Below are 57671 nucleotides of genomic sequence, written 5' to 3' on the forward strand. Positions count from 1 at the left end.
GTTAGGGTGGGGTGTTTAAGTAGCGACAAATATCCTCAATAACATCATCAAGTTGTATTCGTACTTCCTCGTTTGTATACCGTAAAACACGAATGCCAAATTACTCTAGATAATCAGTTCTTGCTTGGTCGTAGATATAAGAAGACTCGCTGAAATGAGAGTCACCATCGATTTCAATCACCAGCCGATGACTTGGCGCATAAAAATCCACGATATAAGGACCAATACCAAACTGACGGCGAAATTTAGTGCCTAGTTGTTGGCATCGTAACTTTGCCCACACACTTTGTTCTGATGCTGTAGCGTTAGTACGCAATGTTCTACGCCGCATTTTTGTCGATTTAGGATTAGATTCCATTCTATTTCCTTTATTTTTTATTCCTCATCCCTGTTTTCAATGACGCCGTGTGTTTTCTTCCAACGTTCCCAGCGCTGGTAAGCGAGCTGCTGCATGTCGGTGGTTTTATCTGCTTCATCAATGATCTCTTCACCCAGTAGGTATTCAAAAATATCCTCTAAGGTCAGAATGCCTTGTACTGTGCCGTATTCATCAACGATTAACGCCAATTGCAGCCGTTTTTGCATCATTTGATCAAAGGCCTTTAATAAGCTCATTTTGTTGAGCAGCGCATGAAGCGGCCTCATGACTTCTTCTAAACGTTTACTGCCTTGGCCCTTTTGTTGCAGTTTAAATAGCTCTAAGCGATGCACAAAACCGATGATGTCCTCTTTGCTTTCGCCATAAATAAGCGGACGCGAAAAGGGTGTATCTCTATGTTGCACGAGAAACTCGTCGATAGTGAGTTGCGCGCTGGCGCGAAACAAAACCGGGCGCGGTGTCATCACTTGAGTCACTGGGACGTGTTGGATAGCCAACAAGTTATTGAGTATTTTTGATTCGCCATCGGCAAACTCACCGCTTTCATTGGCCAGCATGGCCATCGCGGAGAGTTCATCACGCATTTTGGGCGCTTCATGGTGACGCGCTAAGCGTTTGGTGATCTGCTCTGAAAACCAGACAAAAGGTGTCAGCGCCCACACCATCCAGCGTAAAACCACCGCAGAAGCTGGCGCAAGTTGACGCCAATAGGTCGCACCAATGGTTTTCGGTACGATTTCCGACAACACCAAAATGCCTAGAGTTAGCACCGCAGAAAATACGCCGAGCCATTCGCTACCAAATACGACCGCCGCTTGTGCACCTGCGCTGGCGGCACCGATGGTGTGAGCAATAGTGTTGAGCGTGAGAATCGATGCTAAGGGACGGTCAATGTCCGCTTTGAGCTTGCTTAATTTATCAGCTGAAGGGTGAGCGTTTTGGCGCAACTGAGCAAGGTAGCTTGGTGTGATGCTCAGTAGCACAGCTTCAAGAACCGAACAGATAAAAGAGACACCGATGGCAACGGCAATATAAACCGTAAGCAAAAACATGATTGTTCCTTAGTTTTAATCTATACCAAATCAATACTGCGTTGAGCTTGCTCCATGCCAATGTCGGTCATTGGAGGCTCTACCTGCGTAGGATTGCACTGATATATTAGGTCGCTTAAGTGACCTGAAATATCAGGTATCCAAGCATAAGTACGCTATAAATAAGGGCTTACAGCGTCAAAAACAAGCGGATATTCTTTGTCAATCAGTAACAAATTGTGAGTTATTGCTCATATTGTGGTTAAAAGTGCGGCATAGAGACAAAAGATCAGCGACAAACCTTTGCCAGACGGGGGCTTTATGTTTTAGAGTGAGGTCAATTCGATAACACATGAGAAGGGAAACCTAATGAACAAGACCCAATTAATCGACTTTATCGCTGAAAAAGCAGACTTATCTAAAGCACAAGCAAAAGCTGCTCTTGAAGCGACTTTAGGCGCAGTTGAAGGCGCTCTCAAAGAGGGTGACCAAGTTCAACTAATTGGTTTTGGTACATTCAAAGTAAACCACCGTGCAGCGCGTACTGGCCGTAACCCTAAAACAGGTGCTGAGATTCAAATCGCAGCAGCTAACGTTCCAGCATTTGTAGCCGGTAAAGCACTGAAAGATTCAGTGAAATAATTTATACTACGCCGAGATACTCTCTCGGCGTAGATTTCTCCCATGAAAAAAATTCTTTTATCCATTCTATTTCCCCTAGTCTTAGTGGGGTGCTCCTCTTCTAGCCATACGCCTAGTCTCGAACAATATTCCAATTATACCAGTGGGCAAACCATGGGTGATGCCACCAGTTTTTATTGGTATATCGAGCGTTCAGCCTCTCCAAACAGCGCCGCCGATTATGTCGCATCAGGTGATTATGGTTGGTATAAAACCAATTATCGCTGGGATGAAGGGACATTAAGAGAGCTCAAGCGCGAAGGTGAGCAGCTACAAAAAAAATCGCTCGTACCTTATTCGGTTCACTTACGTTTTAATGACGCTGGTGAGGCCATTTATCAACAATACCGTGTCGATGGAAAAATACTGCCACTCGATGAAGAGCAGCTTTCCCATTATCTGCAACAAGCACAATACCTGATCTCAGAAACCAAAAATAAAGACAACCAAGGGTTAGAACTGATTCAAGGGGTGTGGGATGGCGAAGTGTTTGAAACCTGCACGGGTCATGAATACACGCAGATGGAATTTAACCAAACGCTGCCCAGTTTTGTGGTCAGTCGTTTAGCATCATTGGATAACTACATCGCATTTTTAGGTAAAATCCGCAATAACCGTGTCTATATCGAAGAGCTATTAATGCTTGCTGATGAGAATCATGGCTGTGTCGACAAACCGCAATTGTTGAAGTGATGATTAAGTTCATCTCGAAGTGGGTTTAACACCAAGCCAATACAGAAGTATGAATATGAAGTATAAAAATAAGGCGCTCAATGAGCGCCTTATTGGATCATAACCTAGCTTTGTCGTTGTTATTTTGTTGTCTGTTGTTCACGAGCTATCGCGCGGTAGCCAATATCGCTGCGATAGAACATGCCATCCCAGTTGACCTGTTTGGCTAATTGGTAAGCGCGCTGCTGCGCTTGTGAAACCGTGTTACCAAGTGCGGTTGCGCATAACACGCGACCACCGTTGGTGACGACTTCTCCAGCTTGGTTGCTTGTGCCTGCGTGGAAGATTTTCTCACCCGCGACTTCTTGCGTTGGTAAGCCAGAAATGACGTCCCCTTTCGCGTAGTCGGCAGGGTAACCGCCAGCGGCCAAAACAATACCGATAGAAGCGCGTGGGTCCCATTTTGACTCCACTTGATCAAGTTTGCCTTCTAGAGCGGCAAAGCAGAGTTCGACCAAATCCGATTGCATCCGCATCATGATCGGTTGAGTTTCAGGGTCACCAAAGCGGCAGTTGTACTCAATCACTTTCGGTGTGCCTTGTGCGTCAATCATTAGCCCAGCGTACAGAAAACCTGTGTAAGGGTTGCCTTCTGCCGCCATACCGCGCACCGTTGGATAAATGACCTCTTGCATCACGCGCTCATGGATCTCTGGCGTGACCACCGGAGCTGGCGAGTAAGCACCCATGCCGCCAGTATTGGGGCCGGTGTCTTTATCGCCGACGCGTTTATGATCTTGGCTGGTGGCCATAGGGAGAACATTTACACCATCGACCATGACAATGAAGCTCGCTTCTTCTCCATCTAAGAACTCTTCAATTACCACACGGCTGCCTGCATGACCAAAGGCATTGCCTGCGAGCATATCTTGAATCGCGTCTTCGGCCTCTTGCAGCGTCATCGCCACAATGACCCCTTTGCCAGCGGCAAGGCCATCAGCTTTGACCACAATCGGCGCACCCTGCTGGCGGACGTATGCCAAAGCAGGTTCAATTTCTGTGAAATTAGCGTAAGCCGCCGTTGGAATATGATGACGAGCTAAGAAATCTTTGGTGAAGGCTTTTGAGCCTTCGAGCTGTGCTGCCGCTTGCGTCGGGCCAAAGATGGGTAAATCCGCCTTACGGAAAGCATCCACCACGCCAAGCACTAAGGGTGTTTCTGGGCCAACAATGGTCAGTTCAATACGTTTTTCTTGAGCAAAAGCGACCAAACCAGCAATGTCTTCCACTGCAATATTGACGTTCTCAAGTTTAGGCTCAAGCGCTGTACCCGCATTACCCGGAGCAACAAAGACAGTTTTAACATTTGGGTTTTGAGCGACTTTCCAACCCAGAGCGTGCTCACGGCCGCCAGCACCTATAATCAGAATGTTCATCTATGAGTATCCTTTAACGTATAGAGTTTGTTTGTTGCCATTTACCCCCTCCTAACCTCCCCTTGAAGGGAAGGAACTTGGAGAACAATACCTCTTCCTAAAAGTTAGGTAAGGTCACCTCGTTCTATTCCCTCCCCCTGAAGAGGAAGGAAGTTGGAGAACAATACCTCTTTCTAAAAGTTAGGTGAGGTCACTTCGTTCTATTCTCCCTCCCCTAAAAGGGAAGTAAGGTCACTTCGTTCTGTTCCCTCCCCTTTTAGGGGAGGGCTAGGGTGGGGTAAGGTTTTTAGTGGCGGAAGTGACGCATACCAGTAAAGATCATCGCCATGCCGTGTTCATCGGCGGCGGCAATCACTTCGTCATCACGCATCGAACCGCCCGGTTGAATCACACACTTGATGCCCGCTTGCGCTGCGGCATCAATGCCGTCACGGAACGGGAAGAAGGCATCAGAAGCCATCACACATCCTTCGACTTGCAAACCTTCATCAGCCGCTTTAATGCCCGCAATTTTGGCTGAATAAACGCGGCTCATTTGGCCTGCGCCCACGCCAACAGTCATGTCACCTTTTGAGTAAACAATCGCGTTTGATTTGACGTATTTAGCTACTTTCCAGCAGAAAAGAGCATCTTTGATCTCTTCTTCACTCGGCTGGCGCTTGGTTACGATTTTGAGATCATCAAGGCTAACCATGCCTTGATCGCGATCTTGCACTAGCAAGCCACCATTGACGCGTTTCACGTCAAAGCCCGTGGTTTTCGCTGACCACTCACCGCACTCAAGCAGGCGCACGTTTTTCTTCGCCGCAACCACTTCAATCGCTTCCGCAGAAACGATTGGTGCGATGATCACTTCAACAAACTGGCGCTCAACAATCGCCGCTGCGGTTTGTGCGTCTAGCTCGCGGTTAAAAGCGATGATGCCACCAAAGGCAGAAGTAGGGTCGGTTTGGTAAGCACGGTTGTAGGCTTGAAGAATATCGCTGCCCAAGGCAACGCCGCATGGGTTGGCGTGTTTGACAATTACACACGCTGGCTCAGCGAACTCTTTCACACACTCAAGAGCGGCGTCGGTATCGGCGATGTTGTTGTAAGAGAGCGCTTTACCTTGGAGTTGGCGTGCCGTAGAGACTGACGCTTCCTCTGGGTTGGCTTCAACATAGAAAGCGGCCGCTTGGTGACTGTTCTCACCGTAACGCATGTCTTGTTTTTTCAGGAATTGTTGGTTGAAGGTGCGCGGGAATTTGCTCTCTTCATCACCCTTCTTTCCTTCTTCATCAAGTAAAGAGGCTCCATAGGATGGAACCATAGTGCCGAAGTAGTTGGCGATCATGCCATCGTAAGCAGCGGTGTGTTCAAAAGCAGCAATCGCAAGGTCAAAACGTGTTTCGAGTGTTAGCGAATTGTTGTTCGCATCCATCTCGGCAATGACACGGTCGTAGTCATGTGCATTCACTACTATGGTCACATCTTTGTGGTTTTTCGCCGCAGAACGCACCATAGTTGGCCCACCAATGTCGATATTTTCTACCGCATCAGCTAGGGTACAACCTGCTTTAGCAACGGTTTCGGCAAACGGGTAAAGGTTGACGACTACCATATCAATCGGCTTAATACCGTGTTGTTGCATGATGTCGTCATCTTGACCGCGGCGGCCCAGCACGCCACCGTGTACTTTCGGGTGCAATGTTTTTACGCGACCGTCCATCATCTCAGGAAAACCGGTGTAGTCAGAAACTTCTGTAACAGCAATACCTTGGTCTGCTAATAAGCGAGCGGTGCCACCAGTAGAAAGAATATCGACACCGCGCTTCGCGAGAGCTTGAGCGAACTCAACAATGCCGGTTTTGTCTGATACGCTGATCAATGCGCGGTGAATAGGACGAGCGTTATTCATGCTTCGGTCTTCCTCAAATCATGGAGTTAATAGGAAATTTGATGGCGCACATTCTAACCAAACAATCATCAAAAAGCTCGCGCAATCGTTTGGCATCGCAAAATTTTTTATAAAAACGGCGATATTGGGTATCAAACGTAATAAAAACGTTAAAGGAGAATGAGATGTTTCAAATTGGAGAGCTCGCCAAACGCTGTAAAGTTTCAACCGATACGCTGCGTTTTTATGAAAAAAATGCGCTAATAAAACCGGCGGGGCGCAGTGAGTCTGGTTATCGTTTATATAATCAAAAAAATCAGCAGCAGGTGAGTTTTATTCTCAAAGCCAAAGAGCTAGGGCTCAGTTTGGATGAGATCAAAGAGTTACTGGAAATAAAGCTGGAAGCGACCGAACACAGCTGTGCAGAAGTGAAATCGATCACCAGCGCTAAGCTGGTGGTGATTGATCAAAAAATCGCCGAGTTAACGGCGATTCGTCAAGCGCTAAAAAAAATCAACGATGCGTGCTGCGGTCATATAGACGACAACGCCAGCCACTGCTCAATTTTAGCGGCATTGGAGTGATCTCATCAGCCGATAAGGTGTGAGTTGCTCACACTTTAAAATGGCTAATGCTCTGTTTCAGTTGTTGGCCACTGTCTGAGAGATATTGACTGGCTGTCGACACTTGATCGGCTTGGGCTGCAGCTTGGGAGCTGTGCTCGGCAATATGAGTCAGATTGCGATTAATCTCTTCTGTAGCGGTGGTTTGCTGGGCGCTTGCCTCAGCAATATGTTCATTGAGTGAGAGAATCTGTTTTACTTGCTCGTCGATCTCATTGAGCACTTGCTGCGCTAAAACGGCTTGTTGCTGTGTGGCGGTTGATTGTTGCTGCGTTTGAGCCATAAATTCTCCCAGCTCTTTTGCGCGAGCCTGTAATCTATTGATTATCTGCTCTATCTCGTTGGTGCTGGTTTGAGTACGCGTTGCCAGCGCCCGTACTTCATCCGCGACGACCGCAAAGCCTCGCCCTTGTTCACCAGCACGTGCAGCTTCAATCGCCGCATTCAGGGCCAATAAGTTGGTTTGTTCGGCTATCCCTTGGATGACCGCCAGTATCGCTCCGACATCTTGTGTCTCTTTCGCGAGGTTTTTAGTGGTGGTGTCAGTGGTGGTCAGTAGTGCAGACAGGGAGTCCATAAAATCAGAAGCTTTGCCAATCACCGAGCTGCCTTCTTTGCCTTTGCTGCTGGCCGTATGCGCGGCTTTCGCGGCACTACTCGCTGCATTAGCCACTTCTTGATTGCTCGCATGCAGTTCGTTCATTGCTGATGCGACTGTATCGACGGATTGCTGCTGCTCTAAGGCTTTGATTGAGGCATGTTGTGAGAGTTGAGTAAGCTCATTTGCCGAGTGGTTAACATTGTCGGTGATCGGTGTGATATTGGTAATGGTATGACGAATCTTCTCTGTGAACTCATTGAAGGCTTGCGCTATGTGTGACAGCTCATCACTACCTTGCACCGAGAGCTGTTTGGTTAAATCACCGTCGCCTTTGGCGATTTCTTCGAGTGCCTGTTTGGTTTCTTCACACGGTTTAGTGATGCTATTTCCTATCACTACTGAAAGAATCAGCATCACAATAATGACGAGGCTAAGAATGAGCAATATCGATTGTAGGCGTTGCCAAATCAACGCATTGACATCGTCGATGTAGACTCCAGAACCGAGGATCCATCCCCAAGGTTTAAATAATTTTACATAAGAGATTTTACCCACATCGACGCTAGAACCCGGTTTGGGCCACATATAGTCGACAAAGCCTTCACCCTGCTGTTTAGCGACTTTAGTAAATTCTACAAACAGTTTTTTTCCGGTCGGGTCGGCGGCATTGGAGAGATCTTTGCCGTCCAATTGGGGCTTCATTGGGTGCATGATCATACTTGGCTGAAGGTCGTTGATCCAAAAATAATCATCAGCATCGTAGCGCAGTTTCGCGATGGCTTGTTTGGCTTGAGTCTGTGCTTGTTGCTCGGACAGGGTGCCATCGATTTGTAATTGGTGGAAGTAACTTAATACGCCGTATCCTGTTTCGACGATGTGGCGAGTTTTTGTCTGTTTTGATTGCATTAAATCGTGTTGGTAACTATTGAGCATGGAGACAAATGGGATCAACAGTAGCAGTGTGGTGACCGTGGTCAGCAGGTATAAACGCGTTCTAATTTTGGTCTGGCGCAAGTTCAGTAAGCTCATTGACGTCACTCCTTGTCAATCTTCCGAGTGGTTTTATCATTATAGGCCCATTTGACTTGGTGTTTAGATTGTTGCGTCGCCGAGCTTATCTTAGTCACTCCATTTTTTGGGGGATAAAGCCTTACTCATTGTATGCACTGTTCACGACAAGTGATTTGGGGATCGGTCGGTAAATTTCCATCACATGCACAATGTAACCAGTTTGTTGCGGTCGCGTAAATGCGACAACAGAAGAAGAGAGAGCCCGCTCAAACAATCAGATCTCTTTATTGCATTAATGCAAAGTAAAGCAGCCCGTTGATATTTTAGTTATCCGTTGGGTGAAAATGAAAAAACCGAGCGCAGAGGCTCGGTTTTAAAAGCGATGGTATCTAGTTGCTAGATTTGTGCAGTAGCTAGATTAGTTCATGCCGTATTTTTTTAGCTTCTTACGAAGAGTGCCGCGGTTGATGCCCATCATGGTTGCTGCGCGAGTTTGGTTACCGCGAGTGTACTGCATGATGGTGTCGAGTAGTGGCTGTTCAACTTCAGCAAGAACTAACTCGTATAGTTCTGTCACTTCTTGGCCGTTTAACTGCGCAAGGTAGTTTTTAAGAGATGCTTTAACTGAATCACGTAGTGGTTTTTGCGTGATTTGATCTTGTGAAGTTACGGTTGTTACTGTGAAAGCTTCTGAAGTCAGGTTTTGTTCGAACATATGCGGTCTAGCTCTTCTCTTAATTATGATGCAACGTTATCAAAATAACCTTCGAGCGCGTCAATTTGCAGCGGTGCTGCGTCAATAGCGTTGAAGGTACGGCGAAACTCACTCGCTTGCTCATGTTCTTTCAGATACCAACCCACATGCTTACGAGCGATGCGAGGGCCTAAATACTCACCATAGAAACTGTGGAGAGCCTGTACATGACCAAGCATAATATCTTTCACTTCCGCAGCCGGAAGCTCAGACATCGTGGTGCCGTTTTCCAAATAGTGTTGGATTTCTTGGAAAATCCACGGGCGACCTTGGGCAGGGCGTCCAATCATTAAAGCGTCAGCGCCGGTGTAATCCAGCACGTATTTCGCCTTCTCTGGGCTATCGATATCACCGTTAGCAATAACCGGAATAGAGATGGCGTTTTTCACCGCTTTAATGCTGTCGTATTCGGCCTCGCCTTTGTACATACACGCTTTGGTTCTGCCATGCAGGGCTAAAGCTTGTATGCCGCAGTCTTCGGCTAATTTAGCGATGTAGACACAGTTTTTGTTGTCTGTGTCCCAGCCAGTACGGGTCTTTAATGTCACGGGGACATCAACGGCGTTCACCACCGCTTTCAAGATCTGTTCAATCGTCTCCGGAAATTGGAGTAAGGCTGAACCCGCCAGCTTTTTATTCACCTTTTTTGCTGGGCAACCCATGTTGATGTCGATGATCTGAGCACCGTTCTCAACACTAAATTGGGCTGCATCGGCCATAAGCTGTGGGTCGGCTCCCGCAATTTGTACCGAGCGAATGCCCGATTCGCCCTCATGTACCATACGTTGCATCGACTTTGACGTATTCCATAGAGCAGGATTAGAGGACATCATTTCACTGACGGCCATGCCTGCTCCATAGCGAAGACACAACTCTCGAAATGGTCTGTCAGTTACTCCTGCCATAGGGGCAACGATAAGATTGTTCTTAAGTTGATAGTTTCCGATTTTCAAAACGTCATCACAGTTCTGTACCAGCAAGGGCGCGCATTTTACGCATTTTTTTACTGCGTGAAAAGACTAATATTTGAGCATTTACAATTTGTTTTAGTAAATCGTATAAAATACAGTCTATTAGCACGCAAAGTCTTATCTAGCCTTGCTTGCGACCCGAGATGCGGCACCACTCATTGAGCTCAATTATCGGGTCAATGTGAAGCTCGTCACGATAATGGTTGGCAACTTCTTCGGCTTGAGTGTCTAAAACACCGGACATCGCAAGTTGGCCATTGGGCTTAAGTAACCCTTTTATCACACCATTCAGGTCACGCAGTGGGCCGGCCAAAATGTTGGCCACAACCACGTCAGCGATTAAGCCTTCAGGTTGGTCTTGTGGCAAATACACTTCAAGTTGGTCAGCTACGCCATTGCGCCCTGCGTTGTCGTTAGAAGCAAGCAGTGCTTGTGGGTCGATATCAATACCGACGACTTTGGCTGCGCCCAATTTGATCGCCGCAATGGCTAAGATGCCTGAACCACAACCAAAATCGATGACGGTTTTGCCTGTCAGATCGAGCCCTTCGAGCCACTCTAAACATAATGCGGTCGTCGGGTGAGTCCCTGTACCGAATGCAAGGCCCGGGTCGAGCATTACGTTGACAGCGTCAGGTTCTGGGATTTCACGCCAGCTTGGGCAAATCCACAAACGTTGACCAAATTTCATTGGGTGGAAGTTGTCCATCCATTCACGTTCCCAGTCTTTATCTTCGAGCTGTTCAACTTTGTAGGCAAAGTCATCACTCAGCAGTTTGCTTGAGCGAATTTGGTCAATGATCCATGCGCTATCGGCTTCGGCATCATACAGCGCCAGCACGTCAGTATCGCCCCAAAGGCGAGTTTCGCCCGGAAGCGGTTCAAAAACAGGGGTGTCGTGCGCATCAAGAAAAGTGACGGATACTGCGCCCGTCTCTTCCATCAGCATGTCGCCAATTGACTCGGCATTGGCGTTAGTTGCGTTCAGTTTAATTTGAATCCAAGGCATGTCAGTTGCTCTGTTATGTCGTCAGTTGGCGCAGAGTTTAGCAGAAACTGACTCAGCTGCCGAAAACAAAAATGCTCACCGAAGTGAGCATTTGGTTTCTCGCGACGCGAAGATTAGTGCTGTAAACCCAATTTCTTCTCAAGGTAGTGGATGTTCGCCCCACCGTGTTGGAAGTTCTCATCTTGCATGATCGATTGCTGCAAGGTGATGTTGGTTTTAATGCCATCGACGATCATTTCGTTTAACGCATTTTTCATGCGCGCAATTGCCACGTCACGGTTTTCACCGTAAGTGATGAGCTTGCCGATCATTGAATCGTAATGCGGTGGCACTGTGTAGCCTGCATAAATGTGTGATTCCCAACGAACGCCCATACCGCCCGGCGCGTGGAAGTGTTCGATTTTGCCCGGAGAAGGGAGGAAACGAACCGGATCTTCCGCGTTGATACGGCATTCAATCGCATGGCCACGGATCTTAATGTCATCTTGGGTAAACGACAGTGGTTGACCTGCGGCGACGCGAAGTTGTTCTTTGATGAGATCAACACCAGTGACCATTTCGGTGACTGGGTGCTCAACTTGAATACGCGTGTTCATCTCAATGAAGTAGAACTCGCCGTTTTCGTATAGGAATTCAAACGTACCGGCACCACGATAGCCAATTTCGAGACAAGCGCGTGTACAACGTTCACCGATGTATTTACGCATCTCTTCGGTAATGCCTGGTGCAGGCGCTTCTTCAACCACTTTTTGGTGGCGACGCTGCATTGAGCAGTCACGTTCACCAAGGTGAATTGCGCCACCTTGACCATCCGCAATAATTTGTACTTCAACGTGACGTGGGTTTTCTAGGAATTTTTCCATGTAAACCATGTCATTGTTGAACGCCGCTTTGGCTTCGGCACGTGTCATTGCGATCGCTTGGGTCAGTTCACTTTCGCTACGAACCACACGCATACCACGGCCGCCGCCGCCGCCAGAAGCTTTGATGATCACAGGGAAACCAATACGTTTCGCGTGGGCTTTATTTTTGGCTTCATCGCCATCCAGTGGGCCGTCAGAACCTGGCACACAAGGAACGCCCGCTTTTTTCATTGCGCTGATGGCTGACACTTTGTCACCCATCATGCGAATGGTATCGGCTTTCGGGCCAACAAAAATGAAGCCTGAACGCTCGACTTGTTCAGCAAAGTCGGCGTTTTCAGAAAGAAAACCGTAACCGGGGTGAATGGCTACTGCGCCAGTCACTTCCGCTGCAGAAATAATGCGTGGAATGTTTAAGTAGCTGTCAATACCACGTGCTGGGCCAATACAGATGGTTTCGTCGGCCAGCAGTACGTGTTTTAAATCACGATCGGCAGTTGAGTGCACGGCAACAGTTTTGATGCCAAGCTCTTTACATGCGCGCAGAATACGAAGTGCAATTTCACCTCGATTCGCGATGACTAATTTATCTAACATAAAGCAAACCTCGATTATTCGATAACAACAAGCGGTTGGTCGAATTCAACGGTCTGGCCGTCTTCAAGTAGGATTGCCGTAACGGTACCTGCTTTATCGGCTTCGATTTGGTTCATCATTTTCATCGCTTCAACGATGCATAGTGTGTCACCGACTGAAACACTTTGACCGACTTCGATGAAGGATTTTGAATCTGGACTTGGTGAGCGGTAGAAAGTACCGACCATTGGCGAAAGCACTTGGTGACCTTTTGGCGCTACAGGCGCGGCGGCTTCAGCCGTTGGCGCAGGGGCAGCGACTGGCGCGGCTTGTTGTGCTGGCGCTGGTGCAGCGTAATGCATCTGAGCCATCTGTACTGGCGCAGTGTTACGACTGATGCGTACCGATTCTTCACCTTCAGAGATTTCTAGTTCAGAAATGCCAGATTCTTCTACCAGTTCGATAAGCTTTTTGATTTTACGAATATCCATCTTTTCTTTCTCTTTATCTTGTGAATACGTCAGCCCTTAAGGTTGGGCCGTAGAGTGTTTGTTTATCGTTGATCGTCTGTGGGTTATTTTGTCTGTAGCGCTTTTATGGCGGCTGCAAGAGCAAATTCATAACCTTGTGCACCTAACCCGCAAATCACCCCTTGCGCCTTATCCGACAGATAGGAGTGGTGGCGAAAAGGTTCACGTGCGTGAACGTTGGATAGATGCACTTCAATAAATGGGATGGCGACACCCAATAGCGCATCGCGCAGAGCCACACTGGTGTGCGTCAATGCAGCGGGATTAATGATGATGAAGTCGACCTTGCCGTAAGCGGCATGGATGGCTTCGATCAGCTCATATTCGCGGTTCGATTGAAGATGTTCTAACTCAATATCTGCTTTTTGCGCTTGTTCGCGTAATGTCTCGACAATGTGCGCTAAGGTGTCAGAACCATAATGTGCAGGTTCACGTAGCCCTAACAGGTTAAGATTTGGCCCATTTAAGACCAGAATGCGAGATTTAGCAGTCATTGTGTCGACATCTCCCTATATCGTGAAACGAATATTAATATTCCCATATTATTCTTAGGTCAGAGTGAATTTTTCGTCAAAAATTCCCTGAATTTAAGAAATTGCCCAAGATTATAGCTAATTCAGCGCAAATGGCAGCAATTTACTGGTCTTATCAGATAGTTTGCTCATTTAATTCTGCAACCGAGTTAACAGAATGAGAAGAACTGAGAGGGAAAGAAAAAGCCGCCACAAGTGTGACGGCTTAATCATCTCAATGCCTCGCGGCAGGTAGAATCGTTAGCGTTAAGACAATTCTGCTTTTTCGGCGATCAATTTATCCACTACGCTAGGATCGGCCAGTGTTGAGGTATCGCCCAAATTGCTGGTGTCGCCGGTGGCGATTTTACGCAAAATACGACGCATGATTTTGCCTGAACGGGTTTTGGGCAGTGAATCGGTCCAGTGCAGTACATCGGGAGTTGCAATAGGGCCAATCTCTTTTCGTACCCAATCTTTGACCTCTTTGTGCAACTCGGCACTGGGGTAAACGCCATCATTTAAGGTGATGTAAGCATAAATGGCTTGGCCTTTAATATCGTGTGGCACGCCGACAATTGCCGCTTCTGCAATTTTATCAAAAGCAACCAAAGCTGATTCAATTTCCGCGGTGCCCATGCGGTGGCCAGAAACGTTTAACACGTCATCCACGCGGCCCGTTATCCAGTAGTAGCCATCCTCATCGCGGCGTGCGCCATCACTGGTGAAATACATGCCTTTGAAGGTTGAAAAATAGGTTTGTTCAAAACGGTCATGATCGCCATAAACGGTGCGCATTTGGCCCGGCCATGAATCTAAAATAACCAAGTTACCTTCGGCAGCCCCTTCAATGATGTTGCCCATGTTATCGACCAAGGCTGGTTGCACGCCAAAGAATGGCCGTGTGGCCGAACCCGGTTTAAGTGCCGTCGCGCCCGGCAGTGGCGTAATTAAAATGCCACCCGTTTCGGTTTGCCACCATGTATCGACAATCGGTGATTTTTCGTTACCGATGGTTTTGTAGTACCACTCCCACGCTTCTGGGTTAATCGGTTCTCCCACCGAACCCATAATGCGCAAACTGGTGCGTGACGTCTCTTTGACGGCTTCATTGCCTTTCGCCATCAAGGCGCGAATAGCGGTCGGCGCAGTGTAAAGAATGTTGACTTGGTGTTTATCCACCACTTGACTCATGCGGTTGGTGTCTGGGTAGTTGGGAACCCCTTCAAACAGAACGGTTTTTGCACCATTGGCCAAAGGACCGTAAACCAAGTAGGTGTGGCCAGTGATCCAGCCCACATCGGCGGTACACCAAAACACTTCGCCCGGCTGATAGTCAAACACATATTTGAAGGTCATCGCCGCGTAAACAAGGTAGCCACCGGTTGTGTGTAGCACACCTTTGGGTTTACCCGTTGAACCCGAGGTGTAGAGGATGAAGAGGGGATCTTCGGCTTTCATGGCTTCAGCTGGGCAGTGGTCGGAAGCTTTTGCGGTTGCTTCATGCCACCACACATCGCAATGTTCGTGCCAGTCAATTTGGCCACCAGTGCGTTTAAAGACGATCACTTTGCTGATGTTTTTCACTTCAGGGTGGGTCAAGGCTTCATCGACGTTTTTCTTCAAGGGCACAGCGCGACCGCCACGTACACCTTCGTCGGCAGTGATGACTATTTTGGAATCGGAATCAATGATGCGACCGGAAAGGGCTTCCGGTGAAAAGCCACCAAACACCACAGTATGCACTGCGCCTATTCGAGTACAAGCGAGCATCGCAACGGCTGCTTCTGGCACCATTGGCATGTAAAGACAGACCACATCTCCTTTGCGAACTCCTTGATCTTTTAACACATTAGAAAAGCGACACACTTGTTGATGGAGTTCTTTAAAGGTGAGGGTTTTATCGTCAGCCGGATCGTCACCTTCCCAGATAATCGCCACTTCATCACCACGAGTGGCAAGGTGGCGATCGATGCAGTTAGCGGAGACGTTTAATGTGCCATCTTCAAACCAGCGAATATCTACATGGCCAGTATCAAACGAGGTTTGTTTCACTTGAGTGAAAGGCTTAATCCAATCCACAATCTTGCCGTGTTCACTCCAAAAGCCTTCTGGGTCGGTCACTGATTGTTGGTACATCGCTAGGTAAGTGTCATTATCCGCATGTGTTTTGGCTTTGATGTTCTCTTTTACCGGATAAACGTGGGCTTCACTCATTGCTTTTCTCCTTGTGAATTCGAACAATTTCCCTGTTGATTGGCGATCAAATTGCGCTGAAAGGAAAATCTGTATGTGGGTAACTGTCAGTCAGAGTGCGATTTTCTACAATTAGACTTTAGGATGAGTGTGGGGTAAGTGCTAGCGCGAGTAAGGTGCAACAAAGGGAGGCAGATCACCTTTGGTCAAGCGCACAAACACTAATGCCGCGGCGATGGCATCTTGCAGCGCGTCGTGTTTATCCTGCATCGGCAAGTCGAGATGGCGACAAATCGCCTCTAAGCTGAGGTCGATGTACGCGTTCGGCAGCATTCTCTCTAACTGATCATGATAGATCTGACTTACTTCGATGAGGGCATTGGGCAGTGGAAAGCCTAAATGTCGTCGGCAAGCGAGGTCGAGGATTTTTTTGTCATAACGAATGTGATAGCCCACTAAAGGTCGGTTGCCGATAAAGTCTAATAGGTGAGTGATGGCCTCTTGCTCGTCGATGCCATCGACCAGATCTTGATGGCGAATTTTGTGGATTTTGACTGAACCCGAGTCGAGCGATTGTGGCGCGCTCAAACGCACTTCAAATGGCTGGCTGGTTAAAATGCGGTTGTCGATAATTTTGGTGGCGGCAATCGTCACTAACTCAGCGCGATTCGGGTCAAGGCTGGTGGTTTCGCAATCGAGCGACACATATTCCCCTTGCATCGGCGTCGCAAACAACGGCTGATAAGGCGAGTCTTTTAGTTTGTGAAACCAATAATGGCGTGTAAACCAATTCAATTTTCAGACTCCACTATTCGCGAATTTGATAGTGATAGCCAAGCCACTGCTTGAATTTTTTCACCACGTGTAAACTGTGCCTGAGCAGGTCACGCTCGGTTCGGTCGAGCTGTTTTAAATCGAGTTTATTGGTGCTGTGTTGATTGCTCAGTTGCTGAGCTAAGCGCAATTTAAAGAACTGTTTGAGCGCTTCACTGAGATTATCGGCGGTTTCTTTTTCCAAAACCCGTTGCTCTACTAGCGCCTCGATGCGTTCAAAGGTGTTGTTTTGTTGAACTTGATGTTCAAGGCTTAGGGCGCGAATGCCATGCACAATCGGGAAAATGCCACCTTGTTTAATATCTAAGCCAGATTTGGAGTGTTTTACGGTGCCAAACAGCGTGAGTGGCACAGAAAAGCTCAGCGCGGGGCGAGTAAACTCCATTAAAATCAATTCTTGGTCGGCCATTAAATGGCTCAAGTGCTGCTTAATAGGGGCCAATAAGTGTTTGTTGCCTGCGACGGCGTGTGCGTCGGCCATGATCGCAATATCCATCACTTGCTCGGGTTTAGCCGCTTTCACCCATTGGCTAAGCGTGGTTTTCCACTCAGTTTGGCTTTTAACCCATTTCGGATTATTGACCATCACATTGCCCGGACAAAGCGGATAGCCGAGCTGCTGTAAGGTGTGGGTGAGCGTGTTCATGACCACACCCATTTGATGCCACTGCAAGCCATCTTTGATGATCAGCGCGTTATCTTGGTCGGTTTTGAGGATCTGCTCTCCACGGCCTTCGGAGCCGAGTACGATCAAGCAGCAGTGATCATGCAGCGCGGGTGGCACAACCAAATGAAAGGCTTTTTCGATGATCTGTTCATTGACCGCTGAAATCAGCTCCATAATAAAACGAGTGCGAATGCCATTGTTGATTAGGCTTTCAACCAGTTGCCGTTGTTTGTTGGAGGCGAGAGCTAACTCTTCCACGCAGTTGGCGCGAGCAATACTTAACGTCAGCACGTGAGAATGAGTGGAGAAAGCACTGAGGATTTGTGTCATGTCCAGCATGCCAACGGCTTGATGGCCATCACACACCATCACTCGTTTTATGCGGTTGCGCGTCATGGCGATCATCGCATTAAACAGAAAGTCGCCATCGTTGATGTGCAGCACAGGAAAGGTAGCAATTACCCCAACAGGGGTATCGAGCGGGTGGTTATCGAGCATGACGGAATGCAGCATATTGGTGCGTGTGACGATAGCATAGGGGTGAGCACTGGGGTTTTCGATTAAGCGTTGATCATGCTCGGCAAGACGAACTAAGGCCGCATCAACTCCGTTATCGCGTAATTGCTGGGTTACTTGGTTGAGCGGTTGATCTGGGCTTAAAATCATCGGTGGATGGTAAATCGAGTCATCAACCTTAGTTAAAATAAATTCGGCTAAATTCTTCTGCTGATGCGCCACATCAAGCAGAGCCTGGCGTTTGGCGAGGTTATTGTCGAAGTAGGCGGCGAACTGACCGTTGTCATTATACAGTTCGAGAAAGACGGCTTTCGGCAGCAGATAGCTTAAGGTATCTTCCAGCGCCACATACTGATGCTTGGCTTTTTCTTCAAACAGTGCGCGTACATCAAACATGTCATCGTTGGCGTAGTGAGCAAAAATCTCTTTGCCATCTGGCGAGCGTTCTTCGACCGCGCCTTTGATCAGTACGTGTAGATACACGCTGGGTCTGTCACTGGCCTGCAGCAGATCGTTGCTACGAAAATACGCCACATCCAAGGATGAGCGAAGTCGCTGTTGCTGCGGCGGTGTTAAGCGGTCAAAGGGCGGTGACTGCATGTTGAATTTGTCAGGCATAACGATCGTCACTCAGAAGAAATTCCTATCTAAGTGTGACAAAAATCGCCACTACCTCCAGACGACTTTGGTCTAATGAGTGATATGACCCGCAAGGTTGTGAATAAGGAAACAGATTTGTCAGTAAACTTCCCTTTTTAGAAGCCTAAACTGCCTGCATAATACGGCGGTTTTCTCTCCCTCATTTTGTTCAGGATGAATCATGCTTAACCCCTCTCCATATGGTTGGATATCGCAGTACTTTATTGGTTTCTTCTTTGCGTATGGCGTTTACTTGCCATTTTGGGCGCTGTGGTTTGAAACCCAAGGTGTGTCTGCAACCGATATTGGCGTATTAATCGGTATGGGCTTTGCCACGCGTTGCGTCGCTAATTTGGTGATTACGCCGCGTATCCATAAGGCCGAGCTTCTTCTACCAGCACTGCGTTGGTTAAGTTTGGCGGCGTTTTTATTTATTGGTTTTCACTTCTTTACGGGCGGCAGTTTCTGGCTGATGGCATTAGCCACTGTGTTGTTCAACCTCTGCTGTGGCCCCGTGGTGCCGCTATCCGATGCGATGGCTAACTATTATGCGCGCTTAAAAATGCTCGATTATGGTCGCACTCGCTTATGGGGGTCGGTAGCTTTTATCGCCGGCTCTACTGTGGTTGGCGTACTTGTGGCACGTTATGGTTCTGACATGATCCTCTACACCGCCTTGGCTGGGGTGTTTGTTTCGCTATTGATTAGCTTGCGCAATCCCAACCCAATGCCCGTGACGGTTGGTGATGCACATGCCGTCCGACCGAAACTGACGCAGTTATTGCGTGAGTGGCCAGTGATAAAATTCTTGATTTTAGCGGCGCTAATACAGGGCAGTCATGCGGCGTATTACAGTTTCAGTTCGATTCACTGGAAAGCGGCGGGGCATTCGGAAGAGCTGATTGGCTATTTATGGAGTTTAGGGGTTGCCGCTGAAGTCGCGGTATTTGCGCTCAGCAAACGCCTTTTTTCAGGGTGGTCACTACGCACATTATTTGTTGTCGCGTCGATTGGGGTTGTGGTGCGTTGGACGTTAATGGCGTCGACCACCGCGCTGCTTGCGCTGGGGACGATTCAACTGCTGCATGGGGTGACGTTTGCGATGGCGCATATAGCGGCGATTCAATACATTCAGCACGCACCGCAAAGCAAAATGGTCGCTATGCAAGCACTGTATAACGCCATTCCACTTGGGGCATTTATTGCGTTGATGACTACCTTGAGTGGCTGGGGTTATGAACGCTGGGGCGCGAATGTATTTTGGGCGATGGCGGCAATGGGCATTTTGGCGCTGTTGATTAAAGTCGAACCCACATCATCCAATGAGTCAGGTACTGAGGTAATGAAAGCGGCGCCTGAAGCACAGAATTAACCTTAACTGATTGAGATTAAAAATTATCCTTAGTTAAATGAAGCCTCTTCTTTGAAGAGGCTTTTTTGAACCGATAAGGATATCAAATGCAAGGATGGATCGTCGTTCCCGTTTCGCTCGCTTACTTAGGCGTGCTGTTTCTCGTCGCTTGGTATGGTGATAGGCAAAGCCAATGGCTGGCGAAATGGCGACCGTGGATCTACAGCTTATCGATCGCGGTCTATTGCACCTCTTGGACTTTTTACGGCACTGTGGGTCAAGCGGCTAGCAACCCTTGGTCATTTCTGCCTATCTACATTGCGCCTATTTTAGTGTTTACCCTTGGCTGGCGTATGTTGGCGCGGCTGATTTTGATTGCGAAGCGCGAACATATTACCTCCATCGCCGATTTTATTGCTGCTCGCTACGGAAAATCGCAAGGATTAGCGGTAACCGTAACTTTGATTGCCGTGGTGGGCATTTTACCTTACATCGCCTTGCAACTGCGCGGCATCACTATGGGGCTTGAGATTGTCGCCCCCAACCTCGCTACGCAATTTGGTTATCAGAATTATCACGTCTCGTGGTTTGTGGTCGCGGCTTTAGCGCTATTTACTATGCTGTTTGGTACACGGCATATTGATAACACCGAGCACCACCGCGGTATGATGATGGCGATTGCGTTTGAATCGATTGTTAAATTGGTCGCTTTTTTAACCGTGGGCGGTTTCATCATTTATCTGGCTTCAAGCCGTGAAACGGTTGATCTAAGTGCGATTGCCCAGCAGACGTATCAAGCGCCCAACTGGCCAACGCTGTTGATCCACACCGTATTAACCATGATGGCGATCATCTGCTTACCGCGTCAGTTTCATACCATGGTGGTAGAAAATGAACGCGCGCAAGATCTACACACGGCGCGCTGGTTATTTCCTCTTTACCTGACTTTGATGGGGTTATTTGTTCTACCTATTGCATGGGTTGGGCAAAGTTTGCTAAGCGGCAGCCCTGCCGATACTTATGTACTCAGCGTGCCTATGTCGGTGGGCGCCGAGCAGATAGCGTTACTGGCGTTTTTAGGTGGCACATCAGCGGCCAGCGGCATGGTGATTGTCTCGACCATCGCATTGGCTATCATGGTTTCTAATGATTTGGTGATGCCGCTTCTGCTGCGCCGCATGCGTTTAACTCAGCGCAACTACCGTCATTTATCAGGGTTGTTGCTCAACATCCGTCGCGGGTTGATTCTATTGCTACTGCTTGGCGCTTGGGGTTTTTATCAGGCGTTGGATGCGATTGGTTCTTTATCGGCGATCGGTTTTCTCTCATTTGCGGCGATTACCCAATTTGCCCCTTCATTGATTGGTGGCATGTACTGGCGTGAAGGCAACCGTAAAGGCGTTTATGTTGGATTGGCGGTCGGTTTTACTGTGTGGCTAGTAACCTTAATGAGCCAAACCGACATGCTGGCGGGCGATGCACAAACTAACGTTCTGTTATGGATGATCACCCCGCCGGATTGGTTGGTGCAGATGGGGCTGAAAAACTCAGATTGGGGCATGATGCTCAGTGTTGCACTCAACACATTCTGCTACGTTGTTGTCTCTATGGTGACTCGTCCGAGTTTGAGTGAGCGTTTACAATCGGCCTCTTTTGTCGGTACGCCGCTGCCTGAGAGTGAGAATCTCAGCTTGTATCAAAGCCGCGTGACAGTGGCTGAGCTTGAAATGTTGGCCGCTCGTTTTGTGGGGCGCACTCGTGTTCGCACTGCCTTTCGACAATATTGGAGCCAGCAGAGAGAGACGTTACTACCTAACCAACAAGCGCCATCTACCTTAATCCGTCATACAGAAAGAGTGCTGGCGGGGGTGTTTGGTGCTTCTTCAGCCAAATTGGTGCTCACTTCCGCGCTGCAAGGACGCAACATGCAGCTTGAGGAAGTGGCGACCATTGTTGATGAAGCATCCGAGCTGTACGACTTTAGTCGCGGCTTATTGCAAGGGGCCATTGAGCATATTGGTCAAGGAATTACCGTGGTCGATAAAAAGCTACGGCTGGTGGCGTGGAATCAACGCTATCTCGAACTGTTTGAGTTTCCCGCTGGGCTGATTCAAGTGGGGCGGCCGATTGCGGATGTGATACGGCACAACGCGCAACACGGATTATGCGGCCCTGGTGACCCAGAGGATCACGTGCGGCGGCGGGTGTATCACCTTGAGCAAGGAACCAGACACACCTCGGCGCGTATTCGTCCTGATGGACGAGTTATTGAAGTGCAAGGAAACCCGATGCCGGGCGGCGGATTTGTGATGAGCTTTAGCGACATCACCGTTTTTCGCGAAGCGGAGCAGGCATTAAAAGAGGCCAATGAAACCTTGGAAGAGCGCGTGCACCAACGCACCCTAGAGCTTGAAACCCTCAACAAACGCTTGGTGGCGGCAACTCAAAAATCAGACCAAGAATCGCAATCAAAATCGCGCTTTTTGGCCGCCGTCAGCCACGATTTAATGCAGCCGTTGAACGCTGCGCGCCTGTTCGCTTCCTCGCTCTCGGAAGTGGCTAAAGAGACGGAAGTGAAAACGTTGGCGGGTTATATAGAGAGTGCTCTGGGCGCGGCTGAAGATCTGATTGGTGATTTGCTGGATATTTCACGTTTAGAGTCCGGTAAGCTCGATGTGCATTCTCATAGCTTTGCTATTAATGATGTATTTTCGAATCTTAACGCTGAATTTAGCGCCTTAGCTAAGCAGCAAGGGATTGATTTTAAAGTGATCCCATCCTCGCTCTATGTGATGTCTGACCCTAAATTATTACGTCGCGTGGTACAAAACTTTCTCACTAACGCGTTTCGCTACAACCCTAAAGGTAAAGTGGTGCTGGGTGTACGCCGAGTGCGAGATCAGGTCAGGATTGATGTTTGGGATAATGGCATTGGTATCGAGCAAGATAAGCAGCAAGAAATCTTCGAAGAGTTTAACCGTGGTAGTCAAGTCCGTTCTGACCAAGGTTTGGGGCTCGGTTTAGCGATTTCAAAAGGCATTGCATATGTGCTGGGTCATGAAATTTCGATGCGCTCTTGGCATGGAAAAGGCAGCGTGTTTTCGCTCTCTTTGACGCGCGCTGAAGCTGTCAAACAGGCTCCGACACTGGCGATAGAACAAGGTATCCCATCTGATCTCAATCATCTGCGCGTACTGTGTGTGGACAACGAAGCTGATATTTTAGCTGGCATGAACGATCTGCTCGCAAGGTGGGGGTGTGATGTCAAAGTAGCAGCGGACTTACTGCAAAGCCTGAAAGCATTAGAAAACAATTGGTTGCCTGATGTTATTTTGTCGGATTACCGCTTAGATAATGGTCGCACTGGTTTAGAAGTGTTGCAGCAGTGTCGCTTGCGGCTTGGAGATAGCTTTGAAGGGGTCATCATCAGCGCTGATCGCACTGAAGAGATGATGGATGCGATTAAATCCAATGGCTTTAGCTTTATTCCCAAACCAATAAAACCACTCAAACTGCGCGCGTTGTTAAATCGAGTCAATTAAGCATGCAGCATAAAGCCGATGCGTGGGCATCGGCTTTATGGTTGTTATCACACTTCACTGCGGAGCGAACATCGAGCATGACGCTCGCAGGTGAAGATTAATGGTCGTGAGCTTGCCCCGCGCCTTTCGGGAAGCGGATTGACTCCACCATTTCTTGCACTTCGGTTGGAACTTCTGCGGTAAATTTATTCACCACAATCGATACCACGAAGTTCAAACACATACCTAACGTACCAATGCCTTCAGGGCTGATACCAAACAACCAGTTATCTGGCGTGCTGGCTGCCGGGTTAATGAATTTGAAGTAGATGATGTAGGTTGCAGTAAAGATAATCCCTGCGACCATGCCCGCGATCGCGCCTTCTTTATTCATCTTCTTGTAGAAGATGCCCAAAATAATGGCCGGGAAGAAGGAGGCGGCTGCCAAGCCGAAGGCAAACGCTACCACCTGAGCCACAAAACCCGGTGGGTTAATGCCTAGGTAACCAGCACCCACAATCGCAATGATGGCGGCTAAGCGTGCGGCTAACAGCTCTTGTTTATCGGTCATGTTTGGTTTGAAGCCTTTCTTCAATAAGTCGTGAGAAATTGACGTCGAGATAACCAATAAAAGACCTGCAGCTGTCGAAAGCGCAGCAGCTAAACCCCCAGCTGCGAGCAAGCCAACCACCCAGTTTGGCAGTTTTGCCAGTTCAGGAGACGCCAATACGATGATGTCACGGTTAATGTTCATCTCGTTGCGCTCATCGCCAGAGTAGAACATACGACCGTCGTTGTTCTTATCTTTCCAGCTTACAAGGCCAGTATTCTCCCAGTTCTTAAACCAAGTAGGCGCGTCTGTTGCGGGTACGCCTTGCATGTCTGGGCCATTAATGGTCTCAATCATGTTCACGCGAGCAAAAGCGGCAACACCTGGCGCTGTGGTGTATAGCAAAGAGATGAACAGCAATGCCCAACCTGCTGAGATACGCGCATCACGCACTTTAGGCACAGTGAAGAAGCGAATAATGACGTGAGGAAGACCAGCAGTACCCACCATCAAGGCTGCGCAGATAAAGAACACGTCAACCGTGCTCTTGTTGCCTTCGGTATAAGCGGTGAAGCCGAGCTCTTGAGTTAAGCCATCGAGTTTATCGAGTAGGTAAACATCGGTACCGGTAATGGTTGAGCCCATACCAATTTGTGGCAGAGGGTTACCTGTCATCATGATCGAGGTGAAAATGGCGGGAACAAGGAAGGCGAAAATGAGCACGCAGAACTGTGCAACTTGCGTATAAGTGATGCCTTTCATGCCACCGAGTACCGCATAGAAGAACACGATCCCCATACCGATGACGATACCAACGTTAATATCCACTTCGAGGAAACGAGAGAATACCACGCCGACGCCGCGCATTTGCCCCGCAACATAAGTAAACGAGATAAAGATGGCGCAAAATACCGCCACCATGCGCGCGGTTTTTGAGTAGTATCGCTCACCGATAAAATCTGGCACGGTGAACTGGCCAAATTTACGCAAGTAAGGTGCAAGGCAAAGTGCCAATAACACATAGCCGCCTGTCCAGCCCATCAAGTACACGGTACCATCATAGCCAATGAACGAGATGATACCCGCCATTGAGATAAATGAAGCGGCTGACATCCAGTCCGCTGCGGTTGCCATGCCGTTGGCAACAGGGTGAACACCACCGCCAGCAACATAGAATTCACTGGTCGATCCTGCACGGGCCCAAATGGCAATGCCGATATAGAGTGCAAACGTAATACCGACCAGAATAAACGTCCAAGTTTGAATATCCATTTCGTAAACCTCTTAGTCTTCCTGCACGTTGTATTTCTTGTCGAGCGCATTCATGCGCACAACGTAAATAAAGATCAAGGCGACAAAGGTATAGATGGACCCTTGTTGTGCGAACCAGAACCCTAGTTTGAACCCGCCTAAATGAATCGTATTCAGTGCGTCGACGAAAAGAACGCCTGCACCATATGATACCAAGAACCACACTGCCAGCAGTGAGCCCATAATTCCCAAGTTTTCCTTCCAGTAGGCTTGAGCATGTTCGGTTGATTGGAACGCCATGACCTTCTCCTTCGGTTTTCATATCGTAGTGTTAATTTAATGTTACGAAATTAAGATAGCAGTGAAAGGGTGGTGGGTCTGTGCAACTTTAGTCGGGAGGTTGTTTTTTCCAATTCATTGTAACTAAATGAAATGCCTCAATTTAGAAGGTCTTTCTTATGTTGAATAAATGTTAAATTAGCCAAAAGTATAAGATCATAAGCTCTTGATTGGAAAATCGCTCATGGCGAGTTAACGATTTTTTATGTGGTTGGTTATTCATGCCGCGATAAAAACGATCAATGTTTACATAAAGTTGTCTTAAAAACGGATTAAACTAAGGCACAATGGAACGCGAATTTATGTTGGTTATTCAATCAATAATAATTAAATCAATAAGGAAGGAATATGGATGCAATCGCTATCAATGGTTTTTTTCTCGTAGGTGCTTTGCTGATTGCATTAAGTGTGTTGTTAAGTCCAGTCTCTTCTAAGTTAGGAATTCCTATTCTGCTCGTTTTTTTATTGGTGGGTATGTTGGCTGGGGAGGATGGCCCCGGTGGCATCTTATTTGATAATTATCCGATTGCTTATTTAGTCAGTAACTTAGCGCTTGCCATCATCTTATTGGATGGCGGCATGCGTACCCGTGTTGCCAGTTTTCGGATTGCCTTTTGGCCGTCAGTTTCGTTAGCGACGTTTGGGGTGGCGATCACCACCATTCTCACCGGCTTGATGGCGGCGTGGCTGTTTAATTTGGAATTGCTGCAAGGTATTTTGGTGGGAGCGATTGTTGGTTCAACCGATGCGGCGGCGGTTTTTTCCCTGCTTAAAGGGAGAAGCTTGAATGAGCGCGTCGGTTCAACGTTAGAGATTGAATCGGGCACTAACGATCCAATGGCGGTGTTTTTAACCGTGACATTAATTGCGGTTCTGGGTAGCCAAGGCGATGATCTCAGCGCAGGATTCTTGCTGCTGAGTTTTATCCAGCAATTTGGCCTCGGGGCTTTATTTGGATTAGCCGGAGGTTGGCTGCTCTGGAAGCTGATTAATAGCAATCAACTTCCAGAAGGGCTCTACTCCATTTTGGCCATCAGTGGCGGTTTGATTATCTTTGCGCTGTCCAATTCACTCGGCGGCAGTGGTATTTTATCCATCTACTTGACGGGTTTATTGCTGGGCAATAAACCGACTCGTTGCCGCTATTCCATTTTGAACGTACTGGATGGGATGACGTGGCTTAGCCAAATTGGCATGTTCCTGGTGCTTGGATTATTGGTCACACCTTCAGAATTGCTGACCATTGCGGTGCCGGGCTTTGCGCTCGCCTTTGGTATGATTTTGTTTGCGCGCCCCATTTCTGTATGGATTGGTTTATTGCCATTCAAAGCATTTACTGCGCGTGAAAAGTGGTTTATCTCTTGGGTTGGACTGCGCGGCGCTGTACCCATTATTTTAGCGGTTTTCCCAATGATGGCCGGTTTACCGAATGCGCAGCTCTATTTCAACTTAGCCTTCTTCGTGGTGATGGTGTCGCTAGTGGTACAAGGGGGAACCTTGATGAAAGCGGCCGCTTTGGCTCGCGTTGAACTACCGCCCAAACCTGAGCCAATTTCACGTACCGGTGTTGAGATATACCCGTGCAGCGAATGGGAAATGTTGGTCTATAAACTCAAGCAAGATAAATGGTGTATTGGTGAGCCATTACGCAATCTCTCTATGCCTGAAGGAACACGTATTACCGCTGTGTTTCGTGACGAGCAACTGCTTCACCCATCGGGCAGCACCAAGTTGCAAGAGGGCGATGTCTTGTGCGTGTTAGCACAGGAGAAAGATCTCGAATCACTGAGCAACCTATTCAGTGAAGCGCCAGAAAAAGCCTCGTTAGAGCGCTTCTTTGGTGACTTCTTTTTGGATGTGGATGCAAAACTCGTTGACGTTGCTGCTTATTATGGTTTGACGATTGAGCACCTCAATCAAGAGATGACGCTCAACGATTTACTGATCCAAGAGCTCGGAGCCACACAAGTACTGGGTGACCATTTTGAATGGCAAGGTCTGTATCTGGTGGTGGCGGACGTGGCCGATTGGCAAGCAACCAAAGTTGGTTTGCGATTACCTTTAGAAGAGACGTTAGATGAAGCGAGCGAGTAGCCGACTACTCGCCCAACTCATTGAGTAAAATTACTGCTTGAGTGCGGTTTTTAACCCCAAGTTTACGGAAAATAGCCGTCATGTGCGCTTTGATGGTTGCCTCAGAAACATTAAGCTCATAGGCGATTTGTTTGTTGAGTAGCCCATCAGAGAGCATGCCTAATACTTTGTATTGTTGCGGGGTTAAGGCGGCAATTTTCTTGGTTAAATCATTGCATGCGGCGTGATTGGCAATTAGCCCTTCAGGGAAAAATGGGTCACCGGCTAGGACTTGATTGAGCGCCGAGATCAGCGCGCGCATGTCACTCGATTTAGGAATAAAACCAAAGGCACCGTGGCTTTTTACTTGAGCCACCACCGAAGGTTCTTCACTGGCTGAAATCACCACAATCGGTAAATCAGGGTATTCGGCTCGCAAGTGAATGAGCCCTGACATCCCATTTGCGCCTGGCATTTTGAGATCCAACAGCAGCAAATCCACATCGCTCTGTTTGGTTAATAAGGCTAACAGGGCGTCTAGCGAATCCGCTTCCAATAAATTGGCACCGCTTATCGCCATATGCACTGATTGAAATAGCGCATTGCGAAACAGAGGGTGGTCGTCAGCAATGATGATGGTGTAGGTCGAATCCATGACGTTTTACACTTTTAGCAATGTCGTTAAATCGATTATTGACCGCGATCTCTCGCTGAACAATCTTTATACGCTAAAAGTCTGAACTGTATCCACTTTTTGTCTGATACTTAGTAGTGACTGAGCCTGATCTGAGAGTGGTGCATGCCAAGCGGTTCGAGAAGAAGTGATGGCGTTCACGCGCCATTATTGCCGACTGTTGCAATGGCTTGCTCAAACAGGCGGCAATAATCGGTAAACCTTAAAGCTGGTGGGCGGAGAGGTGCGCTAAAAAGCGATCGGCTGGCATAAAACCGCTGATACGTGCGTTTGAAACGCGTTCACCTTGCGCATTCCAAAACTCAATCGTCGGTAACCCTAGCACGTTCATCGCCTTGAGCAGCTCAATATCTTGTGGCTGATTTTTGGTGACGTCCGCTTGCAATAGCACAAAGTTTTGCAGTTTCTGCGCGACCTCTTGCTGATGGAAAGTGTATTTTTCAAACTCTTTACACGCCACGCACCAGTCGGCGTAGAAATCGAGCATGACGGGTTTACCTGCTAATTTGGCTTGGCTCAACTGCAAGTTGAGCTCGGCAATATTATTCACCCGAATGAACTCGACATGGCTACGGCTTGCTAGGTTGGTTTGTTCTGGCTTAAACCACACATCCAACGCAGGTTGCGCTGAAGCAAACAGACCCAATACCGCAATAATGCCAACCATGCTCTGTTTCCAGCCACCAAACGGCAAGCTGTTTTTACAATGATAGAGCCAACCAAACGCGGCGATCCCAAGCGCGGACCAGAGCGCCGTTGACCACACTGGTGGTAATAAGCGTTCAAGTAAGAAGATCGGCGCAGCCAGTAAAATAAAGCCAAATAGTGTTTTGACTCTCTCCATCCAGCCACCGGCTTTAGGGAGTAGTTTGTTACCAAATACGGCGACCAAAATCAGAGGAATCCCCATGCCCATAGCTAAGGCATACAGTGCAATCGCCCCTGTGAATAGGTCGCCACTTTGCGCGACATACAGCAGCGCGCCAGAAAGAGGCGCGGTGGTGCACGGTGAGCAAACCAAACCGGAAATCGCGCCCATGGCAAACACGCCAAGACTGTTCCCGCCTTGCTGCTTATTACTCAGGCTGTTTAGCCACGTCTGCACTTTGCTTGGCAGTTGCAAGGTATAAACGCCAAACATCGACAGGGCGAGTAGCACAAATAGGGTACTGAGGCCAATCAGTACATAAGGGTGCTGCATCGCGGCTTGAAATTGTAACCCAGCCGAAGCGACGACTAGGCCAAGTACGGTATAAGTGAGCGCCATACCTTGCACGTAAATAAACGATAAAATCAACGCGCGCTGTTGTGAAAGTTGACCACGACCAAGCACGATACTGGTGAGGATCGGGTACATCGGGAGTACGCAAGGGGTAAAGGCGAGGCCAACGCCAAGTGCTAAAAAGAGCAGCGGTGTCCACCAAGAATCGGCGAGGCGGCTTGCTAGCCCGTCTTGTTCAGCCACGGGCGCTTTTGGCGAATCTGTTTCGCTTTTCGCCATATTGGCCGCCGTGTTGTTGTCAGAGCGAGTATCGCTTGCCACAGCTTGAAGGTCGATAATTCGCGTTTCTGGTGGATAGCAAAAGCCCGCTTTTGCACACCCTTGGTACTGGATAATTAATTTGGCGTTCGCTGCTGCACTGAGGAGCGGTACGTCGACAAACAGTGGCTCAGTATAAATCTTCACATCACCAAAAAATTCATCGTGATATGGCTGACCATCGAGCATCTCGATTTCACCAAGCTGTGCATTTTCGGCGCTGATACTGATCCGATCTTGGTAGAGGTAATAGCCCTGCTTGACCTGCCAATCTAAGAAGATCTGCTTACCTTGCTGCTCGGCATGAAAAGGAAACGCTTGGTCAACTGGGACAAATTGATTGTCGGCTGAGGCCAAACCGAGGTTGTTACCACTATTGAATGGATTGTCATTGCCGAAGACCGCCAACGCAGGTTGGGAAAGTGTCAGCAGAGCTAGCAGTACAAAGGAAAAGAGTAGGCGCATACAAAAATCGAGTCTTCATTAGGTGAGTGTCATCTTAACCCAATCAGACCGCTTTTCGGCGCAATAAGTTTCACTGTGATGGAAAAATCGTCGCTGATGAGGCAGTGAAGCGAGAAAAGCCAAGTGAGGTTGTGGACCTCACTTGGCTGGGCGATGGGGGTTAAGCGACACCTAGGCGAGTTTTCACCACCGCTTCACACGCTTCAATATTATTGATGTCTTTGGGAATAATAAGCACAGTGTCATTACCACCGACCGTTCCTAAAATCTCAGTGTGGGGATCAATATCAACCAATCGCGCGACCAATTGAGCACTTCCAGGATGAGTTTTCACCACCACAGTGGATTGATTGTGAGTGATAAACTCAATTTGTGAGGCGATAGATGACTCAACACGCACTGGTGCGGTTTCGACCGTAATGCAGTACACTTTTTTCCCGCACGCATTTTGCACTTTCACCACACCAAGTTGGGAAAGCAAGCGTGACACAGTGGATTGGCTAATGCCTTCGTAGCCGAGCTCTATTAGCCTGAGTCGTAGCTCATTTTGGTTAGCAAAACTTTGTTGTTGTAGGATTTTTTTACAAGCGGAAGCTAACGTTTTGTCATCGGTTTGCATTGCGCCGTGGGGGATTTTTCTGTTCACGGGCGGTTCCTTTTATACACGCTACTGCGTCTGGGGTATCGGTGATCCTTACCATGCCAGCACACTCCCAAAGCCATAGAGTGTGAGTTCACGTTATGTTTAACGCCAATGGCGCAACGGTTGAGCATTGCTCTTTTCCCCTCTATAAGTGGTGGGGGATTATTATTGATGCCTGTAGCTTAACATTAATCAATGTGTCGCTTTTTGCGGGGGATCACCAAATAATAAACTAGATTACCGATTGATTTTTGGCGTTTTATGTTGATTTGATGGAATAATATGCACGGAAATATTCAAGATTCGTAAGTTGTCCAGCGCCGAGTTAGGACGCTGGAGGCTGGCAGGGCTGTAAACGCGATGGATGCGCGCTTAGTGCTGTTTTAGCAACGTTCAGTCATTATTTCGCGCGAGAATACTTTCTCACAATAGTGGCATTTGAGATGCACATTCTCTTGTTTGAGTTGCACTTTAAAGCGGCTCTCGACAGGCTCGCCATGAGAGATGCAGTTGCTGTTTGGGCAACGAAATACGCTGTCAATTCGTTCTGGCAAAGTGAGGGTCAGTTTGTTGACCACTTTATACTCTTCAATTTGATTGACGGTGGCTTTCGGGGCATACAGTGCTAATTGGTTCGCTTGCTCTTTGGTGAGATAAAGGTTTTCTATTTTAATCAGATCTTTATTACCTAACGCAGAAGAGGGTAGGTTTAGGCCAATCGTCACACGTTGATTGGTTTCATTTAACTTAAACAAAGAGAGAATTTTGATCCCAAGGTTGGCAGGGATATGGTCAATCACGCTACCGTTACGAATCGCTTCAACTTGCAATTGGGTCTCTTTTACCATGATGTTATCTCCTACTTATAAGGTTGGGTTAAGAACAAGGGCTAATAAAGCTTCACGCGCATAAACGCCGTTTTCGGCTTGTTGGAAATAGTAGGCGTAAGGTGTTTTATCGACATCGGTGGTGATTTCATCGACCCGAGGCAGTGGGTGCAGCACTTTTAAATTGTGGCGCGCTTCTTTTAATGTTTCTGCGGTTAAGATGTAAGCCGATTTCATGTGCGCGTATTCGGATGCATCAAAGCGCTCTTTTTGTACGCGCGTCATGTACAGCACATCCAGTTCAGGCACGACCTCTTCAATGCTGGCGTGCAAACTAAACGCAATGCCAGCCTCTGAGAGCTCTTCGCAGATGTAATCCGGCATCGCCAGCACTTCTGGGGCGATAAAAAAGAAACGTACATTGTTGAATTTCGATAAGGCTTGGGTGAGCGAATGGACGGTGCGGCCATATTTTAAGTCGCCGACGAACGCGACGTTAAGGTTATCGAGCCTGCCTTGCGTTTCATAAATGGAAAACAGATCGAGCAAGGTTTGGGTTGGATGTTGGTTAGCTCCATCACCACCGTTGACTACGGGGACGCCGTTGGAAAACTCAGAGGCTAAACGTGCAGCGCCTTCTTGTGGGTGGCGCATAACAAATGCATCGACATAAGAGGAAATAACTTGCACCGAATCAGCTAAGGTTTCCCCTTTCTTAGCAAGTGACGTATTGCCGCCATTATCAAAACCAATCACTGTGCCGCCTAGGCGCTGCACTGCCGTTTCAAACGACAAACGGGTACGTGTAGAAGGTTCAAAGAAGCAGCTTGCTACTACTTTATTTTTGAGAAGTTCAGGGTTTGGTTCCGCTTTAAGCCTTGTTGCAGTTTCAACAATCAGCTCCAGTTCCGCGCGGCTCAGTTCTGGAATGGAAATGATGTGCTTGTTAAATAACGAATGCGCCATAACGTGTCTTCCCTCTGTATGGTTCGCTTTGGCTACTAGCCTTTGCGAAATTTTGCTTAAAAAAAAGCCCCCTAAAATAGGAGGCTTCAATAACGTTCAGAACAGAAAAACAAAACAGCTAACTCGACCGGCGCCGGGTGTAATGGATGGCGTTGATGGGGAGTGCTGCGGTTCATTTTCTGCTCCGTTTAGACAAATTGCGAAGGATTATACGGACAAAAAACACGCTGGCAATACTCTTTGGAAAATATCCAGAAAATGGATTTTTATGCGAAATTAGCTTGATTTCGATGTTATTTACTACGCGTTTACAGCTAAAGCATAAGCGCGATTTGTGAGTGTTATTGACTGAAAAAAATGCGAGCTTTATTCAAGCTCGCATCGATTTATTATCTACTATTAGTTACCTAAGGTGGCCACCATCACGGCTTTGATGGTGTGCATGCGGTTTTCAGCTTCATCGAACACGATGGAATGCTCAGATTCAATCACTTCATCGGTCACTTCAACGCCTTTGGCAAGCACTGGGTAGTTTTTCGCAAGCTCTTTGCCAACGGTGGTATCTTCGCCGTGGAAAGCAGGCAAGCAGTGCATGAATTTCACATGTGGGTTACCAGTAGCTTTTAGCATTGCCATGTTCACTTGGTAAGGCAGCATCAATTCAATGCGCTCTGCCCATGCTTCTTTCGCTTCGCCCATCGATACCCAAACATCGGTGTAAAGGAAATCACAACCTTGAACGCCTTCTTGAACATCATCTGTGAGCGTAATTTTCGCGCCTGTTTGCTTTGCAATAGTGCGACATTCCGCGACTAATTCTTCGGTTGGCCAGAACGCTTTTGGTGCAACAAGGCGAATGTCCATGCCCATTTTCGCAGCGCCCACCATCAAGGAGTTACCCATGTTGTTGCGTGCATCACCGAGGTAGGCAAATTTCATTTCATGGAGGCGTTTGCCACGGCCATGTTCGATCATGGTAAGGAAATCAGCCAGAATTTGTGTTGGGTGGAATTCGTCGGTTAAGCCGTTCCATACTGGTACGCCAGCGTAGGCACCAAGCTCTTCAACGATCTCTTGACCAAAGCCGCGATATTCGATGCCGTCATACATACGGCCTAAGACGCGCGCGGTATCTTTCATCGACTCTTTGTGGCCAATTTGTGAACCTGATGGGCCTAAGTAGGAGACTTGAGCACCTTGGTCAAACGCTGCTACTTCGAATGCACAGCGAGTGCGAGTTGAGGTTTTTTCAAAGATAAGTGCAATGTTTTTGCCTTTGAGACGAGGCTGCTCATAACCGTTGTATTTGGCTTTTTTCAGCTCAAGGGATAGATCCAATAGGTGCTGGATTTCGCGTGGAGTGAAATCAAGAAGTTTTAGAAAGTTACGATTGCGTAAGTTAAAAGCCATGATCTTTTCCTCATTTGCAACGCTTGCTTCTGATGAGAGGGTGGAAGAAAGCGTTACTATTTGTTTAAAGTTAAAAACAGATTCGGTTTGTAAAATAGATTTTAAAAACAATGTGTTAATCACGCGTAATGTTGGTACCTGCTGTGCCTTCTAAGATGCGTAGGCCATCTTCTAACGCGCCGATCCCAACGACTTTCCCGCCTTGTTGAATGAATTCGCACGAGGCTTCAATTTTTGGCCCCATAGAACCAGCATCAAATTGATAGTTGGCAAGCTCGCTTGGCGTTGTGCTGCGCAGCGCATGTTGGGTTGGTTTACCCCAATCAAGGTAAACGGCGTCAGCATCGGTCAAAATCAGCAGCGCGTCGGCGTTCAATTGTTTGGCAAGAAAGGCAGCAGACATGTCTTTGTCGATCACTGCTTCTACACCGACTAATTTGCCGTTTTCACGTTTGACTGGAATACCGCCACCACCGGTGCAAATCACTAAATGACCGGCACTGATAAGCTGGGAAATCGCATCATGTTCGACGATGCCTATCGGTTGAGGGCTCGGAACCACACGGCGGAAGTATTGGCCGTCGGGCTTGACTGTCCAGTGGTATTTCTCAGCCAATTCACGCGCTTCTGCTTCTTGATAAACTGGGCCAATCGGTTTAGTTGGGTTGGCAAATGCAGGGTCTTTCGGGTCGACCATCATTTGGGTCAACATGCACGAAATGTTGCGTTCAGGCAGCATGTTTTTGAACTCTTGCATCAACATGTAGCCAATCATCCCTTGAGTTTCACTGCCCAATACGTCGAGTGGGTACGGCGCTACTTTTTTGTATTCGAGACCTTGTAGTGCCAGCAGGCCAACTTGAGGGCCATTGCCATGCACCAGCACCACGTTATAGTGTTTGGCTATTTCGGAAATGGTTTTGACTGCAATTTCAATGTTGCGACGTTGAACATCTGCTTCTAATGGCTGACCACGACGAAGTAGCGCGTTTCCACCTAATGCAACAACAACAGTTTGTTTGCTCATAATTCTATCTCTTCTAAGGTGGGTTGAGGCGTGCAGAGGAAATTTGCCTCAACCCATTTGATTAGCCTAAGGGCTAGATACCGTCACGCTCAATTGGGCAGCTCATGCAGCGTGCACCGCCACGGCCACGGCCCAATTCGTCACCAGGAATAGACAGAACAGTGATGCCTGCTTTGTCGTATTTTTCATTGGTATAGGTGTTGCCTTCATAGCCAATCACGACCCCAGGTTTGACGGTTAGGACATTGTTTGCATCGTTCCACTGTTCACGTTCTGCGTTGAAGTTGTCACCGCCCGTTGTGATTAGGTTGAGCTTGTCAACGCCAAGTGCTTTTTCGATGGCGGTCACGAAGTAACCTTCTTCTTTGACGTTCACTGCACCAGACTCATCGCCTGTGAGGCTCCAGCATTTCACATCTTTGCGTACCACTTCTGGGTAAACAGAGAAGGTGTCTTCACGCATGTGTGTCATGACGGTATCTAAGTGCATGCAAGAGCGGTGTTTTGGTAGTTCCATCGCAATGATTTGCTTCGCTTGGCCATGTTTAAATAGGCCCGCAGCTAAGTGTTCAACACCTTGCGCTGTGGTGCGCTCAGACATACCAATCAGTACTGCACCTTTGCCAATCACAAGAACGTCGCCACCTTCAATGGTTGAATTATCGTAATTAATGCTCTCGTCATCACCGAAGTATTTAATGAAGTCTTGGCCCGCAAAGCTTGGATGCCAGCGGTAAATCGCACGCACATGGTTGGTTTCACGTTGACGTGCAGGTTTTGCCATCGGGTTGATTGACACGCCACCGTATACCCAGCAAGACGTATCGCGAGTAAATAGATGGTTTGGTAGTGGTTCAATGATGAAATCGGTTGGTGCATGCAAGCCTTGCATCATTGAAGAGGATTTCATTGGCATTTCAGCGTAAGACAAACCACCTGTCAGGATTTTTGCCAATTCAAGGTTTGGCAGATCGCTGAGGTAGCAGCGCACGTCATTCGCAAATGTTTTGCCAAGGCGGTAATCCGATACTTGTTGAGTAAGGAGCCACTCTTTTGCGACGGGAACCGCTAGCGTGTCGGCTAATAGATCGGTCAGCAGTAAAACTTCAACACCTTGGTCACGTAGCGTTTGTGTGAACGCATCATGCTCTTTCCCCGCACGTTCTACGGCCAATACATCATCAAACAAAAGGTCGTGACAGTTGGATGGTGTTAAGTGAGTGAGTGAGCGTCTTGGGCGGTGAACAAGAACTCGACGTAATTGACCAATTTCAGAACCAACATATAACTTACTCATAATAGTATCTCTCTTAATTTATATGCATTTATGCCGTTATATTTTTGACATTAAATTCAACTTGTTCTGGATAAATACATAATTATTTCTGTAGGGAATTCAGTATGAATTTATTTATTCACTTCTTTGTTCTGCAATTAATATTACCCTTGGTCTGTATATGTTCTTAGAGGTCCATCACAGAATGATTTATATTGAAATTCGGCGAAAATAATAGTTTTTTAACAATGTTTATGCAGTGTTTATATTGTGAGTGTTATATTTATTACTGCTTTTTTTATGGATGTTCATTCAATTTAAATCTCACGCAGCACTACTCCATATAGGATCGGTATTTTGGTTGGGAATTTTATGCACCAAAAACGCATCGATAATTCATCGAATGGGTTAAGAATATGCACTTGAAAAGGGTATATAGTTGAATATGAGTCGAAGAAATGGGCTGTGTTAACATAACTTTCTTAATAAAACTTGATCTCACGCAGGCTTTCTAATGTAGATGTTTTGTCTGAATTGGCGTAATAGAGGACGGAAAATGAGAGATGAAATAGCATGCGATCTGAATTTGGTGATAAAGGAATATAGGCCGCGTTTTATTTAGTCACCAAAAGTGGTTATTTATCCCAGCCGATTGCTATAAAAAAATAGCCATCAAAACTAATGGTTATCTAACGACGTTGAAACCCATCATTTCGTGATTTGGCTAACCGTATCATGTTTAGAACTGAGTAGCTGCACAGCCAATGAGCCTAAGTCGGCCCGCCAATAAAAAAGCCGCAATCATGCGGCTTTTAGAGGGTGTGACGCGGTTTTCACCTACGACATATCGTTCATCAGTTTGGCGCTATAGCATCGCACCTAGGCTGAGAGATAGCATAATGAATACGCACAATATGCCTAACAGTGGTGCGACCCATTTCACCCAGCGAACATAAGGTACACGAGCAATTGCTAAGCCGCCCATTACTACCGCAGAGGTTGGCGTGATGAGGTTGACTATCCCTGAAGCTGATTGGTAAGCCGTGACGACAAGGTCGCGACCAACGCCTGCAAAGTCAGCCAATGGCGCCATGATTGGCATGGTTAATACCGCAAGGCCAGAAGATGAAGGTACAAGGAAAGAGAGAAGAATTTCCAGTAAATACATTACGTTAATAAAAATTACGGATGAAAGGCCAGTAACCATTTGCTCGGCTGAGAACAAAATAGTGTCGGTGATCATCCCGCGGTCCATGATCACCACAATGCCGCGTGCGATACCAATGATCAGTGCTACGCCTAATAGGTCTCGTGCACCATCAATAAAGCTGGTGGTGAATTCCTCTTCACTCATACGAGCAATTAAACCGATAATGATGGTTGTACCCAAGAACATCGCTGAGATCTCAGCCATCCACCATCCAGCAACAGATACACCATAAATCATCACGCCAAAAGCGGCCGCGAAAATGGTCAAAATAACTTTGCGGGTGGCGGTGAATTCGAGTTTCTCTCCACTTTGGTTGCCAAGGAAGTGAGCTTTGTTCTCTTCGTACTTATCGTACACAATCGATTTACTTTGATCCGCTTGCACCATTTTCGCGTAGCGCATCACGTACAGTACACAGATAACCCAACCGACAGCTAACATTGCTAAGCGCAACATGATGCCATCAGTAAAGGGAATGCCCGCTGCGTTGGCCGCAATTACGGTGGCAAATGGGTTGATAGTGGAGCCCAGCGTACCGATACCCGCGCCAAGCAGTACGGTAGCGGCGGCAACCAGTGGGTCAAAACGAGCGGCCATCATCACTGGTACGAGTAAGGTGTAGAAAGGTAAGGATTCTTCCGCCATACCGTAAATCGTACCGCCTGCGGCAAACAGCGCCATCAGGATGGGTATCATCAACTCTTCACGCCCTTCAAGCCGCGCTGTTACGCGTTCAATGCCCGCATCAATCGCACCTGTTTTGGTCACTAGGCCCAAAAAGCCACCAATGACCAAAATGAACAGAGACACGTCAATCGCGGCAGCTTCGTAGCTGTTGTGGTCATAAAAGCCGTCAATCGGTGCCATCAACACATCGATCACCCCTTGTGGGTTACCTTCTGCGTGTTGATAAGTTCCCGCAATAGGCACTTCTTTGCCCAGTTCTTCATTCATGGTGCGCTGATACTGACCGGCAGGCACAATCCAGGTTAAAAGGGCCACAAGAGCAATTAGAATGAAAAGGATGGTGTAAGCGGAAGGAAACTTAAAGTTAGCAAAGAAGCCACCTTTAGGTTCCGTGGATACAGTTTGGGTTGTCATAGCGATCTCCTTACACTCAGAGAACAACGAGATTCTGAGTGTGTTCAGCGGCTAATGTTCTTCAGTCTTCCATCCCATTAAAATATTATTTACTAGGGGTGAAAGAATAAAAAGTTATTGGAACTTCAATTAAATACGTTAAATGAAAAGTTTTAATTATTATTAAGTGAACATAAATGCTCACTTGCTCAGATATCTGTATAAATTCTAAGGTGAGTTTTAAAGCGTAACTTTGTCTTGCTTCACAAAACAATAGTACCGAGTTACACACCATTTTTTTAGGGAATTTAATTTAGGGTAATTGAGTGTAAATAATGGAATTATATTCTTACGCTTTTTATTCGAAGACATGGAGATAGGCGGATAATCGTTGTAGGGTAAATATATTGAAATTTTATTCATTAAGCTGAATGAGTGAAGAGAAGTAATTATTTATTGCTTTATTGATATGTATCAATATTTTATACGTGACAAATAAAAAGGGAGCCAAAGCTCCCTTATAACAATAGTAGAGATTACATCAAAATATTGGAGAACAACAAACCAAAACCAATACTAAACACCATGCTTAACAAGCCTGGGAGCATAAAGCTGTGGTTGAAAATATACTTACCAATACGAGTGGTACCAGTCCGGTCAAAGTCGATAGATGCGATGATAGGGCCGTAGTTTGGAATGAAGAAGTAACCGTTAACGGCAACGAAAACCGCAATAATAATGGCTGGTGGCAAACCCAAGGTTATTGCAACAGGGACTAACACGGCTGTTGTTGCGCCTTGGCTATTGACCATCACCGACAGAGCAAATAACGCGAACGCGAATGTCCATGGTGCGACTTCCACTAAGCCAGAGACCGCTTCTTTGACCATGGCACCATGGCCAGCAATGAAGGTGTCACCTAACCAAGCGATACCGAAGATCGCCACGATGGCACGCATACCTGCATGGAATACGGAACCTTGGCTGATGGCGTTGCCGTCAGGTTTGCACAGTAAAATGATCAGCGCCGCGATAGACAGCATCACGATTTCAATCGTGTGCGCCATCCCCATGGCTGAGCCGTTAAATTGTGGGCGCAAGCTAGGCAATGCACCCATCACCACCACCACAATGGCACCGAACAAAAATAGCCCGACCGATTTTTTCGCTTGTGGCGTGATTTGAATATCAGCAATCGATACTTCTTGTTCCATCTCTGCGCGGAATTCTGGGTCTTGCAAGCGACGCTGATATTCTGGGTCGTCTTTCAGCTCAACACCGATTTTATTGACGAATAAGCACGCGCAAGCCAAACCAAGAATGGTACTTGGGATGGTGATCATCAACACATCCGTTAGCGTGATGCCTTGTGGTTCTAAGAAGGCGACTAACGCCACGACGGCGGCCGCAATTGGGCTAGCTACAATCGCAAATTGTGACGCGATCACCGCCATACCTAAAGGACGTTCTGGACGAATACCACTGCGACGGCTTACTTCAGCAATAACGGGCAGTACTGAATAGGCCACGTGACCTGTACCAGCCATCATTGTAAAAAAGTAAGTTACCAAAGGGGCGATGAAAGTGATGTGGCGAGGGTTTTTATGCAAAATGTTAGTGGCAATTTTGATCAAATAATCTAAACCGCCAGCCGCTTGCATTGAGGCTGCTGCTGCAACCACGGCCATGATCATCAACATCACATCAATCGGTGGGCTGGTTGGTTGCATGCCAAATCCAAAGCTCAGTACAGCAAGGCCAATACCGCCCATCACACCAAGCCCAATACCACCAATCCTTGCACCAATTAGGATACATCCTAATACGATAAGGAACTCAATTAAGAACATCTTATACTCCTAAAGATAATGAAAAATAGGGTCATTCTACAGGTTCAGCGATATTGAACGGTATGCTTTGCGCCATGATGTAACGCAATTTTTTCTCACTTAATAACTTGTAGAAAGTAAAAAGGCTCTGAATCAGAGCCTTTTTTGATTATTCGTAGCGTTTCGCTTTGTACTGAGGGCGCATAAAGTTTTCGACGGACAAGATGTCATCGAGCTCTTCGGCGGTGAGTAAGCCTCGCTCAAGCACCACTTCACGTACGCTCTTACCCGTTTCCGCACAAATTTTACCCACGATGTCACCTTCATGGTGGCCAATATATGGGTTAAGGTAAGTCACGATACCGATAGAGTTGAATACGTAAGCTTCACACACTTCTTTATTGACAGTGATGCCGTCAACACACTTGTCACGAAGGTTTATGCAGGCGTTTGAAAGAATTTCAATTGACTCAAACATGCTTTGTGCAATCACAGGTTCCATCACGTTTAGTTGTAATTGGCCACCTTCTGCGGCAAAGGAAATAGTGTTGTCGTTACCAAGTACTTTAAAGCACACTTGGTTGACCACTTCAGGCACCACAGGGTTTACTTTTGCAGGCATGATGGAAGACCCAGCTTGCAGTTCAGGTAGGTTCAACTCGTTTAGACCCGCGCGAGGGCCAGATGAAAGAAGACGTAAGTCATTACAGATTTTAGAGAGTTTCACAGCAAGGCGTTTTAGCGCGCCGTGCGCCATAACATAAGCACCGCAGTCAGAGGTTGCTTCAATTAAATCTTCCGCTGGTACCACAGCTAAGCCAGTCACCGCAGCAAGGTGTTTCACTGCCGCCGCTTGATATCCCGGCGCCGCATTCAGGCCAGTACCGATCGCTGTTGCGCCAAGGTTGATCTCAAGCAGCAGTTTAGAGGTGTACTCTAGGTTGCGGATCTCTTCATTAATGGTGACCGCCCAAGCGCGGAACTCTTGACCTACGGTCATCGGTACGGCGTCTTGCAATTGAGTACGACCCATTTTCAAAATGCCAGAGAACTCTTGGCTTTTTAGCTCAAACGCACCTTTTAGATAGGCAATAGAATCAATCAGTTTCAGGATGCTGTTGTATACCGCAATGCGGAAACCAGTAGGGTAAGCACAGTTGGTTGATTGGCTTTTATTAACGTGGTCATTGGGGTTGATGAACTCGTATTGACCCTTTTCTTTACCCATCAATTCCAGAGCAAGGTTTGCGATCACTTCGTTGGTGTTCATATTGACAGAAGTACCGGCGCCGCCTTGGTATACGTCTGACGGAAATTGATCCATGCACTTACCTGTTTCTAGGATCAAGTCACACGCTTGGAGGATGTAATTAGCCACTTGGCTTGGAATGACGCCGAGCTCTTTGTTGGCTAGCGTGGCGGCTTTTTTGGTCATCACCATACCGCGTACAAATTCAGGCACATCAGAAATGGTTGATTTTGAAATATTAAAGTTTTCGATAGCGCGCAGCGTATGAATGCCATAATACGCGTCAGCAGGAACGTGACGTTGACCTAATAGATCTTCTTCGATACGAGTGGCCGAGTTAGCTGTAGCAGCTGTCGTTTCTGATAGGGTAGCCATAACAGGATCCTTAGAGAATTATTCTGATAATTAGTGAAATTATTAGCCATTTCTGCAGTTTAAGAATCCATTCGTCAGAATTTTAGGCTGGAAAATCCGTCCTGACTTCTGTGGCACATCATACTCAACCTAGATTTAAAAAATAGTAAGTGGATCACCTTTTAGGTCAATATTTTATGAAAATTTGATACGCACTCACATGCGTTATTTTTAGGTTTTAAAAACAGTTATCGCGTTGATAAATAGTTGTGATGCCGTCGGTTGGATTTGTCTGTGTGGTATGAGATTTGTTCAGGTTTTGTTAGCAAAATGAACGAATGAATGGATTTCAGATAGAGCCAATATTCGGTCTATTTTAAGATAGATAGTGGCTCTATCTAGTCATTTAGGCTATGAGGTGGTGCTCTTTGATTGAGCGTTGAGTGTTGTAGTCGCCTGTGGTTGACGGTAAGGTGAGAGCAATAAACAAAGGAGGGCGTGTGTTTCCAATCTTACTTCTGGCTTTTATTTTTGTGCCAATCATTGAAATTGGTCTCTTTATCCAAGTAGGCAGCTTGCTAGGTATGTGGCCAACTATCGCCTTGGTGCTGATTACGGCATTTGTTGGTGCATCATTGGTTCGTAGTCAAGGGATACAAACTTTACTTAGCGTTCAACACCGTTTGCACCAAGGTGAGCTACCTGCGCAGCAAATTATTGAGGGCGTGATGCTGGCGGTGGCGGGTGTGCTACTTTTAGTACCGGGTTTTTTGACCGATGCACTTGGTATGGTGGTGCTATTGCCTGCGCCTCGGGCTTTGCTTGCCAACTATTTGATGAATAAAGTGGTGGTGAATGGTGTATCAGGCCGTTTTCAGGCGCAGTTTGATGATAGCCGTCATAACAAAGCCCCATTTGATCGTGACTTTGAACCATCTGAAACGGGAAAAACCTTCGAAGGTGAATTTGAACGTAAAGATGATGAGCATAATAGGCTGAAATAAAAGACTTTTTATGGTGTTTCTTACTCTATTGTTTTGAGTTGTAAAAATTAAATGCCGAAATAGATTGCTTAGTGCAACGTTAGCGAATATAGTTACCTCGCTCTGTTGTTCAGGGGTTATTAATGAAACAAAAAATAAAAGTAAAAGTAAATTCTCAGAATCCCATCGTAAAAGTTGATGTCCTCAGTGTTTCCCTTACCTTATTAGTAACATTAAATAATTCAATCTATCAGTGCATTGCGCATAAGCGCGATAACTTTATGAATTTAAATAAAAGGGACACATTATGTCTAACAAAACAACTGGTTCTGTAAAATGGTTTAACGAAACTAAAGGTTTCGGCTTCCTTACTCAAGATAACGGCGGCGCTGACGTGTTCGTACACTTCAATGCAATCGCTTCTGACGGTTTCAAAACTCTAATTGAAGGCCAAAAAGTGTCTTTCAATGTAGAAAACGGTCAAAAAGGCCTACAAGCAGCTCAAGTAACTGTTCTGTAATCTAGCCTAATATCTAGAATTAATAAAAAGGTCGCCTAGGCGGCCTTTTTGCTATTTGGTGATTTATCTTCCTACCGTTTTAGAACACTAGCGCTGTTATTGCGCACCTTCAAAGCCCATTTGACGCCACGCTTCAAACGCAATAATAGCGACCGCATTAGAGAGATTTAAACTGCGAGCTTCTGCCATCATCGGAATACGAATACGTTGTGTCATCGGTAGGCTTGCGATGACTTGCGCTGGTAATCCACGAGTTTCTGGGCCAAACATCAACACATCCCCTTTTTGAAACTGCGCATCGACGTGGTGCCCCGTGGTTTTAGTGGTACAAGCAAAAATCCGGTACGTTTCGCGCTCTGCATTGAGGTAGTCCATAAAGGCATCCAAGTTGGCATGACGCGTTACGCGCGCTAAATCGTGGTAATCAAGCCCTGCACGGCGCACTTTCTTCTCTTCTAGATCAAAACCCAGCGGTTCAATAAGATGCAAATTAGCGCCGCAATTGGCACACAAGCGAATAATATTTCCGGTATTAGGGGCGATTTCAGGTTCGTAAAGTGCGATATCAAACATGGTATAGCTGCTCTTAAGGAGTGTGGGCCGGAAGTATAAGGTGACGAGCCTATTGAGTACAAGTCACCCGTTATTTGGCAATATAGGCATAAGTGGAATTTAACTATCCAATGGGAGCGTGAATTGTACTTTTAACCCACCTAATTGGCTGCGACTTGCGTGAATCGTACCGCTGTGTTGACGAATGGCACTTTCGGTGATGGCTAAACCTAACCCTGTACCACCACTGTGCCTATCACGCGCAGTGGAAACACGGTAAAAGGGGCGGAAAATATCGTCTAACTCGTTTTCGGGAACGCCTTCACCATTGTCTTCCACGCAAACCGATAGTCTGCCTTTTTCGACCGAAAAGGTAATACTGATTTCATCTTTGCCATAGTAAATGGCGTTACGCACAATGTTTTCCAATGCGCTCATCAGCAGTTTTGGTGTACCGGAAATCGTGTGCGGTGGAATCGCATTATAGGTGAGTCTTTTTTCCATCTGCTCCGCCTCAAATTGGGCATCACTCAATAGTTCCTCCCATAAACTGGATAGCGGTTGAGTTTCTCGGCTGAGATGGCTATTGGTTTGCATACGCGAAAGCGTCAGCAGTTCACCGATCATCTGCTCTAAACGCTGTGCTTCGGTGTCGATTCGCTCCAATTCTGAGCTGCTACCTTGTTTACGAGTGGCAAGTGCATTGGCCATTCTCAGTCGAGTTAAAGGGGAGCGCAGTTCGTGTGAAATATCCGACAGCAATCGCTGCTGGCCAGAAATCATTTGATTGACGGCTTCTACCATTTGGTTAAAGCTTTTTCCCGCTTGGCGAAATTCACTGGTGCCTTTTTCTAAGCTTGGGTCGACCACAAATTCGCCGCGAGCGACCCGTTTGGCGGCTTGCTCGAGGCGGCTGGCGGGTTGACTCAATGCCCATGCAAGCCATAAGAGTAGCGGTGTACTGACGAGCATCACGGCAAGCAGTAGGCCGAACGGACGGTCAAACAGTTGCAATAAGAACGGGGGGGGCTCATTCCAGCGAATACCGACAAACATGAGTAGATCTTGCTTGGCAAGGGTGATTGGCAATGGACCTGAAATCATATAACGGCCATAGAGCTTCTGTTGTGGCTTATCAATGGATTCAATGCTGGTCACGAAATTTTGGAGTGCTTTAAACTTAAAGTCGGCTTGAGTTTTGGTGGTGAGGATTGTGCCATCTGGCGTTGTGATAAAGAATTGTGGAGTGCCGTTCTTCTCGCGCATGTGCCCTTCACCACGCTTGTTGCTGCTACTTTCTAAACGAAAGAGGATGCGTGTGAGTTCATGCTCATCTTTAAACATACTCTCTATTTTTTGTTTTAAGTGTGTAAGACGTTGGTATTCATCGCTAGGTATATCACGGGTTTTACGAGGATCAAGGTGCGGCAGTGCTAATACTGCGATCAGCACCAGCAGCATCGTAAACCAAAAAATGGCAAAAATTCTGCCATAAAGGCTGTTGATTTTAGGTAGGCGCATTAATCCTCCAGAATCATGAGGTAGCCACGACCACGCAGCGTTTTAATCCGTGATTTACCATCGACACGTTCAGGTAATTTCTTGCGTAAATTCGAGACGTGCATATCAATCGCGCGGTCAAAGGCCGCCAACCGTTTTCCTAGAACATCAAGGCTGAGCGCTTCTTTAGTTAAGGTTTCGCCTGGGTTTTGCACAAAATGAGTCAGCAAGGCAAATTCCGTGGTGGTAAGGTCCAGCAATTGCCCTTGGCAATAGGCTTCCTGCTTGCTGGGGTATACTTGAATATCTTGGCACTCAATGACGTCATTATGTTTGGTGCCATTGGTGGTTTGGGTTCGGCGCAAAATCGCGCGAATGCGTGCCAGCAGCTCTCGGTCACTGAAAGGCTTCGGTAAATAGTCATCCGCGCCGAGTTCTAAACCGATGACGCGATCGATCTCCTCTCCTTTGGCGGTGAGCATTAATACCGGGGTATGCCAGTTTTCACGTAACTTTTTCAGCGTTTCCATCCCATTAAGCTTAGGCATCATTACATCGAGTAAGACAAGATCAATGCGATCATGAATGGCCGTGAGCCCGCTCTCTCCATCATTCGCTTCAGAGACATCGAAGCCTTCATAGCTCAAGACTTCTTTTAGTAAGCTGGTGAGCTCAGTATCATCATCAATCAGAAGAATATGCGCCATGTGTCGCCTCGTCGTTGGGGAAGTTATGGGTACAGTTTACTGCGAAATATGCAAGATATTCAGTGAGCAATAAGCTCTTTACGATTCTTTACGCTCACTATACGTTGCTTTACCGTATAGGTTCTATTCTACACTCAAGCGCTGTGAATACAGCTTGTTAGAATCCACTTAGTGAAGGAATAGATGATGAAAATGGCAAAAAAATTAGTACTTGCGGCGGTGATACTTCCTCTGACTCTTAGCACAGCAAGCGTCTTTGCATTTGGTGGTAAAGAGCAGCATAAAGGCCCAAATGATGAGTGTGGCGGTTTTGATCGCGGCATGATGCAGCAGCTTGATTTGACGTCTGATCAACAAGCAAAGCTGAAAGGAATGCGTGAGGCGAATCGCGAAGCGATGAAGGGTGAGCACAAAGGTCAACGCCAAGCGAAAATGAAAGCGCACCATGACAAAGTACAGGCTCTCGTGCTCGCTGAGAACTTTGATGCGGTAGCAGCAAATGAACTAGCCAAAGAGATGGTCGATCAACAGGTCGCTCACCGTGTCAAGATGCTAGAAAAACGTCATGACATGATGAGTGTGCTAACTCCGGAACAAAAAGCAAAACTGCAAACGCTACAACAAGATCGCAGGCAGAAGTGCATGGAAAATGGTCCTAAGCACATGAAAAAAAATAGCTAGTCATTGATAACCGCTAATCATTGATAATAGGCCTCGGGTGAGGCCTGTTCATTTTTGTGTCATATTCATTCTTAATTTGAGAAGGTATACTACCTGCTCATTCTCAAGCTGATTTTAGTGATATGAAACAAGAATACGCACGCCTTGTTACGCTTGCTGCCTGGACAGCAACCCTTGTAGCCTCATTGTTGCTGATAGTAAAAGTGATCGCTTGGTGGATTACCGGTTCAGTTAGCCTACTCGCATCCTTGATTGATTCCTTACTTGATATTGCCGCTTCCGTGGTCAATTTAATTGTGGTGCGTTACGCACTGCAGCCCGCAGATAAAGAGCACGCCTTTGGTCATGGTAAGGCGGAATCGCTTGCGGCTCTTGCCCAAGCGATGTTCATTTCAGGCTCGGCCTGTTTTCTTATCCTCAATGGGGTTGACCGTTTTTTCCGCCCACACGAATTAACCTCTCCTGAATATGGCGTTTATGTCAGCCTGTTTGCAATGCTGGTGACTTTTGGCTTAGTGTTGTTCCAAAAGCATGTCGTGAAAAAAACGGGCAGCCAAGCCATTGCCGCGGATTCATTGCATTACCAAACCGATCTGTTCATGAATGCGGCGATTATGATCGCGCTTATATTGAGCTGGTTTGGCTTTAAACAGGCCGATGCCATCTTTGCGATCGGCATTGGCGTTTATATTCTTTACAGCGCTTTTCGTATGGTGCAAGAGGCCATTCAGACCTTATTGGATCGTAAGTTACCTGATGAGGAATTGAAGCAAATCCGCACAGAATGTCTTTCTGTGGCTGGTGTGTTGGGTGTACATCAATTAAGAACTCGCATGTCTGGACCTGTAAGATTCATTCAATTACATCTGGAACTAGATGACAATATCCGCTTGATTGAGGCGCATCGCATTTCCGATGAGGTGGAAGATAAGCTACTCGAGGCTTTCCCGGGAGCTGATGTATTAATCCACCAAGATCCTTATTCTGTGGTGTTTGGACCAGAAAAAAAGCAAAAATCACAAGGGTGGTAGCGACAAAAACGCGCTTATTAACTATCTTTTTAAGAACAATAAATAAGCCTGATTCTGATATGAATCAACAAAGCATTAACTCAAAACTGTAATACTCTTACATAAGTAGCAAACTTACATAATTTCGTGCAAATAACAGTAGTATTCCTCTTTAGGAAAGGTAACATTATGCACAGATTAGAAAGATTTTGCTGTCGGTTTTATCGCTAACGGACAGCGTAAAAAATTAGTATTAAGTTCCCAAAAAATCGAGGGTGAGCATGATTAAGAAGATCGGTGTTTTGACTAGTGGCGGTGACGCACCTGGCATGAACGCAGCAATCCGTGGTGTTGTTCGTACGGCACTCGGTGCTGATTTGGAAGTATTTGGTATTTACGATGGCTACCTTGGTCTTTATGAAGATCGTATTAAAAAATTGGATCGTTCAAGCGTTTCTGACGTTATCAATAAAGGTGGTACTTTCCTAGGTTCTGCGCGTTTCCCTGAATTTCGTGAAGTCGCAGTACGTGAAAAAGCGATCGAAAACCTAAGAAAGCATGGTATTGATGCTTTAGTTGTCATCGGCGGTGACGGTTCTTACATGGGTGCGAAAAAGCTGACCGAAATGGGTTTTCCATGCGTTGGTTTACCAGGCACGATTGATAACGACATTGCAGGTACCGATTACACCATTGGCTACTTAACAGCATTAAATACGGTTATCGATGCGATTGACCGTTTACGTGATACTTCCTCTTCTCATCAACGTATTTCTATTGTTGAAATTATGGGTCGTCATTGCGGTGATTTGACTCTGATGTCGGCGATTGCAGGCGGTTGTGAATACATCATCACCCCTGAAACTGGCCTGAATATGGAGCAACTGATTGCAAATGTTCAAGACGGTATTAAGAAAGGTAAGAAACACGCCATTATTGCACTGACTGAGTTGATGATGGATGCTAACCAACTGTCGAAAGAAATTGAAAAAGCAACGGGACGTGAAACTCGCGCTACCGTGCTGGGTCATATTCAACGCGGTGGTCGCCCGACGGCGTTTGACCGTGTTCTTGCGTCACGCATGGGTAATTTTGCGGTACATTTACTGCTTGATGGCCACGGTGGTCGTTGTGTTGGTATTCAGAAAGAGCAGTTGGTTCACCACGATATTATCGACGCAATTGAAAATATGAAGCGTCCAGTTCGCACTGATTTGTATAAAGTAGCTGAAGAGTTATTCTAATCACTTCTTCCATCTCGGTATAAAGTGATTAAGTAAAAAAGACCGCATTGCGGTCTTTTTTGTCTCTCTATACTTTGTCGTTAAAATAAAACAGAGCAAAGCACTGGCGGATTACAAAATGATCGCGCGCACTTCTGGGTCTTTGCGTTCTAAGTAGTGAATTGATTTAATACGGCGAATGGTACGACAGCGGCCACGAATTAATAGCGTTTCTGTGGTGGCGATGTTGCCTTTGCGGGTAATACCTTCCAGCAGATCCCCTTTGGTGATACCAGTAGCTGAGAAAATGACGTTATCACTGCGGGCCATCTCTTCCATTTTCAGCACTACGCCAGCTTCGACACCCATTTCCGCGCAGCGTGCTAACTCTTTTGCACCATAAATACGGTTTTCTTCCGTATCGCCTTTGACTTCATGACGTGGTAGTAGACGGCCATGCATATCACCATCTAGAGCTCGGATGACCGCGGCTGAAACCACTCCTTCAGGTGCACCGCCGATGCAGTACATCACGTCGACTTCACTATCAGGCATGCAAGTTAGGATCGAGGCGGCGACATCGCCATCTGGCACAGCAAACACGCGAACACCCATCTCTTGCATCTGCGCTATGGTGGCATCATGGCGAGGTTTCGCTAAGGTGATCACCACTAGAGTGTCTAATGGTTTATTCAGCGCGGCGGCGATATTTTCTAAATTCTCTTTTAAAGGCTTATTGAGGTCAATGCACCCTTTAGCGCCGGGGCCAACCACCAATTTTTCCATGTACATATCAGGTGCTTTAAGGAAGCTGCCTTTTTCGCCAGCCGCCAAAACAGCCAATGCGTTTGACTGGCCCATTGCCGTCATGCGCGTACCTTCAATAGGATCCACTGCGATATCAACCGCATCGCCACCAAGGCCAACAAGCTCGCCAATGTAGAGCATTGGAGCATCGTCAATTTCGCCTTCACCGATTACAATTTCACCTTGGATGTCGGTTTTATTGAGTAGGTTGCGCATGACTTCTACCGCTGCGCCATCGGCCGCATTTTTATCGCCTCGGCCAAGCCATTTGTAACCTGCCAGTGCGGCACCTTCAGTGACTCGAGAGAATGCCATTGCTAAATCGCGTTTCATGCTAGCTCCAAAGAAAAGGGAATAGGAAATTTCGGCGGGAATTTTAGCATATCAAATAGTAAACGTTTGCTTTTTTAGTTCACAAGGGTTGCACTTGATCAAAGCTAAGCCTCAAATTGAGCAAATCCATGGCTAGATAAAGTGTTTTTCGGCCTAGGTTTGGCGCTTAAGTGAGTTGACGGTTAAGTTGAGCCGATTTTTTAGCCAAATAGCGAGAAAATTTGCATATAGTGAGTGTTTCTGAGCGCTGTGCTGAGTAGAATGAACCAATAAGTGAAATTTTGTTCACCTCAACCGAATAACTAAGGGTATGCACCATGTCTTTTGAAGTATTAGAACTACTAGAAGCAAAAATTCAAACCGCAGTTGACACCATCGCACTTCTACAAATGGAAGTGGAAGAGCTTAAAGAAGAGAAACAGCAGCTCGTGAATGAAGCGAATGAGCTAAAAGTAGCGCGTGAAGAGCTTGAGCAAAAAGCGCAACAAATGGAGCAAGAGCAGAGTGCATGGCAAGATCGTATTCGTAGCTTACTTGGTAAAATGGACGACGTGGAATAATCTGCTCGCTTAAGTGATACCACAACGCCGACATCAAGTCGGCGTTACTTTTAATCAATCATCGCGTTTTATCACGAACAACATTTACCAATAATAGAATAGCGTTATGAGTGCAGAGAAAGTTTATGCTTTCGGTCTTACGCCCAACGTATGGCACAATGCGTAGGTCATTTCAGCGCGATTGAGCGTATAGAAATGGAAGTCTTTGACGCCTTCACGGCTTAAAATGCGAACCATGTCAATTGCTTGGCTTGCACCCACGAGCTGGCGTGTGGTTGGGTCATCATCTAATCCATTAAATTGTTTCGCCATCCATCCGGGGACTTTAACGTTGTTTTGCGCGGCAAAGCGAGAAGCTTGTTTAAAGTTTGATACCGGTAGAATGCCCGGTACAATTTCAGCATCAATACCAGCAGCTACGCAGCGGTCGCGAAATCGTAAGTAGCTTTCAACATCAAAAAAGAATTGAGTAATTGCGCGGTTTGCACCTGCATCAATTTTGCGTTTTAGATTGACCAGATCGGATTGCGCGCTTTTCGCTTCAGGGTGGACTTCTGGAAATGCCGCGACAGAAATATCAAAATCATGGCGAGATTTGAGTAGAGTAACTAAGTCGGAAGCATACATTTCTGGTTTGCCGCCACCAGCGGGAATATCGCCACGCAGTGCAACTATATTCTGGATGCCGTTGTGCCAGTAGTCATCGGCAATCTGAATCAGCTCATCGCGAGAGGCATCAATGCAAGTGAGGTGCGGTGCTGCAATAAGGCCAGTTTGATCTTTAATCTCTTTAATGATCGAATGGGTGCGGTCGCGCTCGCCAGAGTTTGCTCCGTAAGTCACAGAAACAAATTTAGGTTGCAGGGTTTTTAAACGGTGAACGGAATTCCACAATGTCTCTTCCATTTGCGCTGAGCTGGGTGGAAAAAACTCAAATGAGACATTGATATTATCTGATAGCTCAGCCACGTTCTGGTTGAGTGCATCAATATGACCGGCGTGCGTGTATCCCATTTTATTTCTCCCTGTGGCGTTCTTCCGCCAATCTATCATTCCTTAAGTTGACGTTTAGACGTCTATATGTCCACAGAATGTATTGAATAGCATTTAATGTCAACACTGTAATTATGAATATTATTCATGTTGATTGTGAGTGACCTTCAAGTCATGCTCAACCTCGGTATGCATGACCTAATATCATCCTTTCGCAGTTAAATTAAGGAGCCTAGTGGCCCCTTCATCTGGAATAAGCTGGAGTGTTACAGCAAGCTTGACAGCAAGTTGAGGTCCGATTGGATAGCTCCTGCTGTCACTTCTCTACCAGCGCCCGGACCACGAATCACTAACGGGTTATCGCGATACCATTTACTCTCGATAGCAAAAATGTTGTCACAAGGTAAAAGGTTAGCCAAAGCGTGTTCACGCTCTAAAGCTTCAACCCCCACTGTTGCTTTGCCATTTTTCTCAAGCCTTGCGACATAGCGTAGCACTTTATCTTCACGTTGTGCTTTGGTTAGTCTCTCGGCTAATTTTTCACTCAGCAGTTGGCCTTTGTCTAAAAAGTCATCCAATGAGAGGTGCTTGAGCTCATCAGGAACCAGTGATTCAACTCTGACATTTTCCGGTTCGATCTGTAACCCTGCTTCACGGGCTAGGATCACCAGTTTGCGCATTACGTCTGAACCATCCAGATCGCTACGCGGATCAGGCTCGGTAAGTCCTTGTTGCCATGCTAAATCGACCAGTTCGCTAAACGGTATTGAGCCGTCGAATTGCTGAAATAACCAAGATAAAGTACCAGAGAAAATACCAGAGAGGGCGACGATTTCATCACCGCTTTCACGCAAATCACGTACCGTGTGGTTAATGGGTAAGCCTGCGCCAACCGTCGCGTTGTAGAGCCAATGGCGGCTAATTTTCGCGAACGCTTCTTTTATTTGGTGGTAATCGACGCTAGAGGAAGAGCCCGCGACTTTATTCGCTGAGATGAGGTGCACCCCATTTTCAGCAATGCTGAGATAGTGATCAGCCAGTTCTTTGCTTGCGGTTACATCGAGCACAACCGCTTCGTCATATCCTTGAATATTGCTTAATCGTTGTAGCCAAGCCATTCCTTCACTGGCAATCGCTTCATCGTCAAAATGCTTTAAAACCGATGCTGCATCAATCCCTTGCTCATCAAACCAATAGGTTTGGCTATCGACCACCGCGACCAACTCGAAGTTCATGCCATGGCGTTTTTCTAACTCTGATTTTTGTTCAGCAAAGAGTTTTAACCAACTCGAACCAATGTTGCCTTTGCCACACAGTGCCAGTGCGACCCGTTTTTGCGCCTGAAATAGTTGGTTATGCATACCCACCACTAAGGGGGTGATCGGCGTTTTACGCAGTACTGCGACTAAACTCAGCCCAGATTCGGCTTCACAGATAAACTCGATCGGTGATGAACGTAGCTGTTGATAAAAGCCGTAGCAGTGATTGGGGTTTTTCGTCACTCCCGCACCCACGGCACCGACTAATGAAAAGCCTTCTTTGAGTTTAATTTCTGCTTCAAAAGCGGCATCTTGCAGATGGGCTAGGGCTCCACCTGAAATCTCAGCAGTATAGGCAAGGCGCAGTTGGTGTTGATCGGCTTGAGTATCGAAAGCTAGCGGTTCGAGTTGAGCACGACGCAAGCTGCGTAGTACATCATTTTGTAGGCGCTGGAAGTCATGCCCGTGAGCAAAATTAAGCTCAATCAACAGCACATCATCAAGTGAAGTAATGATTTTGGCACCACGTCCCGATGCCAATACACGCTCAATACGAGTCGAGCCTGCTTCGGGTTGATAACTGCAGCGCAAGTGCAAATCCATGGTGCTTTGGGCCACGGGCTGCAAAGTTCGGCTGTGCAATACCGGGGCGGCGAGGCGCGCTAACTCGTTGGTTTCGTCCAAACGCAGTAGCGGCAGTAAACAGGCATCACTAACAATGCGCGGGTCGGCGCTATAAACACCGGCCACATCACTCCAAATCGTTACTCGGTTTACTTCCGCAAGTGCGCCGATCATCGTAGCGGAGTAATCGGAGCCATTACGCCCAAGTAGCACAGTATCACCTTGTTCACTGCGAGCCATAAAGCCTGTGATGATCACTCGGTGATGCGCGTGTTGTGCCAAAATTTCTTTCAGCAAAGGGTAGGAGCGAGCGCGATCCACTTCCGGTTGTGTGCCTGCTTGAGCGCGAAGAAATTCGCGGGCGTCTTGTGCCACAGCCGCAAGGTTATGTTGATTGAGTAACGCCGCCAATAAGCGTGATGACCACACTTCACCATGGCCAAGTACCGCCGCTTGTTGAGCTGGCGATAGGGGCGCGCAAAGCTGACCCAAAGTGCGAATTTCGTTGGTGAGTAAAGTGATGAGCGGTTGCGCTGCATCTTCATCGAGCAGCGCGTTGATTAAATCGGTTTGGTACTGACGGACCGATTGCAAGTTCTCATGAGCCACTCGGCCATCTTTATTGAGAGCGTCGAGAAATTCGATTAAACGATTGGTGGTTTTTCCTGCGGCAGAAACCACCACCAAATCATCAGCTTGAGAATACTCTTTTAAGATATTAACGACCCGTTTGTAGCATTCAGGATCGGCAAGGCTGCTACCGCCAAACTTGTGCAATTGACGTAGGGCAGTCATTAATAGGCCTCCTGCGCTTTAGCAAAGGCTTGCGCGAGATCGTCAATCAAATCTTGCGCATCTTCTAAGCCGACCGATAGGCGTAATAGCTGCTGTGAAACACCGGCTTCGGCCAACGCTTCTTCGCCCATCGCTCGGTGAGTCATCGAAGCGGGGTGGCAGATTAAGCTCTCCACGCCTCCTAATGACTCTGCCAGTGAGAATAATGTTAACTGAGAGACAAAATATTTAAGCTGTTCAAAGCTGCCCGCAAACTCAAAACTGAGCATAGAGCCAAAGCCAGATTGCTGCTTTTTCGCTATCTCATGGCCAGGATGCTCTGGCAAACTCGGGTGATAAATGACCTTTACTAAGGCTTCGCTTTGCAGATAGTCCAAAATGGCACGTGAGCTTTCCTCATGGACGCGCATTCTTGCGCCTAAGGTACGAATGCCACGCAGCGTCATATAGCTATCAAAAGGGGTTCCCGTTGAGCCAAGGCAGTTGCCCCACCATGCTAGCTCTTCAGCGTGCTGCTCTGTTTTGGTGATAACAACTCCGCCAATCACATCGGAGTGGCCGTTGATGAATTTGGTGGTGGAGTGGATGACAAAATCTGCGCCCAACTCTAATGGTTTTTGGAACACTGGCGTTAAGAAGGTGTTGTCAACCGCCACTAATGCACCGACGGCGTGTGCTTGTTGGCAAATATCAGCAATATCTACCACGCGAACTAATGGGTTGGATGGGGTTTCAATGAGTACCAATTTGGGTTTTTTCGCCAAAGCGGCCTGCAAAGCGTTTGGATCGGATTGATCAATAAAGAGTGTCTTAAAATCGCCTTTTTTGGCACGCGTATTAAACAGGCGATATGTGCCACCGTAACAGTCATGCGGGGCCACAATCAGATCGTCAGGACTTAAAAAGGCGGAAACCCATAGATTCAGCGCCGAAGTGCCACAGTTAGTCACCACCGCGCCTTGACCCGATTCGAGTTCAAACAACGCTTTTTCGAGCAGACCTCGATTTGGGTTGCCAGAGCGTGTGTAATCGTATTTAGGCACTTCACCAAACGCAGGAAAGCTATAATTTGTCGAAAGATAAATTGGAGGCACAACAGCATGATATTGAGAGTCGGATTCAATACCGGTTCTAACGGCGATGGTGGCTGGCTTGCGAGTGGTCATGACGGTTTCCTTACTTAATTAAACTCAATAAACTGACTTTTATTGAGGGGTTCCTGCTTTATCTGGGGACAACGAAATGGCAATGTCCATTGTCTCGAGTATTAGCTATATCCGATAGTGCGTGAGATTGCTATCCCCTTTCTAACTTGAAGTTGCTGCGATGTTGGCTAGGTTCACCTACTTCAATCACATAGTCTGGCTGCCTTGACTTGCCGCTCTGCTGAAATTTCAAGTATTTCGGGTATCTCTTTGTCGATAATGGCACACTTTACTGAACTCAAAAGAAGACGTCAATATATCTAGACGTCTATATGTCTTTGCTTGTGGCGGTAAATCCCGCTAAAATCCAACTTTCAAATTTTTAACGACCAATTACGATAACGAAGGTGCGCAATGGCAGACTGGAATGGGGAATACATTAGCCCATATGCTGAACATGGGAAGAAGAGTGAGCAAGTCAAAAAAATCACCGTTTCAATCCCATTGAAAGTGTTGAAAGTATTAACTGATGAGCGCACTCGCCGTCAAATCAATAACTTACGCCACGCAACGAACAGTGAACTGCTGTGTGAAGCCTTCTTGCATGCTTATACCGGTCAACCTTTACCGACCGACGAAGATTTGAGAAAAGATCGTCCAGACGATATTCCGACGGAAGCAAAAGCATTAATGACCGCCATGGGCATTGAATTTGAAGCGTATGATGATGAAGAAGTGTAGCGCGTAATTGCGGTACAACGAGATAAAATCGAGAGGATACTGGGTAAGTTGCCATTGTGACTTTGGCTCTGTGTCTCAGAATATAAAAAAACCGCTGAAAGTCAGCGGTTTTTTTTCGAGCGAGGCATTTAGCCGCTCAAGCTTGTGATTATTCTTGCATGTAATTGACAGGCATCTCGATTCGAGCGACGCCAGAGTCAACCGCTGCTTGAGCAACCGCTTTAGCAACACGAGGCAGTAGGCGTGGGTCCATCGGTTTTGGAATGATGTATTCAGGGCCGAAACTTAACGCTTTTACGCCTGCAGCTTTCAACACTTCAGCCGGCACTTCTTCTTTAGCCAGTTCACGTATCGCCTCAACTGCGGCTAGCTTCATTTGGTCATTAATTTCACTAGCACGGACATCCAAAGCGCCACGGAAAATAAATGGGAAGCACAACACATTGTTGACTTGGTTTGGATAATCGCTACGACCTGTGCCGAGAATTAAATCATCACGTACCGCGCGTGCGAGTTCCGGTTTAATTTCTGGATCCGGGTTTGAGCAAGCAAATACGATCGGTTTATCGGCCATTAATTTTAGCGCTTCGGCAGGCAGCAGGTTGGGGCCTGACACACCTAGGAATAAGTCAGCGCCTTCAATCACATCTTCCAGTGTGCGTTTGTCGGTGTTATTAGCAAACAACTGCTTATATTCATTGATGTCATCGCGACGAGTATGAATCACACCTTTGCGATCAAGCATGTAGATTTTTTCACGCATTGCGCCGCACTTAATCAATAGTTCCATGCAAGCGGTGGCTGCTGCGCCAGCGCCAAGACAGACGATAGTGCATTCGTTGAGTTTCTTGCCTTGCAGTTCAATCGCATTGAGCATGCCAGCTGCGGTAACAATCGCAGTGCCGTGTTGATCGTCATGGAAAACAGGCACATTACAGCGTTCGATCAAACGGCGTTCAATCTCAAAGCAATCTGGTGCTTTGATATCTTCTAAGTTGATGCCGCCAAAGGTGTCGGCGATGTTGGCAACCGTATCGACAAATTCATCGATTGTGCGGTGTTTTACTTCAATATCAATTGAATCAAGTCCAGCAAAGCGTTTAAACAGTAGCGCTTTTCCTTCCATGACGGGCTTGGAAGCCATCGGACCTAAGTTACCTAAACCAAGAATAGCCGTGCCGTTTGAGATCACAGCGACGGTGTTGC

Annotated in this window: 47 protein-coding genes and 1 pseudogene (1 of these 48 running past the window's edge); 13 read left to right on the plus strand and 35 right to left on the minus strand. The window is 47.0% G+C overall.

Going from position 1 to position 57671, the window contains the following annotated elements:
• Position 1: 1 nt before the first annotated feature.
• Both NB504_RS10455 and NB504_RS10460 read right to left on the minus strand, forming a co-directional pair.
• Positions 2 to 358: pseudogene (locus NB504_RS10455) on the minus strand (endonuclease domain-containing protein).
• Between the two features lie 17 nt (positions 359 to 375).
• Complete coding sequence (locus NB504_RS10460) at positions 376 to 1431, minus strand: CNNM domain-containing protein (RefSeq protein ID WP_017048893.1); 1056 nt, start codon at positions 1429 to 1431, stop codon at positions 376 to 378.
• A 348-nt stretch (positions 1432 to 1779) separates the two neighbouring features.
• Between NB504_RS10460 and hupA the strand changes: the two genes are divergently transcribed.
• Both hupA and NB504_RS10470 read left to right on the plus strand, forming a co-directional pair.
• Positions 1780 to 2052, plus strand: coding sequence for a nucleoid-associated protein HU-alpha (gene hupA / locus NB504_RS10465; RefSeq protein WP_010320328.1), 273 nt, complete (start codon positions 1780 to 1782; stop codon positions 2050 to 2052).
• 42 nt (positions 2053 to 2094) lie between these two features.
• Positions 2095 to 2784: a DUF1481 domain-containing protein gene (locus tag NB504_RS10470; RefSeq protein ID WP_017046802.1), complete on the plus strand. Its 690-nt coding sequence runs from the start codon at positions 2095 to 2097 to the stop codon at positions 2782 to 2784.
• Positions 2785 to 2903: 119 nt separating this feature from the next.
• Here the strand turns inward: NB504_RS10470 and purD are convergent, their stop codons facing one another.
• Together purD and purH are read right to left on the minus strand one after the other, a co-directional pair.
• On the minus strand, positions 2904 to 4199 hold the full coding sequence (gene purD, locus NB504_RS10475; RefSeq protein ID WP_094133280.1) for a phosphoribosylamine--glycine ligase: 1296 nt from the start codon (positions 4197 to 4199) through the stop codon (positions 2904 to 2906).
• Between the two features lie 286 nt (positions 4200 to 4485).
• The gene (purH, locus tag NB504_RS10480) at positions 4486 to 6096 is read right to left on the minus strand and encodes a bifunctional phosphoribosylaminoimidazolecarboxamide formyltransferase/IMP cyclohydrolase (protein WP_258428857.1); all 1611 of its coding nucleotides are present in this window, start codon (positions 6094 to 6096) and stop codon (positions 4486 to 4488) included.
• A 164-nt stretch (positions 6097 to 6260) separates the two neighbouring features.
• Between purH and zntR the strand changes: the two genes are divergently transcribed.
• On the plus strand, positions 6261 to 6659 hold the full coding sequence (gene zntR / locus NB504_RS10485) for a Zn(2+)-responsive transcriptional regulator (protein ID WP_017046798.1): 399 nt from the start codon (positions 6261 to 6263) through the stop codon (positions 6657 to 6659).
• 28 nt (positions 6660 to 6687) lie between these two features.
• On the opposite strand, the gene NB504_RS10490 is transcribed toward zntR, so the two are convergent.
• The 10 genes from NB504_RS10490 to NB504_RS10535 form a co-directional block, all read right to left on the minus strand.
• On the minus strand, positions 6688 to 8328 hold the full coding sequence (locus NB504_RS10490) for a methyl-accepting chemotaxis protein (RefSeq protein WP_096036699.1): 1641 nt from the start codon (positions 8326 to 8328) through the stop codon (positions 6688 to 6690).
• A 400-nt stretch (positions 8329 to 8728) separates the two neighbouring features.
• On the minus strand, positions 8729 to 9025 hold the full coding sequence (fis, locus tag NB504_RS10495) for a DNA-binding transcriptional regulator Fis (protein ID WP_010320338.1): 297 nt from the start codon (positions 9023 to 9025) through the stop codon (positions 8729 to 8731).
• Between the two features lie 23 nt (positions 9026 to 9048).
• Positions 9049 to 10017, minus strand: coding sequence for a tRNA dihydrouridine synthase DusB (dusB, locus tag NB504_RS10500; RefSeq protein WP_010320339.1), 969 nt, complete (start codon positions 10015 to 10017; stop codon positions 9049 to 9051).
• Between the two features lie 139 nt (positions 10018 to 10156).
• Positions 10157 to 11044, minus strand: coding sequence for a 50S ribosomal protein L11 methyltransferase (gene prmA, locus NB504_RS10505; RefSeq protein ID WP_088721366.1), 888 nt, complete (start codon positions 11042 to 11044; stop codon positions 10157 to 10159).
• 113 nt (positions 11045 to 11157) lie between these two features.
• Entirely contained in the window at positions 11158 to 12504 is a 1347-nt protein-coding gene (accC, locus tag NB504_RS10510) for an acetyl-CoA carboxylase biotin carboxylase subunit (protein ID WP_010320341.1), read from the minus strand.
• 14 nt (positions 12505 to 12518) lie between these two features.
• Positions 12519 to 12974: an acetyl-CoA carboxylase biotin carboxyl carrier protein gene (gene accB, locus NB504_RS10515; protein ID WP_010320342.1), complete on the minus strand. Its 456-nt coding sequence runs from the start codon at positions 12972 to 12974 to the stop codon at positions 12519 to 12521.
• A gap of 83 nt (positions 12975 to 13057) precedes the next feature.
• Positions 13058 to 13507: a type II 3-dehydroquinate dehydratase gene (gene aroQ, locus NB504_RS10520; protein ID WP_010320343.1), complete on the minus strand. Its 450-nt coding sequence runs from the start codon at positions 13505 to 13507 to the stop codon at positions 13058 to 13060.
• A 285-nt stretch (positions 13508 to 13792) separates the two neighbouring features.
• On the minus strand, positions 13793 to 15742 hold the full coding sequence (gene acs, locus NB504_RS10525; protein ID WP_258428858.1) for an acetate--CoA ligase: 1950 nt from the start codon (positions 15740 to 15742) through the stop codon (positions 13793 to 13795).
• Positions 15743 to 15883: 141 nt separating this feature from the next.
• On the minus strand, positions 15884 to 16516 hold the full coding sequence (locus tag NB504_RS10530; protein ID WP_026027882.1) for a 3'-5' exonuclease: 633 nt from the start codon (positions 16514 to 16516) through the stop codon (positions 15884 to 15886).
• A 13-nt stretch (positions 16517 to 16529) separates the two neighbouring features.
• Positions 16530 to 18356 carry a DUF294 nucleotidyltransferase-like domain-containing protein gene (locus NB504_RS10535; RefSeq protein ID WP_258428934.1) on the minus strand — a complete coding sequence of 609 codons (1827 nt, stop codon included), beginning with the start codon at positions 18354 to 18356 and terminating at the stop codon, positions 16530 to 16532.
• Positions 18357 to 18558: 202 nt separating this feature from the next.
• Between NB504_RS10535 and NB504_RS10540 the strand changes: the two genes are divergently transcribed.
• Both NB504_RS10540 and NB504_RS10545 read left to right on the plus strand, forming a co-directional pair.
• Positions 18559 to 19749: a 3-phenylpropionate MFS transporter gene (locus tag NB504_RS10540; RefSeq protein ID WP_017048886.1), complete on the plus strand. Its 1191-nt coding sequence runs from the start codon at positions 18559 to 18561 to the stop codon at positions 19747 to 19749.
• Positions 19750 to 19835: 86 nt separating this feature from the next.
• A complete protein-coding gene (locus tag NB504_RS10545; RefSeq protein ID WP_258428859.1) occupies positions 19836 to 23270 on the plus strand; it encodes a PAS-domain containing protein in 3435 nt (1144 codons plus the stop codon).
• Positions 23271 to 23367: 97 nt separating this feature from the next.
• Here NB504_RS10545 and NB504_RS10550 read toward each other — a convergent pair whose 3' ends face one another.
• Positions 23368 to 25071, minus strand: a complete 1704-nt coding sequence (locus NB504_RS10550) for a sodium:solute symporter family protein (RefSeq protein WP_013855817.1) — start codon at positions 25069 to 25071, stop codon at positions 23368 to 23370.
• A gap of 12 nt (positions 25072 to 25083) precedes the next feature.
• On the minus strand, positions 25084 to 25350 hold the full coding sequence (locus NB504_RS10555; protein ID WP_013855818.1) for a DUF4212 domain-containing protein: 267 nt from the start codon (positions 25348 to 25350) through the stop codon (positions 25084 to 25086).
• A 387-nt stretch (positions 25351 to 25737) separates the two neighbouring features.
• Here NB504_RS10555 and NB504_RS10560 point away from each other — a divergent pair, with 387 nt between their 5' ends.
• Positions 25738 to 27483, plus strand: coding sequence for a potassium/proton antiporter (locus NB504_RS10560; protein WP_013855819.1), 1746 nt, complete (start codon positions 25738 to 25740; stop codon positions 27481 to 27483).
• Between the two features lie 4 nt (positions 27484 to 27487).
• Here the strand turns inward: NB504_RS10560 and NB504_RS10565 are convergent, their stop codons facing one another.
• The 11 genes from NB504_RS10565 to aspA form a co-directional block, all read right to left on the minus strand.
• Positions 27488 to 28117, minus strand: a complete 630-nt coding sequence (locus tag NB504_RS10565; protein WP_013855820.1) for a response regulator transcription factor — start codon at positions 28115 to 28117, stop codon at positions 27488 to 27490.
• Positions 28118 to 28358: 241 nt separating this feature from the next.
• Positions 28359 to 30161 carry a protein-disulfide reductase DsbD gene (locus NB504_RS10570; RefSeq protein ID WP_258428860.1) on the minus strand — a complete coding sequence of 601 codons (1803 nt, stop codon included), beginning with the start codon at positions 30159 to 30161 and terminating at the stop codon, positions 28359 to 28361.
• Between the two features lie 160 nt (positions 30162 to 30321).
• Positions 30322 to 30780 carry an arginine repressor gene (locus NB504_RS10575; protein WP_088718009.1) on the minus strand — a complete coding sequence of 153 codons (459 nt, stop codon included), beginning with the start codon at positions 30778 to 30780 and terminating at the stop codon, positions 30322 to 30324.
• A gap of 407 nt (positions 30781 to 31187) precedes the next feature.
• Positions 31188 to 31652, minus strand: a complete 465-nt coding sequence (gene pyrI / locus NB504_RS10580) for an aspartate carbamoyltransferase regulatory subunit (RefSeq protein ID WP_017042201.1) — start codon at positions 31650 to 31652, stop codon at positions 31188 to 31190.
• 15 nt (positions 31653 to 31667) lie between these two features.
• Positions 31668 to 32597: an aspartate carbamoyltransferase gene (gene pyrB, locus NB504_RS10585; RefSeq protein ID WP_017042200.1), complete on the minus strand. Its 930-nt coding sequence runs from the start codon at positions 32595 to 32597 to the stop codon at positions 31668 to 31670.
• A gap of 399 nt (positions 32598 to 32996) precedes the next feature.
• Complete coding sequence (locus NB504_RS10590; protein WP_013855826.1) at positions 32997 to 34007, minus strand: ornithine carbamoyltransferase; 1011 nt, start codon at positions 34005 to 34007, stop codon at positions 32997 to 32999.
• A gap of 115 nt (positions 34008 to 34122) precedes the next feature.
• The gene (gene arcC / locus NB504_RS10595; RefSeq protein ID WP_013855827.1) at positions 34123 to 35034 is read right to left on the minus strand and encodes a carbamate kinase; all 912 of its coding nucleotides are present in this window, start codon (positions 35032 to 35034) and stop codon (positions 34123 to 34125) included.
• Positions 35035 to 35107: 73 nt separating this feature from the next.
• Positions 35108 to 36331: an arginine deiminase gene (gene arcA / locus NB504_RS10600; RefSeq protein WP_017046788.1), complete on the minus strand. Its 1224-nt coding sequence runs from the start codon at positions 36329 to 36331 to the stop codon at positions 35108 to 35110.
• A gap of 844 nt (positions 36332 to 37175) precedes the next feature.
• A complete protein-coding gene (locus tag NB504_RS10605) occupies positions 37176 to 38621 on the minus strand; it encodes a YfcC family protein (RefSeq protein ID WP_258428862.1) in 1446 nt (481 codons plus the stop codon).
• Positions 38622 to 39136: 515 nt separating this feature from the next.
• Entirely contained in the window at positions 39137 to 40450 is a 1314-nt protein-coding gene (locus NB504_RS10610) for an anaerobic C4-dicarboxylate transporter family protein (protein ID WP_017042196.1), read from the minus strand.
• A gap of 148 nt (positions 40451 to 40598) precedes the next feature.
• On the minus strand, positions 40599 to 42053 hold the full coding sequence (aspA, locus tag NB504_RS10615) for an aspartate ammonia-lyase (RefSeq protein WP_017042195.1): 1455 nt from the start codon (positions 42051 to 42053) through the stop codon (positions 40599 to 40601).
• A 479-nt stretch (positions 42054 to 42532) separates the two neighbouring features.
• Here aspA and NB504_RS10620 point away from each other — a divergent pair, with 479 nt between their 5' ends.
• Together NB504_RS10620 and NB504_RS10625 are read left to right on the plus strand one after the other, a co-directional pair.
• Positions 42533 to 43036, plus strand: coding sequence for an FxsA family protein (locus tag NB504_RS10620; RefSeq protein WP_038149154.1), 504 nt, complete (start codon positions 42533 to 42535; stop codon positions 43034 to 43036).
• 286 nt (positions 43037 to 43322) lie between these two features.
• On the plus strand, positions 43323 to 43535 hold the full coding sequence (locus tag NB504_RS10625; RefSeq protein ID WP_013855834.1) for a cold-shock protein: 213 nt from the start codon (positions 43323 to 43325) through the stop codon (positions 43533 to 43535).
• Positions 43536 to 43631: 96 nt separating this feature from the next.
• Here the strand turns inward: NB504_RS10625 and NB504_RS10630 are convergent, their stop codons facing one another.
• The 3 genes from NB504_RS10630 to NB504_RS10640 form a co-directional block, all read right to left on the minus strand.
• On the minus strand, positions 43632 to 44108 hold the full coding sequence (locus NB504_RS10630; protein ID WP_094125367.1) for a tRNA (cytidine(34)-2'-O)-methyltransferase: 477 nt from the start codon (positions 44106 to 44108) through the stop codon (positions 43632 to 43634).
• Between the two features lie 99 nt (positions 44109 to 44207).
• Complete coding sequence (cpxA, locus tag NB504_RS10635) at positions 44208 to 45608, minus strand: envelope stress sensor histidine kinase CpxA (RefSeq protein WP_258428863.1); 1401 nt, start codon at positions 45606 to 45608, stop codon at positions 44208 to 44210.
• Positions 45608 to 46294 (minus strand): response regulator, encoded by a 687-nt coding sequence (locus tag NB504_RS10640; protein ID WP_258428864.1) that lies wholly within the window; start codon positions 46292 to 46294, stop codon positions 45608 to 45610. The genes cpxA and NB504_RS10640 overlap by 1 nt, the downstream gene beginning before the upstream one ends.
• Before the next feature lie 183 nt (positions 46295 to 46477).
• On the opposite strand from NB504_RS10640, the gene NB504_RS10645 reads away from it, so the two are divergent.
• From NB504_RS10645 to pfkA, 3 genes are all read left to right on the plus strand, one after another.
• Positions 46478 to 46975, plus strand: coding sequence for a CpxP family protein (locus tag NB504_RS10645; RefSeq protein WP_258428865.1), 498 nt, complete (start codon positions 46478 to 46480; stop codon positions 46973 to 46975).
• 122 nt (positions 46976 to 47097) lie between these two features.
• A complete protein-coding gene (gene fieF / locus NB504_RS10650) occupies positions 47098 to 48006 on the plus strand; it encodes a CDF family cation-efflux transporter FieF (RefSeq protein ID WP_194565837.1) in 909 nt (302 codons plus the stop codon).
• A gap of 260 nt (positions 48007 to 48266) precedes the next feature.
• On the plus strand, positions 48267 to 49229 hold the full coding sequence (gene pfkA, locus NB504_RS10655) for a 6-phosphofructokinase (RefSeq protein ID WP_029388378.1): 963 nt from the start codon (positions 48267 to 48269) through the stop codon (positions 49227 to 49229).
• A 111-nt stretch (positions 49230 to 49340) separates the two neighbouring features.
• On the opposite strand, the gene glpX is transcribed toward pfkA, so the two are convergent.
• Entirely contained in the window at positions 49341 to 50348 is a 1008-nt protein-coding gene (gene glpX, locus NB504_RS10660) for a class II fructose-bisphosphatase (RefSeq protein ID WP_013855841.1), read from the minus strand.
• A gap of 317 nt (positions 50349 to 50665) precedes the next feature.
• Between glpX and zapB the strand changes: the two genes are divergently transcribed.
• Positions 50666 to 50908 carry a cell division protein ZapB gene (gene zapB / locus NB504_RS10665; protein ID WP_013855843.1) on the plus strand — a complete coding sequence of 81 codons (243 nt, stop codon included), beginning with the start codon at positions 50666 to 50668 and terminating at the stop codon, positions 50906 to 50908.
• A 123-nt stretch (positions 50909 to 51031) separates the two neighbouring features.
• Here the strand turns inward: zapB and metF are convergent, their stop codons facing one another.
• From metF to NB504_RS10680, 3 genes are all read right to left on the minus strand, one after another.
• On the minus strand, positions 51032 to 51922 hold the full coding sequence (gene metF / locus NB504_RS10670) for a methylenetetrahydrofolate reductase (protein WP_017043191.1): 891 nt from the start codon (positions 51920 to 51922) through the stop codon (positions 51032 to 51034).
• A gap of 245 nt (positions 51923 to 52167) precedes the next feature.
• Positions 52168 to 54579, minus strand: a complete 2412-nt coding sequence (locus NB504_RS10675; protein WP_258428868.1) for a bifunctional aspartate kinase/homoserine dehydrogenase II — start codon at positions 54577 to 54579, stop codon at positions 52168 to 52170.
• Positions 54579 to 55745 (minus strand): O-succinylhomoserine (thiol)-lyase, encoded by a 1167-nt coding sequence (locus tag NB504_RS10680; protein WP_013855846.1) that lies wholly within the window; start codon positions 55743 to 55745, stop codon positions 54579 to 54581. Before NB504_RS10680 ends, NB504_RS10675 begins: the two co-directional genes overlap by 1 nt.
• Positions 55746 to 56138: 393 nt before the next feature.
• On the opposite strand from NB504_RS10680, the gene metJ reads away from it, so the two are divergent.
• Positions 56139 to 56465, plus strand: coding sequence for a met regulon transcriptional regulator MetJ (gene metJ / locus NB504_RS10685; RefSeq protein WP_010318342.1), 327 nt, complete (start codon positions 56139 to 56141; stop codon positions 56463 to 56465).
• 148 nt (positions 56466 to 56613) lie between these two features.
• Here the strand turns inward: metJ and NB504_RS10690 are convergent, their stop codons facing one another.
• Positions 56614 to 57671, minus strand: the 3' portion of a protein-coding gene (locus NB504_RS10690; RefSeq protein ID WP_026027888.1) for a malic enzyme-like NAD(P)-binding protein. It continues 220 nt past the right edge of the window; 1058 of the gene's 1278 nt are visible here — the last part of the coding sequence; its start codon lies off the right edge, out of view; it ends in the stop codon at positions 56614 to 56616.

Source organism: Vibrio sp. RM-69-4 (assembly GCF_024743775.1).
In the GTDB taxonomy this organism is placed as follows: Bacteria; Pseudomonadota; Gammaproteobacteria; order Enterobacterales; family Vibrionaceae; genus Vibrio; species Vibrio anguillarum.

Excerpts from the sequence above, each read along its gene's own strand:
- NB504_RS10535 (WP_258428934.1), bottom strand. The coding sequence starts at position 18,356 with ATGCCTGACAAATTCAACATGCAGTCACCGCCCTTTGACCGCTTAACA.
- NB504_RS10630 (WP_094125367.1), bottom strand. The coding sequence starts at position 44,108 with ATGTTTGATATCGCACTTTACGAACCTGAAATCGCCCCTAATACCGGA.
- NB504_RS10560 (WP_013855819.1), top strand. The coding sequence starts at position 25,738 with ATGGATGCAATCGCTATCAATGGTTTTTTTCTCGTAGGTGCTTTGCTG.
- NB504_RS10640 (WP_258428864.1), bottom strand. The coding sequence starts at position 46,294 with ATGGCGCATATTCTTCTGATTGATGATGATACTGAGCTCACCAGCTTA.
- zapB (WP_013855843.1), top strand. The coding sequence starts at position 50,666 with ATGTCTTTTGAAGTATTAGAACTACTAGAAGCAAAAATTCAAACCGCA.
- zntR (WP_017046798.1), top strand. The coding sequence starts at position 6,261 with ATGTTTCAAATTGGAGAGCTCGCCAAACGCTGTAAAGTTTCAACCGAT.
- pyrB (WP_017042200.1), bottom strand. The coding sequence starts at position 32,597 with ATGGCGCATTCGTTATTTAACAAGCACATCATTTCCATTCCAGAACTG.
- NB504_RS10605 (WP_258428862.1), bottom strand. The coding sequence starts at position 38,621 with ATGACAACCCAAACTGTATCCACGGAACCTAAAGGTGGCTTCTTTGCT.
- glpX (WP_013855841.1), bottom strand. The coding sequence starts at position 50,348 with ATGAAACGCGATTTAGCAATGGCATTCTCTCGAGTCACTGAAGGTGCC.
- NB504_RS10680 (WP_013855846.1), bottom strand. The coding sequence starts at position 55,745 with ATGACCACTCGCAAGCCAGCCACCATCGCCGTTAGAACCGGTATTGAA.
- aroQ (WP_010320343.1), bottom strand. The coding sequence starts at position 13,507 with ATGACTGCTAAATCTCGCATTCTGGTCTTAAATGGGCCAAATCTTAAC.
- accB (WP_010320342.1), bottom strand. The coding sequence starts at position 12,974 with ATGGATATTCGTAAAATCAAAAAGCTTATCGAACTGGTAGAAGAATCT.
- NB504_RS10490 (WP_096036699.1), bottom strand. The coding sequence starts at position 8,328 with ATGAGCTTACTGAACTTGCGCCAGACCAAAATTAGAACGCGTTTATAC.
- NB504_RS10645 (WP_258428865.1), top strand. The coding sequence starts at position 46,478 with ATGATGAAAATGGCAAAAAAATTAGTACTTGCGGCGGTGATACTTCCT.
- metJ (WP_010318342.1), top strand. The coding sequence starts at position 56,139 with ATGGCAGACTGGAATGGGGAATACATTAGCCCATATGCTGAACATGGG.
- NB504_RS10590 (WP_013855826.1), bottom strand. The coding sequence starts at position 34,007 with ATGGCTTTTAACTTACGCAATCGTAACTTTCTAAAACTTCTTGATTTC.
- metF (WP_017043191.1), bottom strand. The coding sequence starts at position 51,922 with ATGGGATACACGCACGCCGGTCATATTGATGCACTCAACCAGAACGTG.
- aspA (WP_017042195.1), bottom strand. The coding sequence starts at position 42,053 with ATGGCTACCCTATCAGAAACGACAGCTGCTACAGCTAACTCGGCCACT.
- accC (WP_010320341.1), bottom strand. The coding sequence starts at position 12,504 with ATGTTAGATAAATTAGTCATCGCGAATCGAGGTGAAATTGCACTTCGT.
- NB504_RS10570 (WP_258428860.1), bottom strand. The coding sequence starts at position 30,161 with ATGCGCCTACTCTTTTCCTTTGTACTGCTAGCTCTGCTGACACTTTCC.
- NB504_RS10470 (WP_017046802.1), top strand. The coding sequence starts at position 2,095 with ATGAAAAAAATTCTTTTATCCATTCTATTTCCCCTAGTCTTAGTGGGG.
- NB504_RS10610 (WP_017042196.1), bottom strand. The coding sequence starts at position 40,450 with ATGTTCTTAATTGAGTTCCTTATCGTATTAGGATGTATCCTAATTGGT.
- NB504_RS10555 (WP_013855818.1), bottom strand. The coding sequence starts at position 25,350 with ATGGCGTTCCAATCAACCGAACATGCTCAAGCCTACTGGAAGGAAAAC.
- arcC (WP_013855827.1), bottom strand. The coding sequence starts at position 35,034 with ATGAGCAAACAAACTGTTGTTGTTGCATTAGGTGGAAACGCGCTACTT.
- NB504_RS10460 (WP_017048893.1), bottom strand. The coding sequence starts at position 1,431 with ATGTTTTTGCTTACGGTTTATATTGCCGTTGCCATCGGTGTCTCTTTT.
- NB504_RS10540 (WP_017048886.1), top strand. The coding sequence starts at position 18,559 with ATGCTTAACCCCTCTCCATATGGTTGGATATCGCAGTACTTTATTGGT.
- cpxA (WP_258428863.1), bottom strand. The coding sequence starts at position 45,608 with ATGCGCCTACCTAAAATCAACAGCCTTTATGGCAGAATTTTTGCCATT.
- arcA (WP_017046788.1), bottom strand. The coding sequence starts at position 36,331 with ATGAGTAAGTTATATGTTGGTTCTGAAATTGGTCAATTACGTCGAGTT.
- hupA (WP_010320328.1), top strand. The coding sequence starts at position 1,780 with ATGAACAAGACCCAATTAATCGACTTTATCGCTGAAAAAGCAGACTTA.
- NB504_RS10545 (WP_258428859.1), top strand. The coding sequence starts at position 19,836 with ATGCAAGGATGGATCGTCGTTCCCGTTTCGCTCGCTTACTTAGGCGTG.
- pfkA (WP_029388378.1), top strand. The coding sequence starts at position 48,267 with ATGATTAAGAAGATCGGTGTTTTGACTAGTGGCGGTGACGCACCTGGC.
- NB504_RS10565 (WP_013855820.1), bottom strand. The coding sequence starts at position 28,117 with ATGGATTCGACCTACACCATCATCATTGCTGACGACCACCCTCTGTTT.
- NB504_RS10675 (WP_258428868.1), bottom strand. The coding sequence starts at position 54,579 with ATGACTGCCCTACGTCAATTGCACAAGTTTGGCGGTAGCAGCCTTGCC.
- NB504_RS10575 (WP_088718009.1), bottom strand. The coding sequence starts at position 30,780 with ATGCAAACCGATGACAAAACGTTAGCTTCCGCTTGTAAAAAAATCCTA.
- fieF (WP_194565837.1), top strand. The coding sequence starts at position 47,098 with ATGAAACAAGAATACGCACGCCTTGTTACGCTTGCTGCCTGGACAGCA.
- fis (WP_010320338.1), bottom strand. The coding sequence starts at position 9,025 with ATGTTCGAACAAAACCTGACTTCAGAAGCTTTCACAGTAACAACCGTA.
- prmA (WP_088721366.1), bottom strand. The coding sequence starts at position 11,044 with ATGCCTTGGATTCAAATTAAACTGAACGCAACTAACGCCAATGCCGAG.
- purD (WP_094133280.1), bottom strand. The coding sequence starts at position 4,199 with ATGAACATTCTGATTATAGGTGCTGGCGGCCGTGAGCACGCTCTGGGT.
- acs (WP_258428858.1), bottom strand. The coding sequence starts at position 15,742 with ATGAGTGAAGCCCACGTTTATCCGGTAAAAGAGAACATCAAAGCCAAA.
- NB504_RS10625 (WP_013855834.1), top strand. The coding sequence starts at position 43,323 with ATGTCTAACAAAACAACTGGTTCTGTAAAATGGTTTAACGAAACTAAA.
- NB504_RS10550 (WP_013855817.1), bottom strand. The coding sequence starts at position 25,071 with ATGGATATTCAAACTTGGACGTTTATTCTGGTCGGTATTACGTTTGCA.
- pyrI (WP_017042201.1), bottom strand. The coding sequence starts at position 31,652 with ATGGTAAAAGAGACCCAATTGCAAGTTGAAGCGATTCGTAACGGTAGC.
- purH (WP_258428857.1), bottom strand. The coding sequence starts at position 6,096 with ATGAATAACGCTCGTCCTATTCACCGCGCATTGATCAGCGTATCAGAC.